The organism is Flavobacterium sp. 38-13, from assembly GCF_001899155.1.
Lineage (GTDB): Bacteria > Bacteroidota > Bacteroidia > Flavobacteriales > Flavobacteriaceae > Flavobacterium > Flavobacterium lindanitolerans.
On sequence record NZ_MKVG01000002.1, the window covers coordinates 5,958 to 63,628 of the forward strand.

The 57,671-nt window shown below is 37.5% G+C and carries 48 protein-coding genes (1 of these 48 only partly in view); 16 read left to right on the forward strand and 32 right to left on the reverse strand.

The genetic code is table 11. The features are described from left to right. The 7 genes from BGO88_RS00060 to BGO88_RS00090 all read right to left on the reverse strand — a co-directional run. On the reverse strand, window positions 1-782 hold a 782-nt coding region (locus BGO88_RS00060), incomplete at its 3' end, for a DEAD/DEAH box helicase (protein WP_286705526.1). 161 nt (window positions 783-943) lie between these two features. Then, window positions 944-4,033 (reverse strand): efflux RND transporter permease subunit, encoded by a 3,090-nt coding sequence (locus BGO88_RS00065; protein WP_277017056.1) that lies wholly within the window; start codon window positions 4,031-4,033, stop codon window positions 944-946. Window positions 4,034-4,040: 7 nt separating this feature from the next. Next, complete coding sequence (locus BGO88_RS00070; RefSeq protein WP_056073224.1) at window positions 4,041-5,117, reverse strand: efflux RND transporter periplasmic adaptor subunit; 1,077 nt, start codon at window positions 5,115-5,117, stop codon at window positions 4,041-4,043. A 27-nt stretch (window positions 5,118-5,144) separates the two neighbouring features. After that, window positions 5,145-6,431 (reverse strand): TolC family protein, encoded by a 1,287-nt coding sequence (locus BGO88_RS00075; RefSeq protein WP_286705527.1) that lies wholly within the window; start codon window positions 6,429-6,431, stop codon window positions 5,145-5,147. Window positions 6,432-6,526: 95 nt separating this feature from the next. Continuing rightward, on the reverse strand, window positions 6,527-7,879 hold the full coding sequence (locus BGO88_RS00080) for a sensor histidine kinase (RefSeq protein ID WP_056073229.1): 1,353 nt from the start codon (window positions 7,877-7,879) through the stop codon (window positions 6,527-6,529). A gap of 3 nt (window positions 7,880-7,882) precedes the next feature. Next, the gene (locus tag BGO88_RS00085) at window positions 7,883-8,557 is read right to left on the reverse strand and encodes a response regulator transcription factor (RefSeq protein ID WP_286705528.1); all 675 of its coding nucleotides are present in this window, start codon (window positions 8,555-8,557) and stop codon (window positions 7,883-7,885) included. Continuing rightward, window positions 8,558-9,598: a formimidoylglutamase gene (locus BGO88_RS00090; RefSeq protein ID WP_286705529.1), complete on the reverse strand. Its 1,041-nt coding sequence runs from the start codon at window positions 9,596-9,598 to the stop codon at window positions 8,558-8,560. 108 nt (window positions 9,599-9,706) lie between these two features. Here BGO88_RS00090 and BGO88_RS00095 point away from each other — a divergent pair, with 108 nt between their 5' ends. Further along, on the forward strand, window positions 9,707-10,588 hold the full coding sequence (locus tag BGO88_RS00095; RefSeq protein ID WP_056073237.1) for a DUF8428 domain-containing protein: 882 nt from the start codon (window positions 9,707-9,709) through the stop codon (window positions 10,586-10,588). A 99-nt stretch (window positions 10,589-10,687) separates the two neighbouring features. Here BGO88_RS00095 and blaCHM read toward each other — a convergent pair whose 3' ends face one another. Continuing rightward, window positions 10,688-11,440 carry a CHM family subclass B1 metallo-beta-lactamase gene (gene blaCHM, locus BGO88_RS00100; RefSeq protein WP_286705565.1) on the reverse strand — a complete coding sequence of 251 codons (753 nt, stop codon included), beginning with the start codon at window positions 11,438-11,440 and terminating at the stop codon, window positions 10,688-10,690. Window positions 11,441-11,466: 26 nt separating this feature from the next. Continuing rightward, window positions 11,467-12,702, reverse strand: coding sequence for an imidazolonepropionase (hutI, locus tag BGO88_RS00105; protein WP_286705530.1), 1,236 nt, complete (start codon window positions 12,700-12,702; stop codon window positions 11,467-11,469). Window positions 12,703-12,840: 138 nt separating this feature from the next. Between hutI and corA the strand changes: the two genes are divergently transcribed. From corA to BGO88_RS00120, 3 genes are all read left to right on the forward strand, one after another. Further along, window positions 12,841-13,923: a magnesium/cobalt transporter CorA gene (gene corA, locus BGO88_RS00110; RefSeq protein ID WP_056073249.1), complete on the forward strand. Its 1,083-nt coding sequence runs from the start codon at window positions 12,841-12,843 to the stop codon at window positions 13,921-13,923. An 18-nt stretch (window positions 13,924-13,941) separates the two neighbouring features. Then, on the forward strand, window positions 13,942-14,646 hold the full coding sequence (locus tag BGO88_RS00115; RefSeq protein WP_056073252.1) for a DUF1003 domain-containing protein: 705 nt from the start codon (window positions 13,942-13,944) through the stop codon (window positions 14,644-14,646). 81 nt (window positions 14,647-14,727) lie between these two features. Next, window positions 14,728-15,288, forward strand: a complete 561-nt coding sequence (locus BGO88_RS00120; RefSeq protein ID WP_286705531.1) for a hypothetical protein — start codon at window positions 14,728-14,730, stop codon at window positions 15,286-15,288. Window positions 15,289-15,313: 25 nt separating this feature from the next. Here BGO88_RS00120 and BGO88_RS00125 read toward each other — a convergent pair whose 3' ends face one another. The 5 genes from BGO88_RS00125 to arsC form a co-directional block, all read right to left on the reverse strand. Then, complete coding sequence (locus BGO88_RS00125) at window positions 15,314-16,606, reverse strand: hypothetical protein (RefSeq protein WP_157486192.1); 1,293 nt, start codon at window positions 16,604-16,606, stop codon at window positions 15,314-15,316. A 208-nt stretch (window positions 16,607-16,814) separates the two neighbouring features. Continuing rightward, entirely contained in the window at window positions 16,815-18,212 is a 1,398-nt protein-coding gene (gene fumC / locus BGO88_RS00130) for a class II fumarate hydratase (RefSeq protein ID WP_273238388.1), read from the reverse strand. 21 nt (window positions 18,213-18,233) lie between these two features. Beyond that, window positions 18,234-18,788 (reverse strand): STM3941 family protein, encoded by a 555-nt coding sequence (locus BGO88_RS00135; RefSeq protein WP_286705532.1) that lies wholly within the window; start codon window positions 18,786-18,788, stop codon window positions 18,234-18,236. Between the two features lie 468 nt (window positions 18,789-19,256). After that, a complete protein-coding gene (locus BGO88_RS00140) occupies window positions 19,257-21,737 on the reverse strand; it encodes a TonB-dependent receptor (RefSeq protein ID WP_056073266.1) in 2,481 nt (826 codons plus the stop codon). 98 nt (window positions 21,738-21,835) lie between these two features. Continuing rightward, the gene (arsC, locus tag BGO88_RS00145) at window positions 21,836-22,177 is read right to left on the reverse strand and encodes an arsenate reductase (glutaredoxin) (RefSeq protein ID WP_056073269.1); all 342 of its coding nucleotides are present in this window, start codon (window positions 22,175-22,177) and stop codon (window positions 21,836-21,838) included. Window positions 22,178-22,294: 117 nt separating this feature from the next. Here arsC and BGO88_RS00150 point away from each other — a divergent pair, with 117 nt between their 5' ends. After that, window positions 22,295-23,284: a CPBP family intramembrane glutamic endopeptidase gene (locus BGO88_RS00150; protein WP_286705533.1), complete on the forward strand. Its 990-nt coding sequence runs from the start codon at window positions 22,295-22,297 to the stop codon at window positions 23,282-23,284. After that, window positions 23,262-24,308, forward strand: coding sequence for an AMP-binding protein (locus BGO88_RS00155; RefSeq protein WP_286705534.1), 1,047 nt, complete (start codon window positions 23,262-23,264; stop codon window positions 24,306-24,308). The genes BGO88_RS00150 and BGO88_RS00155 overlap by 23 nt, the downstream gene beginning before the upstream one ends. A gap of 25 nt (window positions 24,309-24,333) precedes the next feature. Here BGO88_RS00155 and BGO88_RS00160 read toward each other — a convergent pair whose 3' ends face one another. From BGO88_RS00160 to BGO88_RS00170, 3 genes are read right to left on the reverse strand one after another with little or no spacing between them, the layout of a single operon-like run. Further along, a complete protein-coding gene (locus tag BGO88_RS00160; RefSeq protein WP_286705535.1) occupies window positions 24,334-25,950 on the reverse strand; it encodes a M1 family metallopeptidase in 1,617 nt (538 codons plus the stop codon). A 19-nt stretch (window positions 25,951-25,969) separates the two neighbouring features. Further along, window positions 25,970-26,635: a class I SAM-dependent methyltransferase gene (locus tag BGO88_RS00165; protein ID WP_286705536.1), complete on the reverse strand. Its 666-nt coding sequence runs from the start codon at window positions 26,633-26,635 to the stop codon at window positions 25,970-25,972. A gap of 5 nt (window positions 26,636-26,640) precedes the next feature. Then, a complete protein-coding gene (locus tag BGO88_RS00170; RefSeq protein ID WP_056073283.1) occupies window positions 26,641-28,269 on the reverse strand; it encodes an acyl-CoA carboxylase subunit beta in 1,629 nt (542 codons plus the stop codon). A 195-nt stretch (window positions 28,270-28,464) separates the two neighbouring features. Here BGO88_RS00170 and BGO88_RS00175 point away from each other — a divergent pair, with 195 nt between their 5' ends. From BGO88_RS00175 to BGO88_RS00185, 3 genes are all read left to right on the forward strand, one after another. Continuing rightward, window positions 28,465-29,109 (forward strand): DUF47 domain-containing protein, encoded by a 645-nt coding sequence (locus BGO88_RS00175; protein WP_056073285.1) that lies wholly within the window; start codon window positions 28,465-28,467, stop codon window positions 29,107-29,109. 23 nt (window positions 29,110-29,132) lie between these two features. After that, window positions 29,133-30,416 carry an inorganic phosphate transporter gene (locus tag BGO88_RS00180; protein ID WP_056073288.1) on the forward strand — a complete coding sequence of 428 codons (1,284 nt, stop codon included), beginning with the start codon at window positions 29,133-29,135 and terminating at the stop codon, window positions 30,414-30,416. A 107-nt stretch (window positions 30,417-30,523) separates the two neighbouring features. Continuing rightward, the gene (locus BGO88_RS00185) at window positions 30,524-31,291 is read left to right on the forward strand and encodes a dienelactone hydrolase family protein (RefSeq protein WP_286705537.1); all 768 of its coding nucleotides are present in this window, start codon (window positions 30,524-30,526) and stop codon (window positions 31,289-31,291) included. An 85-nt stretch (window positions 31,292-31,376) separates the two neighbouring features. Here BGO88_RS00185 and BGO88_RS00190 read toward each other — a convergent pair whose 3' ends face one another. Together BGO88_RS00190 and prfB are read right to left on the reverse strand one after the other, a co-directional pair. After that, window positions 31,377-32,600 carry a GAF domain-containing sensor histidine kinase gene (locus tag BGO88_RS00190; RefSeq protein WP_286705538.1) on the reverse strand — a complete coding sequence of 408 codons (1,224 nt, stop codon included), beginning with the start codon at window positions 32,598-32,600 and terminating at the stop codon, window positions 31,377-31,379. Window positions 32,601-32,804: 204 nt separating this feature from the next. Further along, a protein-coding gene (prfB, locus tag BGO88_RS00195; RefSeq protein ID WP_121366419.1) for a peptide chain release factor 2 occupies window positions 32,805-33,903 on the reverse strand; the annotation gives its coding sequence in 2 pieces (ribosomal slippage) (window positions 32,805-33,839 and window positions 33,841-33,903; 1,098 coding nt in all). A 48-nt stretch (window positions 33,904-33,951) separates the two neighbouring features. On the opposite strand from prfB, the gene BGO88_RS00200 reads away from it, so the two are divergent. Further along, window positions 33,952-34,977 (forward strand): threonine aldolase family protein, encoded by a 1,026-nt coding sequence (locus tag BGO88_RS00200; RefSeq protein ID WP_286705539.1) that lies wholly within the window; start codon window positions 33,952-33,954, stop codon window positions 34,975-34,977. 77 nt (window positions 34,978-35,054) lie between these two features. Here the strand turns inward: BGO88_RS00200 and BGO88_RS00205 are convergent, their stop codons facing one another. After that, window positions 35,055-35,378, reverse strand: a complete 324-nt coding sequence (locus BGO88_RS00205) for a YbaB/EbfC family nucleoid-associated protein (protein WP_286705540.1) — start codon at window positions 35,376-35,378, stop codon at window positions 35,055-35,057. Window positions 35,379-35,523: 145 nt separating this feature from the next. Here BGO88_RS00205 and BGO88_RS00210 point away from each other — a divergent pair, with 145 nt between their 5' ends. Continuing rightward, the gene (locus BGO88_RS00210) at window positions 35,524-37,584 is read left to right on the forward strand and encodes a S9 family peptidase (protein WP_502686495.1); all 2,061 of its coding nucleotides are present in this window, start codon (window positions 35,524-35,526) and stop codon (window positions 37,582-37,584) included. 78 nt (window positions 37,585-37,662) lie between these two features. Beyond that, window positions 37,663-38,703, forward strand: a complete 1,041-nt coding sequence (capA, locus tag BGO88_RS00215) for a cysteate synthase (RefSeq protein ID WP_056073314.1) — start codon at window positions 37,663-37,665, stop codon at window positions 38,701-38,703. A 75-nt stretch (window positions 38,704-38,778) separates the two neighbouring features. On the opposite strand, the gene BGO88_RS00220 is transcribed toward capA, so the two are convergent. The 5 genes from BGO88_RS00220 to gcvT form a co-directional block, all read right to left on the reverse strand. Further along, complete coding sequence (locus tag BGO88_RS00220; protein WP_286705542.1) at window positions 38,779-39,525, reverse strand: head GIN domain-containing protein; 747 nt, start codon at window positions 39,523-39,525, stop codon at window positions 38,779-38,781. Between the two features lie 100 nt (window positions 39,526-39,625). Then, window positions 39,626-40,336: a YebC/PmpR family DNA-binding transcriptional regulator gene (locus tag BGO88_RS00225; protein WP_056073320.1), complete on the reverse strand. Its 711-nt coding sequence runs from the start codon at window positions 40,334-40,336 to the stop codon at window positions 39,626-39,628. A gap of 60 nt (window positions 40,337-40,396) precedes the next feature. Then, the gene (locus BGO88_RS00230) at window positions 40,397-41,431 is read right to left on the reverse strand and encodes an LIC11966 family surface protein (protein WP_286705543.1); all 1,035 of its coding nucleotides are present in this window, start codon (window positions 41,429-41,431) and stop codon (window positions 40,397-40,399) included. Window positions 41,432-41,438: 7 nt separating this feature from the next. After that, window positions 41,439-43,487 carry a S41 family peptidase gene (locus tag BGO88_RS00235; protein WP_286705544.1) on the reverse strand — a complete coding sequence of 683 codons (2,049 nt, stop codon included), beginning with the start codon at window positions 43,485-43,487 and terminating at the stop codon, window positions 41,439-41,441. 6 nt (window positions 43,488-43,493) lie between these two features. Further along, complete coding sequence (gene gcvT, locus BGO88_RS00240) at window positions 43,494-44,576, reverse strand: glycine cleavage system aminomethyltransferase GcvT (RefSeq protein WP_286705545.1); 1,083 nt, start codon at window positions 44,574-44,576, stop codon at window positions 43,494-43,496. A 146-nt stretch (window positions 44,577-44,722) separates the two neighbouring features. On the opposite strand from gcvT, the gene BGO88_RS00245 reads away from it, so the two are divergent. Further along, entirely contained in the window at window positions 44,723-45,658 is a 936-nt protein-coding gene (locus tag BGO88_RS00245; protein WP_286705546.1) for a polysaccharide deacetylase family protein, read from the forward strand. Window positions 45,659-45,716: 58 nt separating this feature from the next. On the opposite strand, the gene BGO88_RS00250 is transcribed toward BGO88_RS00245, so the two are convergent. Beyond that, on the reverse strand, window positions 45,717-46,208 hold the full coding sequence (locus BGO88_RS00250) for a hypothetical protein (protein ID WP_101472647.1): 492 nt from the start codon (window positions 46,206-46,208) through the stop codon (window positions 45,717-45,719). Window positions 46,209-46,298: 90 nt separating this feature from the next. Here BGO88_RS00250 and ddpX point away from each other — a divergent pair, with 90 nt between their 5' ends. Beyond that, window positions 46,299-47,000, forward strand: coding sequence for a D-alanyl-D-alanine dipeptidase (gene ddpX, locus BGO88_RS00255; protein WP_101472646.1), 702 nt, complete (start codon window positions 46,299-46,301; stop codon window positions 46,998-47,000). A 1-nt stretch (window position 47,001) separates the two neighbouring features. Here the strand turns inward: ddpX and BGO88_RS00260 are convergent, their stop codons facing one another. From BGO88_RS00260 to tsaD, 6 genes are all read right to left on the reverse strand, one after another. Continuing rightward, on the reverse strand, window positions 47,002-47,571 hold the full coding sequence (locus BGO88_RS00260) for a hypothetical protein (protein ID WP_286705547.1): 570 nt from the start codon (window positions 47,569-47,571) through the stop codon (window positions 47,002-47,004). Then, on the reverse strand, window positions 47,568-48,755 hold the full coding sequence (locus BGO88_RS00265; RefSeq protein ID WP_286705548.1) for a THUMP-like domain-containing protein: 1,188 nt from the start codon (window positions 48,753-48,755) through the stop codon (window positions 47,568-47,570). The genes BGO88_RS00260 and BGO88_RS00265 overlap by 4 nt, the downstream gene beginning before the upstream one ends. Beyond that, window positions 48,752-49,843 (reverse strand): AI-2E family transporter, encoded by a 1,092-nt coding sequence (locus tag BGO88_RS00270; RefSeq protein WP_056073347.1) that lies wholly within the window; start codon window positions 49,841-49,843, stop codon window positions 48,752-48,754. Before BGO88_RS00270 ends, BGO88_RS00265 begins: the two co-directional genes overlap by 4 nt. Window positions 49,844-49,910: 67 nt before the next feature. Next, window positions 49,911-50,552, reverse strand: coding sequence for a DUF4159 domain-containing protein (locus tag BGO88_RS00275; protein WP_056073350.1), 642 nt, complete (start codon window positions 50,550-50,552; stop codon window positions 49,911-49,913). Window positions 50,553-50,566: 14 nt separating this feature from the next. Next, on the reverse strand, window positions 50,567-51,277 hold the full coding sequence (locus tag BGO88_RS00280) for a 16S rRNA (uracil(1498)-N(3))-methyltransferase (protein WP_101472644.1): 711 nt from the start codon (window positions 51,275-51,277) through the stop codon (window positions 50,567-50,569). Between the two features lie 2 nt (window positions 51,278-51,279). Beyond that, the gene (gene tsaD / locus BGO88_RS00285) at window positions 51,280-52,302 is read right to left on the reverse strand and encodes a tRNA (adenosine(37)-N6)-threonylcarbamoyltransferase complex transferase subunit TsaD (protein WP_101472643.1); all 1,023 of its coding nucleotides are present in this window, start codon (window positions 52,300-52,302) and stop codon (window positions 51,280-51,282) included. 106 nt (window positions 52,303-52,408) lie between these two features. Here tsaD and BGO88_RS00290 point away from each other — a divergent pair, with 106 nt between their 5' ends. Then, window positions 52,409-56,857 carry a translocation/assembly module TamB domain-containing protein gene (locus tag BGO88_RS00290; RefSeq protein ID WP_286705549.1) on the forward strand — a complete coding sequence of 1,483 codons (4,449 nt, stop codon included), beginning with the start codon at window positions 52,409-52,411 and terminating at the stop codon, window positions 56,855-56,857. 292 nt (window positions 56,858-57,149) lie between these two features. Further along, on the forward strand, window positions 57,150-57,671 hold the 5' portion of the coding sequence (pfkA, locus tag BGO88_RS00295) for a 6-phosphofructokinase (RefSeq protein ID WP_056073362.1). 465 nt of this gene lie beyond the right edge of the window; 522 of the gene's 987 nt are visible here — the first part of the coding sequence; its start codon is at window positions 57,150-57,152; its stop codon lies beyond the right edge, outside the window.

The following is a 57,671-nucleotide window of genomic DNA, read 5'->3' on the forward strand; positions in this document are numbered from 1 at the left end:
ACGTTGTCAGCACCGTGTTTGGTTCTGGCAAAAACAAGCACATCAGAAATTTTTTCATTTCGGATTAAATGGTATAATAATTTTCGCTTGTCACTTTTATGAACAAAATAAATACGCTGCTCTACAGTTTCAGCCGTTGTTGACGGAGGAGAAACGGAAACATATTCCGGTTGGTTCAGGAAAGTTTCAGCCAATTCGCGGATAGCCATTGGCATAGTAGCCGAAAATAAAAGCGTCTGCCTGTTTTTTGGCGTAAGCTTTACTATCTTTTTCACATCATGGATAAACCCCATGTCAAGCATCTGGTCGGCTTCGTCCAGAACCAGGGTATGAAGGTGGTCAAGATTGATAAAACCTTGTTTGTGAAGGTCTAGCAATCTTCCCGGTGTAACGATTAGGATGTCAACGCCCTTTTTTAGGAGTTCTACTTGTGGCACTTGCGAAACACCACCAAAAATAGTTAGCTGTACCAGATTGGTATATTTTGCATAGGCATCAAAACTTTGTCCTATTTGTACGGCCAATTCGCGGGTAGGCGTAACAACAAGCGCCCTGATTTGTTTTGTTTTCTTAGCAGAACCTACAATACGGTGCAAATGATGAACAATAGGAATAGCAAAAGCACCGGTTTTTCCGGTACCGGTTTGTGCACAGCCTACCAAATCATTTCCGGCCAGTATAATCGGGATGGATTTTTCCTGGATAGGAGTGGCTTCAATGTAGCCAAGTTCGTGAACGGCTGTTTGTATACTTTTAGAAAGAGATAAATCTTCAAATAACATAAAATCAAATTTAATAGTTGCATTAATTGCAAATATGCGGCAAAGATAGTCTTTAATTATTAAACGGATTCCTTTTGTTTTTTACCGCCAAAAAAGAACAAAGCCCCAATAATTGGAGCTTTGAACCCTATTAACCAAAAATAAAACAAACCAACATGCAACTACTCATGTTTTTTTCTATAGGCGATATAAAATACCTGCGGCAGGACAGTCAATGAAAAAATCATACAGAAAAGCAGGCCGCCTACAATCATAATGGCTAAAGGTTTTTGGATTTCAGAACCCATCCCTGATGAAAGCGCCGCAGGTAATAGACCCATGGAACCCATCAGCGCAATCATCACAATGGGACGAATTCTGCTGTAAACACCTTCGGAAATGGCTTGCTTTAAAGGCATTTTAGCCCGAAGATTATCTTTCATGACGGCAATCAAAATGATTCCGTTAATAGTGTTAACTCCAAAAAGGATAATAAAACCAATACCTGCTGAAATCCCGAAGATGGTTCCTGTCATCCATAACGAAAGGAAACCTCCCGCAAAGGCATACGGAATCGTACTGGTTGCAATTAATGTGTCTTTCATGTTTCCAAAATTGAAATACAGCAGGAACAGTATAAATAATAATACCACCGGAACAATAATTGCTAATTGTTTGGAAGCACGTTCCTTACTTTCGAATTCACCGGCCCATTTCATGGTGTTTTCTTTCGGAAGCTTGACTTCGGCAGCTACTTTTTTCTGGGCTTCTGCGATAGTACTGCCCAAATCACGTCCTTCAATACTGAAACCAATGGCAATGTAACGGCTGTTACCTTCTCTATAAATAAAGGTTGGCCCGGTTTGATAGCTGACCGTTGCAATTTCACGCAGCGGCACTTTTTTACCGTCCATGGCAGGAATCAGGATATTTTCTATTTTTTCTTTAGAGTCTCTGTATTCTTTTTCAAAACGGATTCTAACATCAAACATACGTTCGTTTTCATAGAATGTAGTCGCCGCCTGACCGCCAATTGTCATCGCAATTACTGCCTGTGCATCAGAAGTTTTTACGCCATAGCGCGCCATTTTTGAATCATGCAACTGGATTCGCAATTCCGGCAGCCCAATATTTTTATACACATTCACATCTTCAATACCTTTTACAGGAGCAATTGATTTGGCTACCTTATTGGCATATTCTTCCAGTTTGAACAAATCATCACCAAATATTTTGATAACCAGCGGACTTTTTACTCCGGCTACATATTCTTCAACATTATCCTGGATTGGCTGACTGAACCCGAAATTGATGCCCGGATATTCTTCAAGCTTTTCTTTGATTTCAGCAATCAGGTCTTCTTTTGAAATTTTCCTTTTCCATTCGTTCTGGTGTTTCAGTTCCATGTGAAATTCAATGTTGAAAAAGCCGGTTGGGTCGGTTCCGTCATTTGGCCTTCCGGTTTGGGAAAGGATGAATTTTACCTCGTCAAATTTCTGGAGCTTCGTTTTCATTTCTTTGGTTAGACGTACGGATTCATCAAGATTGATGCTGTTCGGTAACGTAGCACGAATATAGATGGCTCCTTCATTAAGTTTAGGAATAAACTCTGAACCATAGAACATAAATCGTCCAAAGCAAATGGCGAGCAGGATTATAAAACCATATACGGTAGCCCTGCGATGCTTTTCACTCCACTGGAACATTTTATAAAGATTCTCTCTAAAGAATCGGGAAATCTTGTTTTCCTTTTCAACAATGTTTTTAGTTAGCAGCACCTTGCACATCGCTGGAACATAAGTAAGGCTCAATATCAATGAACCTACTAAAGCATAGCCCAAAGTAAAAGCCAACGGCGAGAACATTTTTCCTTCTACTTTCTGGAAAGAGAAAATAGGCAACAGGGCAACGATTAATATGATTAGGGCAAAGAAAATATAGGTTGCCACGCTTCCCACACTTTTTTTGATAAGTCCCATTTTTGACATATTGTTGAAACGCTGCATTCCCACCTTATGCGCTTTCTTTTCGAGCGAGACAAAAACCTGTTCCACAATGACGAGCGTTCCTTCCAGCAGCAATCCAAAATCAAGAGCACCCATAGAAATCAGGTTGGCCGGAAGTCCCTGTATGCGCAACATGATGATGGCAAACAAAAACGAAAGCGGAATTACAGAAGCAACAATAACGGTTGTACGCCAGTTGTACATGAAGATGAAAACAATCAGCGACACGAGCAATACACCTTCAATCAGGTTTTTTGTAACCGTATGGACGGTGGTGTTGACCAATTCCGTTCTGTCTATAAAAGGTTCAATGGTTACACCTTTTGGTAAGATTCTTTCATTCAGTTCGTCAATTCGGGTTCTTAGGTTGGCAATGACTTCACTAGGATTTTCTCCGCGAAGCATGACAACGATTCCCTCTACCAAATCGTCATTATTATCTAATCCTACTTGTCCTAATCGGGGTTTAGAACCAATTTTTACTTCTGCGACGTGTTTTACCAGAATAGGAGTAGAACCTTTTACTTCAATCAGTATGTTTCCGATATCGTCAATATTGTCCAGTAAGCCCACACCACGCACTACATAAGCCTGGTCACCACGCTGTATGACATCACCACCCACATTGATATTGCTTTTGGAAACCGCTTCATAAACGTCAAGAGGCGAGAGGTCATAGTTGACAAGTTCTGTCGGATTGATTTTTATTTCGTAGATTTTTTCTTCTCCACCAAAACTTACTACGTTAGCAACACCGGGAACCGAAACCAATTCCCGTTCAATTACCCAGTCCTGTATGGCAGTAAGTTCTTTTATAGGCAGGTTGCCCTTTACGACATAACGGAAAATTTCACCGGTGGCACCATAAGGCGGGTCAATTTCGGCATCGGCTCCTTCGGGAAGGCTAACACTTGCCATTCTGTTGGAGGCATATTGTTGTGCATAAAAATCGTCTACGTCTTCATTGAAAAGAACCGTAACAACAGACAATCCGAAAAGCGAAATAGAACGAACCTCCGCTTTTTTCGGGATGGTATTCATCTGCTTTGAAATGGGCAGGGTGATGAATTTTTCTACTTCTTCGGCACTTCGTCCCGGCCATTGCGTGATGATTCGCGCTCTTGTGTTGGTTACATCCGGAAATGCCTCAATAGGAGTGTGCATATAACTTATGATTCCTCCGGCAAACAACAACACGGTTGCAAAGAATACGATAAGCGAATTTTTGAGCGAGAACGCTACTATACTTTGTACTAGCTTTTGCATTGTAATGTTATTTTAGGCTTTCATAAATCAGCAGCTGATTTTTAGAAATAATTTTTTCATTTTCCTGGATTCCCTTGTCGAAATAAACGACCTCCCTGTTTTTAGTTACAGGGTCTACCTGTCTGATTTCAAGATTGCAATCGTCTTTGTAGACAACCAGAAAATTTTGATTGTCGTCAAAAATCACAGCTTTTACCGGTACCGCAAGTAAGGATTCAGCAGAAGCATTGGATTTGTTCAGGATAATATCGGCAGACATGCCCGGTTTCAGCTTCAAGTCGGTATTTTTCATCACGATTCGTGCTTTTAAGACATGTTCTTCCGCATCGAATACTTGTGATAAAGCCGAAATTTTTCCGCTAAAAACTTCATCCGGATAAGCCAGTGTTTTGATTTTCACCTCCATATTTTCTTTGATATTCTGCATGTCCGTTGCATAAATATTAACCATAACCCAAACCTCATTCAGGTCGGATATGGTAAACAGGGGTTCGCTGCCTGAAGAAATCTGCATTCCTGAGCTCATGTTTTTGGCAACTATAAAACCATTGGACGGAGCCTTGATTTGGAACACAGATTTTTCAGGACTAGCACTATACAATGCCAGGTTACTTTTTATATTTTCAAGTGAAGCTTTCAGCACTTTGACTTCGCTTTCTGCCTGAATAAGGTCTTTTTGGGATGCAATCCCGTCTTCAAACATTGATTTCACGGAGGCAAGCTGTCGCTGTGCTACAGCCAATTGTGATTCAACCGATTTATTTTCAGATTGTAATCCGTTAAGCTCCGTACTTTTGATTTCGGCCAATACCTGTCCTTTTTTGACATAATCACCCAAAGAGAAATAAGTGTTGGTTACCACGCCATTAATGAGGCTTGTAAACTGTATCACATTATCAGAATTGTAAGTAACATTTCCGGTCAGCGTAAAAGTTTCTGAAACGGGTTCTCTTTTTATTTCTTCAATGGTGACTTTCTTTTTAAGGTCGTCGTTGAGACAGAATTTTTCGTTTTTTTCAGTAACAGTTTCTTTTTCGTTACAACTGAAAAGTAACGCTAATGGCATTAAATAGATATATTTCATGATATGTGTTTTCTGAATTAGAGAAGATTAAAGCTCTTTGCCTATTACAAACTGCAGTTCCTCATAATGTTCATTCAGTTCTTTTTTAGAATCCAGAATGATGGTTTTGTTTTCGAGATAAGCATTGACAAAGTCCAGATATTCCAGCATGCTGGTGTTTCTCAAGGTGAAGTTTTTCTGATGGCTTTCCAAAAGCAGGTCTAAGTCTTTTTCATAAGAGGCCTCGATATTTTCGTATAATCTTTTGGATACGACCAAATCTTCATAAGCCTGAATGACTTCATTCTGTGCCTGATTGTTTTTTTCTTCTTTCATATACTGGCTTTTTTGGATTTCTATTTTGGCAGATTTGATGTTTCCCTGGTTTCTGCTGAAAAAGGGAAGGTCTATGGCAAATCCCACACCCACAAAGTCATTCATGATGTTTCCACCTCTGTCATAACTGGCTAATAAAGTGACATCAGGCGTGCGTTGTGACAATTCATATTTATATTTCCGGTTATTGTATTTCTCTTCAAGAACCGATGCCTTTACATCCGGACGGTTTTCCAAAGCAGCAGATGCCAGTTCAGCAAGATTGATATTGGCTACTTTATCCAAATCCGGTACGAATTTGTCTATGCTTATTTTAAGATAGCTATGCGGAGGAAGGTTCATCAGCGTTTTGAGTTCTTTTTGGAGCTGGTTGTTTTCTTTTTGCAAATCGCTTAATTGTTTTACAAATTCGAGTTCGGAGGCTTTCAGACGGATGAATTCGCTTTTGCTGATATTCCCTTGTTTCGCCTGATTGGAATAGGCAGTAAGAAGTTTTTGGATAGAAGTCAGTTGCTTTTTATACAGGTTCTGTTTTTCCTGAGTATACTGTAACTGCGTCAGGTTGTTTCGGAATTCGACTTTTAGAATACGCAGGAAGTCCTGAAAATATTCCTGTGCTATTTCTACGCCTACTTTTTCCATTTCAATCTGCTTCTTTCTTTTTCGTGCGGTATAGATGAGTTGTTCCAAACCAACAGTTACTTCAGAAGTTTTTCCCCAATTTCCAAAAATGGGAGGAAGCTGTTCTGATTTTGCATTTGACCACAAGTTGATTTCACCCACTTCCAAACGCGGATTTGGCCACAATCTGGCCTGGATTACCTGAGCTTCTGCTTGGTCGATATTCAGCTTTTCAGACAGCAGTCTCAGGTTGTTTTTTAGAAAAATAGTTTCGGCTTCAGCCCTGGAAACCGATACGGTATCTCTTGCTGTTGTATTCTGTGCTTTGCCGGATAGGCAAAAGCTTGTAAAAATGGCGGTAAAAAAAATGCGTTTCAATTTGAGTCTATTTTATGACTGCAAATCTATATCGCAAAGATTATAGCCCTATTTGAGCCGCATTAGAATTAGATTAATCCAACATTAGAAAACGATTAGAGTTTTGGAAACAGTAGTGTAATACGGGTTCCGGAGTTTTCTTCTGAATGAATTGCAAACTGTATGTTGTTTTGTTTAAAAATAATAGTTGCCAGTGAAAGCCCAATACCGCTTCCTTTAATATTGCCTACATTTTTGCCACGATAAAAGGTCTGCTGTATGTAGTTCAGGTCTTCTTTTAGAATACCTTTCCCATAATCCTCTATTATAATTTGAAGTTGATTGTTCACCTCTGAAAGTGAAATTTTTATAGGATTTCCTTCTGAATATTTTACGGCATTTTCTATCAGATTGTACAATGCCAGCCTGATTTGCACTTCATTACCTTTAACAGATAGCAATTCCTCATTTTTTACGTCTAAATCAATACCGATTTCCTGCTTTTCGTGTGTTTCAAAAATCTGGTCGTTGATGTCCCAAACGGTTTCATCAATACGGAAAGTTTCATTTTCCTGATGGATAGTTTTCAGTCCGGAAAGCATCATAAGATTGTTTAGTATTTCTTCGATATGGTAGACATTTTCCAAAGCCTCCGAAGTTACTTTTTGGTATTCTTCCGGCGTTCTGTCCTTTTGGGCAAAAACTTCCAGATTTCCGGAAATTGAAGCTAAAGGCGTTTTAAACTCGTGTGAAACGTAGTTGATAAAATTCTTTTGTATGGCAAAAGTATCCGAAAGACGGCTCAAAAGATTGTTGAATGTTGCAATCAGTTCCTGTACTTCGTCATTTGTATTAGAAGATAAAATAGGATCGTCTAAGGAGCTTAATTCCATCGAATTAACCTGGTTGATAACATTTGTAATTGGGCGATACGCAATATTGGAAAGTAACCGGCTCAGGAGGAAAATCAAAAATAGTCCACCAAATAAAACGACAATCATAATAACGAGCAATCGGTTGGTTTGCGACTTGAATACTTCGCTTTTTGTTTTTACAAATACCACAAAATCTCCCTGGTTGTCATTATAAAAGATTCCGTAATAAAAGTGGTTGTTGGACTTAAAGCTAAGTTTTTTGTTTTTGCGGATAAAGTTAAGATTCGTAGGATTTATGTTCCTGTCGGCTTCCTTTTCACCATAAACAATAACATTATTGAGGTCGTAAACCCGAACGATATCATTTTGGATATTCTCCTCAAATTGTTCTTTAATAGCGGAGTGTTCGTAGTGCGGGAGTTCGTCTTTTTCAAGATAATAGATGGCAGAGAGCAGGCAGGTTTTCTGCAATTCTTTAAAGACAACCTTTTCAGAACTGTTGTAGAATGCAAAATAAATCAAAACCGACGCGATAATGAAAACAAATCCAAAAGTAAGGGATGAGATTAACGTTAAGCGGTTTCGGATTTTCATAAACTATTCTTTGAGCATGTAGCCGGTTCCTTTGATGGTATGGATGAATTTATGCTGGTTTTCGTCAATTTTGTTTCTAAGATAAGAAATATATACGTCTACCACATTCGTATTATTGTCATAATGGATGCCCCAAACGGCATTTAGGATTTGTGTTCTGGAAACGACCTTGTTCTTGTTCTCCAATAAAAACAAAAGCAGTTTGTATTCTCTCGGCGACAAATCAATTGCCTGGTCATTTTGAAAAACGGAATGCTCGTCAAGATTGACCGTCAGGTTATGGCAAAAATAAACCTGTTCTTTTTCTTTATAATTGAATTTGGTTCTCCTTGTCAACGCATTTATCCTCGAAATCAATTCTTTAAAATGGAAAGGCTTAACCAGATAATCATCAGCACCGCTATCTAAGGCAGCTACTTTATTGTCTGCATCATCCAGCGCACTCAATACCAGAATAGGGGTATGGTTTTTTTTGAATCGGATAAGTTTCGTAAGCTGTATCCCATCTATGCCGGGCAGCATAATATCCATCAGGATGATATCCCATTCGTTTTCCGACACCATTTCACGTGCAATTTCTCCGGTAACGGCAAGGGTAACGGAAAAACCGTTTTCTTCCAGTCCCTTGATTACAAAATCGCTGATTCGTTTGTCGTCTTCAATGAGAAGTATATTCATCTATTTTTCTATTTCGCCCTTGGCTTTCATAAAATCGGTTACAAGATAACCTATTAATTTTCCAACCAGATGGCTGTTTTTGGAATCTCCCAAATCAGGAGCTCCTTCGCAAATATGGAGATAGCACGCATTTGGGTCCTGGCTGAAAAAATGGATAAACTGACGCACTTCTTCTACGGAAAAGCCGCTCAATGTCATCGCGCTGCTTGGTATTCCGGGAATGGAATCCAAATCAATTTCGATACCGTAAAAATCATTTCGGATAAACGAATAGGCTCTTTCCATTTCCAATCTGAAATCTTTTTCTTTGCGGATGTTGATTTCATCATAGGTATTGATTCGAACCCTGTCTTCTAGTTTTTTTATTTCATGCAGTACACTTTTTGAGGTATAGCTTTCGTGTAGCCCAAAAACAAAATATTTTTTAAGAAAGCCTTCTTCATACGCATACGAAAAACCGTTGCCGCTGTGTCTTCCTTCCAATATTCTGAAATCGGAATGGGCGTCAAAATTAACTGCATTGATGGCTTTTCCTTTGGCAAGAGCAGTTCCTTTGATATTTCCATAGGCATTGTTATGTCCGCCACCTATAATAACCGGAATTTTTCCGGCTTTAACGATATTGAAAATAATATGCGAAACTTCCTTGTCAATCTTTTCTACTACTTTGGAAAGCTGTTTGCGTTCTTCAATAATATTAAAATCCAGATTTTCTACTTCTTTCATTTCTTCGGCCACATCCAAATGGCCCAGGACTAAAATCTGGTTGCCTTTGCTAAAGCGGTTGTGCTGGATGTTGGCAATGCTTTTTATAGTACTTTCCCAGGCAGAAGCAGCTCCCGGTCGTCCGTAATTGGCCCGTACGCCAATGTCTTCCGGAATTCCGAACAACACAAATTTCGCATCGGAATTTTTTAGGTATTCTGAAGCATCCGCCCCTTTTGGGATGGTCTGCATTTTTTCGCCAAATTTGACCTCACCGCTTCGAAAATTAGTTAGTCTTGCTAAATCGTGCACAGTGAAGGGAATAAGCTTTTCCATAAAAAATATTTAGGTTCAAAAATAATATAATTATATAAACTTACGTTAAGTGTCTTATAAATCCCCCAAAAAATTATTTAATTTGTTTAAACCATTACCACTACTATTATGGAAAATCAAAAAAGCAATTCGAGCTTAAAAGCGATTATCGTCGTTTTGGCAATTCTGCTCGCGGGGAGTTTAGTCTACATGTACAAAATGAGCAGCGATGCAAAATCTACAGAAACTCTTTTAGTCAAGGACAAAGAGACTGCAATGAATGACCTCGCCGCTCTGAAAACCAAATTAGATGCTGCTATCGCAGAAAACACATCCATATCGGATGAGCTGATTGCAGAAAGAGAAAAAGTTGTCAAACTGATGGCTGACCTCGAAAAATCAAAAGGAGACGTGGCTTCTCTGAAAAAATACCAAAGCCAATACAATGCTCTTAATGCCAAATTTAATGCATTAGCGAAAGAAAACGGATTACTGAAAAATCAGAATTCGCTTTTAGCTTCCAAAAATGACAGTATTTCTATGGCCTTAGGAGAAGCTAAAAGATTTAACGACACATTGGTCATTCAAAATGAAAATCTGGCCAAAACCGTTGAAAAAGCTTCGAAGCTAACAGTAATGAATTTAAGAACTGAAGCCATCAAAGAAAGAAGTTCAGGAAAACAGGTTGTAACCGAAAGAGCAAGAAGAGCGGATAAGCTTAAAGTTTGTTTTGCCATTGCGCAAAATGAGGTTGCCAAATCAGGAAACAAGCTGTACTACGTTCAAATCATCGACAGCAAAAACAACGTGTTAGGTGAGAAAAAAACAGAAGCTTTTGGCGATATGTCATTGACTTACAGTTTCACAACTACAGTGGCCTATGAAAATAAAGCAGTAGATGTCTGCGAATTTTTGGACGGCAATGGCGTAGATTTTGAAAAAGGCACCTACTTTGTAAATATTTTTGACAAAGGAACACTGGTTTCAAAAACAAGCTTTACGCTGAAATAAGACAAACAAAACACCAAAACTTAAACTGCATAGAAAAGGAGCCAATTGGCTCCTTTTTTTAATCATGGTTTCCGTTCTATTCTGCTAATAGCTAAAATTTTATTGAGTTTTGAATAACTTAATGGTATAATCAAGTAATTCATGGTTTCCATATTTTCCGTGTCCCGGAACTATAATTTTTATGTCAGGATATTCCCTTTTCACTTTTTCAACCGTATTTGACCAGGCGGAAATATTGGCGTCTCCTAAATATCCCTTACTTGCCTTTAGTTCTTTTAATAAACATCCTCCAAATAATATATTCTCACTTGGGAAATAACCAACAACATTGTCTTTTGTATGGCCTTCTCCGAAAAATTTTGTAATGGTTTCTTTATCTCCCACTTTTAATATTACGGAATCATTAAAGCTATTTTTAGGAATAGTAAAATTATTTTCTTTGGCTAATTCAACGGTTTTAATATAGGCATAAGAAGGAATATTGTAATTATGAAATGCTTCTAATCCTCCAAGACAGTCGTCATGAAAGTGAGTTGGAATAATGGCATTAATTTTTGAATGAAGAATGTCATTTATCCATTTTATTAATTCTTCCGAAATAGTGTTATTGACTGGCGTATCAAAAACAATAGTTTCATTATTGTCTCTTACTATGAGTCCATTACAGGGAACATTGCCAAAATCATTGGTTTGTTTAAATGAAGTATGGATAAAAGAATTTTCTGATATTTGAGTAATGGTCAGATTATCAGATTTATAAATTTCTTTTGCTTTAAAATTGTCTTTTTTCTGGGAATTACAACTTAAGAAGGTAAAAGAAAATAGAATAGAAAGAAGAATATTTTTAATCATTGTTTCAGTTCTCAAAATTTTTTATTTCAAACCAATTTCCCTTCAATAATCACCTGCTCAATCAAATTGGTACCAAAAGCATATGGCAATTGATAAAAAGAAGTGATTGGTTTGGTAATAATCAGGTTGGCACGTTTTCCTTTGGTAATAGAACCGTGGGTTTCTGAAAGTCCCATGGCATAGGCTCCGTTAATAGTAGCGGCATTAATCGCTTCTTCCGGTGTCATTTTCATTTTAATACAGGCTGTTGCCACTACAAAGTTCATATTGCCAGATGGCGTTGTTCCCGGATTAAAATCGGTTGCCAAAGCTAATGGCAGTCCGGCTTCCATCATTTTTCGGGCTGGCGTATATGGAATACTGATAAAATAGGAGCAGGAAGGCAATGCAACCGGCATCGTATCGGAATTTTTTAATATTTCAATATCTTCATCGGTTACGATTTCCAAATGGTCAACAGAAAGAGCATTGTGTTTTACACAGGCTTCAATCCCTTTGATGGCTGTAAATTGGTTGACGTGGATTTTGGCAGGCAAACCATACTTCTTTCCGGCTTCCATGATTCTTTCTGTTTCTTCAACAGAAAAATAACCCGTTTCAAGAAAAGCATCGATATAATCGGCCAGATTTTCTGCGGCTATTTTTGGAAGCATTTCATTCACGATAACATCAATATAACCGGAATGATTTTCTTTAAATTCCTTAGGAAAGGCATGGGCGCCCAAAAAAGTAGCCTTTATGGCTACCGGATAATTTTCTTTTAATTTTTTGATAACGCGGAGTATTTTCAGTTCGCCCTCGACTGTTAGTCCGTAGCCTGATTTTATCTCTACAGCTCCGGAACCCTGTTTCATGACTTCTTCCAGGCGTTCTTTGGATTGTTGGTAGATTTCTTCTTCTGAAGTTTCATTTAATTTTTTTGCCGAATTTAAAATACCACCACCGCGATTGGCAATTTCTTCATACGACAAACCGTTGATACGGTCAACAAATTCCTGTACGCGATTTCCGGCATATACAATATGTGTATGGCTGTCGCACCAGGCCGGAAGTACTGTTTTTCCGGTTGCATCAATAATTTGAGCTTCAGGAATCTTAGGAAGGTCTTCCATTTTTCCAAAATCGCTAATCAGATTGTTTTCAATAAGAAGAAAGGCATTTTGGATGGCAGGTAGCGTTGCCATATCCGTTCCGGAAACCTTGTCAATAGGTGTAGGCCTTACCTGGAGTAATTCTTTTATGTTAATCAGAAGTGTTTTCATCTTTTGTAATGTTTGCAAATTGGCCCGATAGAGTAGGGTTTGGCAGCTTTTCAGGCTCCCTGACATCAGGCTGAAATATTTTTGTAAATGTAAAATGGAATTTTAAAAACTCCTATCTTTATAACAAATTAAAATGTCTTGAGAAGAATACGTTATAAGGAAGTCCGAAAAGTACAGCCCAATTATTTTGAATATACAGGCATCCATAATACAGATACGGTTGAAATGCAGCTGTTTGTATATGATGATTTGGGATATGAAGAATATAAAAAAGTTTCACTTGACCGCGTACGGAAAGAAATTGAAGACCCGTTGCAGGCCGAGGATGTCAAATGGCTTAATGTGCATGGTCTTCATGATGTAAAACTAATCCAGGACATAGGCGAACTTTTAAATATCCAGAATTTTATCATTGGCGATATACTGAATGTTTCGAGAAGAACAAAAATGGACGAGCTTGACGACGTTCTTTTTTTCAGTATCAAATCTATTTTGCAGGAAGAAGAATCGGCCGTTGTTAGGGTTGAACAGATTAGTTTTTTGCTGAAGGACAACCTGCTGGTTTCTTTTCAGGAAAAAAAGAGCGACTTTTTTACGCACATTCGCGAACGAATCAAGACGCATAGCGGTATTGTCCGTAAGAAGAAAAGTGATTATCTGCTGTATCTTTTGCTGGATGCTGTCATGGAAAACTTTTTTATAACGATAGAAAGTTATGAAAACGGCATTGAAGCGTTGCTTGTGGAAGCCAAAAACAGTTATAAGTCTGTTTTTTTAGAAAACATAGAAAAGGAGCGTGAGAATCTGAATTTCCTGAAACGTTCTATCATCCCGTTGCGTGATGCCCTTTTTAATTTGAAAACCCACCAAAATGATGATGGTTTCGGAAGCATTGAAAAATCCAATTATGCTTTTTTTGAACGCCTTTATCAAAAAAGTCTTGAACTTTTGGAACAGATTGATTATGATTTGAAATCACTGGATAGTGCATCAAACGTATTCTTTTCCTCTCAAAGCCAGCGCATGAACCAGATCATGAAAACACTCACCATATTTTCTGTAATCTTTATGCCACTTACATTTATTGTGGGTGTTTATGGAATGAATTTCGAAAATATGCCCGAACTGAAAATGGAGAATGGCTATTTCGTAGTCCTTGGCGTAATGTTCTTGACAGTACTTGGTATGGTCTATTATTTCAGAAAAAAACACTGGTTCTAACCATCAACTCTCAATCTCATGAAAAAATTTAAAAGCGATATTTCAGGAAAAGAATTTCCGGAAACTGAAAAAGTTACAGCCAATCTGGTTCGAAAATCAATATTGGATTTTATCAAACTGGACTATCCCGATTTTGAAGATGACAAATGTATGTCAATCGGAGAACTCCATTCTTTTCGCGAGAGATATATTGCCGAAATGCTCCTGAAAGAAACAGGTGAGCTTTCTGAAATGGAGCAGACGGTATTAAAGGCACTTAATGACAATACGATTTTGTCTGATAAGCTGGATGATGAAATTCAGGAGTTTACGTTAGGTCAAAAAATCGCTGACAAAGTGGCCTCTTTTGGCGGAAGCTGGACGTTCATCCTTTCGTTTATGGCTTTTCTTTTTCTGTGGATTGCCGGCAATGTGTTTGTATTATTAAACAAAGGCTTTGACCCGTATCCGTTTATACTTTTGAATTTGATTCTGTCGTGTATTGCAGCATTGCAGGCACCTATCATTATGATGAGCCAGAATCGACAGGAGGAAAAAGACCGTGAAAGAGCCAAAAAAGATTATATGATCAATTTGAAATCAGAACTGGAAATCAGAATGCTTCATGAAAAAATTGACCATCTTTTATTGCACCAGGAACAATCATTGGTTGAAATCCAAAAAATCCAGATGGATATGATGGAGGATATTTTGAAAAAGATAGAAAGCAAAAAAAAGGAGTAGATCGAGCGTAGAATATCTGTAGATAGTTGTGAACCACGATTAAAAATTAGAGGATTAGTAATACCGCAGAAAAAGAAAAAAATGCAGGCAAAAGATTTCGACTTGTTTAAACAAAAATATAAAGAAAACTGCAAGACGGAGACTTCTAATCCTGCCATTCTTGAGTTGTATGCTTATATATTAAAAAATGAGATTGTAGACAGTGATGTATGGCAAGATGGCGGAGGAAATGACACAGTAGTCAGAATATTAGAACACTATTTTTCAGATGAAGACTGGAAAGAATTGGAAATTGAATTAGAAAACTGGACTACGAATCAACTCGAAATATTTACAGAATGCATTGTAGAAGGAAGTGCAGAAAGCGACAATGATGATTTTAACTCCACCATAATGAACAGGTTTCATCTCTTAAAGAAACTATTAATTATCGGAGAACAAAGAGACAGGCTTAGAAACGATATTCTCTTAAAATTAATTGACAATATTGAATTTCTAAACAAGTGTAAATCAATAACATTTGAAGAAGCTACTGAGATTACTAACTATTTCGACTATTCTGAAAGATTAAAAGACGAAAAATACAAAGATGATATAACAACAATTACATTAAAAGCAATGATAGAAAAATCAGGCAATTAATGTAATTGTTATTGTAAACAGTTCCTTATCGGTTATTCGGGTATTCCTGTATCCAATGGAAGCCGGTATTGACCAAACGGTAATCATCTAATGACTTTTTATTGAATTCTGCCTGGATGTTCTGTTTTCCGAATTTCCCTTTTAAAAGAAATGTTTTTGGTGCTTTTTCTTCATAATGCAATACGGAGATGTCTGTCGTATCGCGATAGGATTTAAATTCTATTGTATTTTTAAGCGTATCAATTTTTATAGCATAATAATTTGTACTGTCGGATTCGGTACGGATACTGCCATAGTTTCCGGAAATATGCAGCCTGTTCCACAGTGTTTTTTTGTCTTCTGTCTTTTTTAGCGAATCGTTTTCAGAGATATAGAAAGCAGTTGTATGATAGCTGCCTTTTAGAGGAGCTTCCGGTGCCCATGAGCCATTAGTATACATATTTTGAACACCCGTAAAAATAATGTAGGCGCTGAAACCGAGAATCAATAATGCTTTTCCAAGACCTCTAGCCCTTGCTTTCCATTTGTTTTCGAAAACCAGTTTGCAGTGGTCTAATGTTTCGGTCTTATTGAGTATAAAGAAGTTATAAAGTTTTTTCAGATTAGGCATTAAGATAATGATGGAGATGAGTAGCAGGTGGCTTGAAAATAACTTTACAGGAACGTCAAAACAGAAATTCATCAATACTACATTGCTCATTACGGCCACGCTAAGCAAAGCGCCTAATGTTTTGGTATTATGAAAAAGTAATAAAAAACCGGCTCCGGCTTCAATAATACCTGTAAATCCTCCATATATTTTGGAATGTCCCATAAATGTCCAGAGTAATCCCATTGGAGTAGCATCACCAAAATTTTCTTCAAGGCGTCCAAAATCATGAAAAACAAACTGTCCTTCAAGAAGTTTGAATAAGCCATAGACAATAAGGTATAATCCCAGATAATAACGGGCATATACTATAATCCAATAATATTGTCTGTCGTAATTGATTCTTTTTCTGGTAGTAAAAAAGACAATAGTTGAAGCAAGAAAAGCAAGCAACATGTAAGTAAAAAGACTTACATAATCAAAGGTGGTATCGCCACTGCCAGTATTAAGTATCTGTTGCAGGTTTTTGATTTGTAATATGTTTTTCCCTACCCAAAGGATTACGGCATCAATACCATCCGCATACCAACCAGTCAGAATATCGACTCCATAAATCTGGTTGAAGGGAAAAGGAAACATGTAAAAAAACAGATAGAAAATAAGAAGCAGGGTGAAAAATTTTCGGATATCCGACCATTTTTTCTCGGTTAGGGGGTGAGTCTTAGTCATTTGTATTTGTTTGATGATTACGAATATAAATAATTCCGAAATAGAAAAAACCTACAAAAAGTTTTTTTGCATGTTAAATAAAACGTAAAAAAATAATTATAGTATGTGGATGGGTTTGAAAAGAATCTGATAAAATAAAAAAGCCTGAAGTTTACTTCAGGCTTTTTACTAGTTCTATTTTCAACTTTCAACCCTGCCAGGGTTAGAATTATTTCAAACTTCCCACCATGTCTTCCGGTTTAACCCAGGCATCAAAATCCTCAGGCGAAACATAACCAAGACGAACGGCTTCTTCTTTTAGTGTAGTACCGTTTTTGTGTGCTGTTTGTGCAATTTCTGCTGCTTTATAATAACCAATCTTAGTATTTAATGCTGTTACAAGCATTAACGAATTGTCAACCAATTCCTTGATTCGCGTATAGTTTGGCTCAATGCCCTGTGCACAGTGCTCATCAAAAGAAACGCAGGCATCTCCTAGCAAACGTGCCGATTGCAGGAAGTTAGAAGCCATTAAAGGTTTGAATACGTTTAATTCATAGTGTCCTTGTGTACCGCCAATTGTAATAGCAACGTCATTACCCATAACCTGAGCGCAAACCATCGTTAATGCTTCACATTGCGTAGGGTTTACTTTTCCTGGCATGATGGAAGAACCCGGTTCATTTTCCGGAATAAGAATTTCTCCAATTCCTGAACGTGGACCGGAAGCCAACATTCTTACGTCGTTTGCAATTTTGTTTAATGATACAGCCAATTGTTTCAAAGCACCGTGTGTTTCTACAATGGCATCATGAGAGGCCAGTGCTTCAAATTTATTAGGAGCCGTTACAAAAGGATGTCCTGTGAATTTTGCGATATATTCAGCAACTTTTACATCATAACCTTCAGGAGTATTTAATCCCGTTCCTACGGCTGTTCCGCCCAAAGCTACTTCAGACAAGTGTGCCAATGTATTTTTAACTGCTTTTAAGCCGTAGTTCAATTGAGCTACATAGCCTGAAATTTCCTGACCTAAAGTCAATGGTGTAGCATCCATTAAGTGAGTACGGCCAATTTTTACTACATTTTTGTAAGCTTCAGCTTTAGCATGTAGTGTATCTCTTAATTTTTCAACACCAGGAATTGTTACTTCTACCACCGCTTTGTAGGCTGCAATATGCATTCCTGTAGGGTAGGTATCGTTAGAAGATTGTGACTTGTTTACATCATCGTTTGCTTTTATAAACTGTTCACCTTCACCAATTTTACCACCAGCCAAAACCTGAGCTCTGTTTGCAATTACTTCATTAACGTTCATGTTACTTTGCGTACCCGAACCTGTTTGCCAGATTACCAAAGGAAATTCTCCTTCCAGTTTACCGGCCAGAATTTCGTCGCAAACCTGAGCGATAGCATCTCTCTTTTCAACAGGCAAAACACCAAGGTCATGATTGGCATATGCAGCAGCCTTTTTCAAATAGGCAAAACCTTCAATGATTTCTTTTGGCATAGAAGCCGACGGTCCAATTTTAAAGTTGTTTCTGGAACGCTCCGTTTGAGCTCCCCAATATTTATCTGCAGGAACCTGCACTTCACCCATCGTGTCTTTTTCAATTCTGTATTCCATTGTATTGTAATTTGTTTGTTGTTATATAGTATTCATTCTGTTGTACTCGGTTAGTTTTTCGACTAAAATCTTTTTGAGATTTTTATGTGTCGTTTGAAGGCTGTTTGCCGATATGCTTACGGCACCACCAAAAGATTTGTGGTTTGCTGTCATTGCCCTGCGCTTAAAACTGCTTTTTTGGGCAGCGATAAATTCTTCAGGATTTTTAATAACGATAATGACAGAAGCCTGACCTGCATATGAAGTTTCAGTAATAGCCGTAATTTCTGTCCATGGAATAAATCCGGCACTAATAGCGCTTGAATTATCCGTGATTCCTTCAGATGAAATGATTAATCCGTCTGTTTGCGAGGATAATTTTTTTATGATTAAAATGGCAAGAAAACCAAAGAAAAGAATGGATAGGATACCGGCGATTAATACGGCAAGAGGGAATTTTAAAAAAATGGAGTTTATTTCCTTATGGTCTATTACCATCCAGATTCCCAGAATAACGAATAGGAAAGAACCCAGCAATGCGAGTATCATTTTTTTCCGACTCAGTTTTATGATTATCGTTTCAGAAGAAGTATCCATCTTGATATAATTAGTTGGCTGACAGAAATTCACATTACTTATTGTACAGGCCGTAAAAAATGCTTTTTGAGAGAATTTTTTATTAGCTTACTGAAAGCCAGCCCAAAAATAAGGATTATAAGTAGGTTTAAAAAATGATTTAAAAATTATTTTTACTGTTTTTATTGGTCAAAATGAATATTACACCTATCTTTGACAGGTATTCAAAAAATTCCGGAAAACATGTTTGAATTTCAACAGTATTTAGGTTTCTTACTTTTCTTGACTATCTTAACCATCGGCTTCTGGTTGATGATTTTTTTAGTTAGCTTCCTTCCTTATTGGATTGGTGGTGCTCTATTTGAGAGATACAAAGAAAGAAAGAACAAAAAGAAAGAGTAATTCAGTTAAATCTGTACTCAAAATAAAAAAGGGAACCAAATTGGTTCCCTTTTTTTATGGAAAGCCTCCGGAGTGGAGGCTTTTATATTATCCGCCCATGTAGTCTTCACCACCATTATCGCTATCCATTCTTTTAGGCTGTTTCTCTCTCTCGTTTTTCTTTTTGTTGAAACGGTAAGTAAAAGAAAGAGTGATTTGTCTTTCTCTCCATTGCATTTCAGAATAGGCATTTTGGGTTGCCAGATTCGTTTCTGTAATTCTTTTTCTGGAGTTGAAAAGGTCGTTTACGTTTAAGGCAATGGTTCCTTTATCTTTCAATACATCCTTACTAAACGCCAGGTTGGCACTAATAATTCCTTTCGACCTTCCCTGAGCATTGGTCTGTGGTGCGTTATACGTCGTATTAGCCTGCCAGTCGATTCCTAATGGAAGGTTGATTTTTGAGTTGATTCGCGCAAACCATGAATAAGCTGTGTTGCTGAAATCAATTGTCTGTGAATTATTGGATAAGTCGGTATAAGTATAATTTCCTTTAGTCTGGTTTCGGAACAGGTTGAAGTTACTGTTCAGTCTCCACCATCTGTATGGGTTGTAGGATAATGTAAACTCAAATCCAAAACGGTCTTCAGAACCAACGTTTACCGGAGAAGTTACCAAAGTGGCAGTTCCGTTGATGATTTCCGTATTTCTTACATATTGTACTGCATCTTTTGTTCTGTTAAAATACATAGACGTATTAAAAGTCAGCTTGCCAAATTTGTTCAGGTAGCCAAAATCAAAAGCATCGGTCATTGACGGGTCAAGGTCCGGATTACCTCTAAACAGGTTGATGTTGCTCGACAAACTCGAAAACGGGTTGATAGAGCGGGAGCGAGGTCTTGAAATCCTGCGGCTGTAGCTTAACGAAGCACTGCTGTTTTCATTGAATTCATACGTTAAGAATGCGCTTGGAAAGAAATTGTTGTATTTTTTGTTTTTATAAATATTCTGAGTCAATTGGTTGATATCAATATTGGAATCTTCCCAACGCAAACCTACCAAATAAGACATTCTGTTGATTTTCGTCCCAAACTGGCTGTAAAATGCATTTACCTTTTCTTTATACTCCAATGTGTTTGTGAACTGTGGATCGTTTTCCCAACCACCTGTACCATAATTGAAATTTTCTACAGAATAGTCGGTTAAAAGGTCATTGAAATTTCCACGATATCCGGCTTCAAACTGGCTGTTTTCTCCTATTGGCAAAACATAATCTGTCTGAAGCAATGAACGGTTTTGTTTTTGGATATTACCGGTTCTCTGCTCGCTTATTGGCGTACCGTCCAACACATTTCTGCTAGGAATATCAGCATCTTCATCATCATCACTTTGTGAGAAGGAAAGGTCAACTGTTAACTGGTGTCCGTCCTTTTTAAATTTTTTGATGAAATTGGAAGAGAAATCAACGTTTTCGTCTTTATCAGATTCCAAGCTGAATCGGTTGGTGATGCTTTGCAGGTTCATCGCCGGGTCATATCGGTACTGGAAAACGTTATCCGGGTTTTCACCAGAACTTCTTCTATACGACAACGTATTTGTCCACGTAATCGATTTGTCCAGGTACCATTCCAAACCTAAAACTCCATTGTAGCTTTTGTTTAACCTTTCGTTGTTTCTTCTTTCCTTTAAATAACCCGTAACATCTCCGTTTTCATCCAGATATTCCGTATCTGTCATAGAGTTTCCAGGTCCTTTTCTGTAGCTATAGCCTTGAGTAGTGAAAAGGTTGAATTGTTCGGTTTTGTAATTAACTGTTCCTGTAAATCCATGATTGGCCGGATTACCGGTTGTAGCGGTAACGGTACCATTAATACCTTGATTTTTTCCTTTTTTCAGAATAATATTAAGAATTCCGGCACCACCTTCGGCATCATATCTGGCAGAAGGATTCGTAATTACTTCTACTTTGTCTACCGCATCAGCCGGAAGCATTTTTAAAGCATCTGCAATATTAATACCTGCTAAACCGGACGGTTTTCCGTCAATAAGGATTCTTACGTTTTCATTACCACGAAGACTTACATTACCATCTACGTCAACAGAAACAGAAGGAACGTTGTCCAAAACATCACTTATGGTCCCGCCCTTGACAATCATATCCTGACCAACATTATATACTTTTTTATCCAGTTTGATTTCTACAGTCGAACGTTCGGCACGGATTTCAACGGCATCAAGCATTTCGGCTTCGGCTTCTAAAGCAACGGTTCCAAAATTTTTATCTTCTTCAATAGCCAGCTGTTTCATTTCGATTGGCTTAAAAGATATAAATTCAAATTTTACATCATAAGTACCTGCATTTGCCTCTATTGTGAACACACCATTTTCATCAGTCATTCCACCGGTTATAACATCGGGACGCTTAGAATTTTGTAGCGTTACTGTAGCATAACCTAAAGGTTGGGAAGTTGATTTTTCGGTAATTTTACCTGTGATTTTTACTTTTTTAGCCTGCGGCCTTTCCTGCGCATAACTGAGAAGTGAAACGGATAGCAATAGGAGGGATATTGCAAATTTTAGATTTTTCATTAACTAGAATGTTGATTATTTAGCTTAAGACAGCAAAAGTAGGCTTTGGTTTAAGCCTGATTTCATAAAGGTTTGTTAAATAAAGCTATTTAATGTTATTAGAGGATTTCCAGTATTTTTTCCGGTGGTCGTCCAATAGTGGCTGTTTTGCCATTCACAACAATCGGCCTTTCAATAAGAATCGGGTTTTCGGCCATAATTTTGATGATTTCTTCATCGGTTAAAGTCTTGCCCTTAAAGTTCTGTGTCCAGATTTCTTCCTTTTGGCGTACCAGTTCAATAGGCGGTATTCCCAAAAGTTTTATGATGGATTTGAGTTCCTCTGCCGTTGGAACTTCTTTCAGGTATTGTATTACTTCAAACTCTTTTCCTGACTTTTCAAGCAGGCTAAGTCCTTCTCTCGATTTCCCGCATCGCGGGTTGTGGTATATTTTAATCATAGTGCTCCAAATTGAATAAACCGCAAAGAAAAGAAATGCAATTTAAAAATAGGTGATTATTTCGCAACAATTGAATAAATTAGGGGACTAATAATTTTCTAAACTAAAATTTAAGATATGTTTATAGCTCAAGGCTTTAAGAGTAAAGGAAACGCATTTTGGAAATATATTGTGGGTTCGGTTATTGTAATTGCTGCGTCTACGATAGGCCAGTTTCCATTGATGATTGCTATTGCGGTAAAATCTATTGAAGAAAATAAGGACTTTCCAACAGACCAGGCAGCTATGTTAACTTTTCTCGATTCAAACCTGACACTCTTCCTGATGCTGATTTCGTTTGCTTTTGCTTTGCTGGCTTTGTTTTTTGTTGTGAAATTTTTGCATCGTCAGAAATTTATTGAAGTGACTACTTCACGGCCAAAAATGGACTGGAAGCGTTTTTTCTTTGCATTTGGACTTTGGACAGCGATTACCGTTATTATAACTGTTGCAGCTTATTTTGTTTCGCCCCAGGATTATGAAGTTAATTTTCAGCCGGTTCCATTTGCTATTTTAGCGATTATCGGAATAGCTTTGATACCAATACAGACCAGTACCGAAGAATATGTTTTCAGGGGTTATCTTATGCAGGGTTTTGCGCTTTTGTCAAAAAATAAATGGTTTCCGTTGTTAATGACTTCTGTAATTTTTGGACTGCTCCATATCTTCAATCCTGAAGTTGAAAAAATGGGCTATATTATTATGATATATTATATAGGTACGGGGTTATTTCTAGGTGTTTTGGCCTTGATGGATGAAGGTATTGAATTGTCGCTTGGATTCCATGCTGCAAATAATTTGATTGGTGCTTTGCTGGTAACGTCTGACTGGACGGTTTTCCAGACTCACTCCATATTAAAAGACCATTCTGAGCCTGCAGCAGGATTTGATGTTTTACTTCCGGTTTTTATAATTTTTCCAATTCTTTTATTTATCTTTAGTAAGAAGTACCAATGGAAAAATTGGAAAGAGAAATTGACCGGGACCATTCCGGATAACCTAACAACTGATGACACTTACCACAGCAATCAATTTGATAAAAACGATGGAGAAGCCCACATATTATGATGTACACAATCGCTTTAAACTAAATGGATTTCATTTGAATAAAGACGATTTATGCCGCGTTGCCTATAGTTTTATAAAAGAAGGAGAGGCTTATGAAAGGCCGGTCGGGATTTTTATATTGGACTGGTTTGATGAAAAGGATTATATCGAAATGACAACTTCCGGAACTACCGGGGCTCCAAAAAAGATACAAATCAGCAAACAGGCTATGGTAAATTCAGCTTTAGCTACCGGAGATTTTTTTGAACTGGCTCCGGGCGATAAAGTACTGCACTGTCTTCCTGCCAAATATGTTGCCGGAAAGATGATGTTTGTCAGAGCGTTTATCTTAGGCCTGGATATGGATTTTGTAGAACCTACTTCCACGCCTTTGGAAAGAAATGAAGAAACCTATGATTTTGCGGCAATGGTTCCAATTCAGGCACAGCATTCTTTAGAAAAGCTTTCACAGGTAAAAAAGCTTATTATAGGTGGTGCTAAAGTTAATTCTGCTTTGGCTGAGGAACTGAAAAAAATTCCCTCCTCGATTTATGAGACTTATGGAATGACAGAAACCATTACGCATATAGCCGCAAAGCGGGTGGGAGAAGAAGCATTTGATGTTTTGCCGGGAATAACCGTTGCGGAAGATGAAAGACACTGTCTTGTTGTTAATGCGCCTGCTATTTCAGAAGAAGCTGTCGTGACGAATGATGTTGTAAAAGTATTGAATGACCACCAATTTATTTGGCTTGGACGTATAGACAATGTTATCAATAGCGGAGGGATCAAGCTCTTTCCCGAGCAGATAGAAGAAAAATTATCGCATAAAATCGACCGTCGGTTTTTTATAGCCTCCCAGGAAAATGAGGAATTAGGTGAAAAACTGGTTTTGGCAGTAGAAGGCGACCCTTATGTTATTGACGATGCTGCATTTGGTGAGCTTGGAAAATATGAAAAACCAAAAGTGGTATTGTTTATTCCTAAATTTTTAGAAACTCCAACCGGAAAAGTGTTGCGGAAAGAAAGTTTAGCCAGTATATAAAAAAAGAGCGCCATTGGCGCTCTTTTTAATTGTATGTTATTTTTATAAGGAATCGGTAATCATCAAATTTTACGGGGTCGTTATTTTTAATAGAATGTGATTTCCATTTATTGGTCGCTTCAAGTCTTGTTTCTTTACTGCCTTGTTTTATGATAATTGGCATTTTGAAATCGGGGACATCTGTAATCCATCTGAATTTTACTTCTTTGTTCTTGACAGCTACTTCCAGTTCGGGAATATTTTTATACCTGAGGTATTGCTCAAAAACAGGAGTCAGTTCCCGACCGATTTCAGTATTAAAAAAGGTAATTACGGTTTGGGTGTCTATAATCTTATGGCGGTAGGTTTCGGAATATTTCAGAAGCAATTTCCACCATTTCTGGTCGTCATTAACAATATGCCGAAGCGTGTTCAATAACAATGCTCCTTTGTAATACATGTCAGTAGAGCCTTTATCGTTAACTCCATAGTAGCCAATAATAGGGCTTCTGTTGGAAACGCGTTTTTTTTGCCCGTTTATGTATTCCATCGCTTTTTCATAACCATAAAGGCATTCTACAAATACAGATTCAGAATAGGTCGTAAATCCTTCGTGAATCCACAAGTCTGCAATATCTTTTGAAGTAATGCTATTGCCAAACCATTCGTGGCCACTTTCATGAATGGTAATGTAGTCGAAAAGCAAGCCAATACCCGTGCCGGAAATGTCACTTCCCTGATAACCCTTTCTGTATTTATTTCCATAAGCAACAGCACTTTGGTGCTCCATACCTAAATAAGAAGTTTCAACAAGTTTATAACCGTCTTCAGCAAATGGGTATTTGCCAAATTTGGATTCAAAACAGTCCAACATCGGTTTTACCTCTTCAAAATGCTTTTTGGCTTTTTCTTCATTTTCCGGCATCACATAATAATCAAGGTCCAGTCCGTTGTGGTTATCATGGATATGAACATAGTCAGCAATATTGACCGTGATGTCATAAGTGTTAATAGGGCTTTTTACTTCCCAATCCCAACGGGTGTAACCGTTTTTCAGATTTTCACTTCCTTTAAATCTCCCATTGGAAACATTCATTAATCCGTCTGGAACAGCAACCTTTATGGTAGCGCCAAAATCAGGTTCGTCACTTTGGGAATCTTTTACAGGATACCATAAGCTGGCTCCCGTTCCTTGTACGGCAACACCAATCCAGGGCTTTCCTTTGTTGTCGGTTTTGAATACGAAGCCGCCATCCCAAGGCGGATATTTTGCAATTTGAGGAGTGCCTGAGTAATAAAAACGTATTGTTTTGTCAGTTCCATCAACATTCAATGGTTTTGGAAAAGTAATAAAAACAGCATCAAATTCTCTTTTATATTCGAGAGACCTGCCATCAAAAATGATACTGTCGATTTTCATATTTTCGAATAAATCGACCTGAATTTTTTGAGTGTTTTTTACTGTTTTAAACGTAATATCGTTATAACCCCTAATCGATTTTTCTTCCGGATTGATAGTAATATTCAGGTCATAGCGCTGTACATCATAACAAATTCTTTCAAAAGAAAAACCGCCACGCAAAGAATCTTTCCTGGTGAATTCCTGAGCAAGGCTGTTCTGAAGCCCACACAGGAGAATAAGGAAAGGGAAGAATCGTTTCATTAGCGGACTTTAGAAGTTGTTAAGGTTTTTGAGCCTTGATAATCGTAAAAGTACGGATTTTTATTTCGCCCGTATTGCTCAAAACTTCTTCTGTTTCTGATAAGATGTTTTCAATACGGAATCCGGCGTTTTCAAGCAATGATTTTGCCTTTTCAGTATCATAAAGTTCGAATCCGTATTTTGAAAAAGGAATTTTTTCCATTATTTCTTTCGGAATAAAAGCCAGAATAAAGGAGCCTCCCGATTGTAATACTCTAAAAATTTCATTTATATATTCTGTGGGATTTTTCCAGAAATAAATAGTATTGGCAGTGAAAGCACTATTGAAAAAAGAATCGGGATACGATATTTTTTCACCGTCAGTTAGTTCAAAAACGGCTCTTTCGGTAGCAGTAAATTCAGAATTGAGCTTTAAGGCTTCCTCAATCATGAGTTCTGATACATCAATTCCATAATAATTCAGGTTGGCCTCCTTTTCGAATAAGTATTTGATATGGATTCCGTTTCCGGGACCAATTTCTAAAATCTTTGAATGAGGCATGATTTCAATTTGCTCTATTGTGTGACGAATCATGTTGTCATTCGCAACATTCATGCTGTAAGCTGTCTGTATGCCACTTTCTCCGTTAGGATGGCTCAATTGTCCTGCAAGTTCCTGAAGTTCTTTTTCCGAAAGATTTCCCATAGTGGTTAAACTTGAATTACACCAAGGTTAAATTGCTTTTCGATAGGAGCGTGGTTGGCTGCTTCGATTCCCATGGAAATCCAGGTTCTTGTTTCTAATGGGTCAATGACGGCATCCGTCCATAGGCGTGAAGCGGCATAATAAGGAGACACCTGGGCATCATATTTGGCTTTTATCTTGTCAAAAAGCTCCTGTTCTTTTGCTTCGTCAACGACTTCGCCCTTTGCTTTAAGTGATGAAGCCTCAATCTGCATTAATACTTTGGCAGCCTGGGTTCCACCCATTACTGCCAGTTCTGCGCTTGGCCATGCAAAAATCAATCTTGGGTCATAGGCCTTTCCACACATCGCATAATTTCCTGCGCCGTAAGAGTTTCCAACAACCACCGTAAATTTAGGTACAACAGAGTTTGAAACCGCGTTTACCATTTTTGCTCCATCTTTGATAATACCGCCATGTTCCGATTTGCTTCCAACCATAAATCCGGTCACGTCCTGCAAGAAAACCAAAGGGATTTTCTTTTGGTTACAATTGGCAATAAAACGCGTTGCCTTATCCGCAGAATCCGAATAAATAACGCCTCCAAACTGCATTTCACCTTTTTTGGATTTTACGACTTTTCGTTGGTTGGCAACGATTCCTACTGCCCAACCGTCAATTCTGGCATATCCTGTAATGATAGTCTGGCCATAGCCTTCTTTATATGCTTCAAATTCGGAATTATCAACCAAACGTTTGATGATGTCCATCATGTCGTATTGTTCCGTTCTTAATTTAGGCAGTATACCGTAGATTTCTTTTTCACTTAAGGCTGGTTTTTCGGGTTGTATTCTGTTAAATCCGGCTTTTTCGTAATCCCCGATTTTGTCTACGATATTTTTTATTTTGTCTAAAGCGTCCTTATCGTCTTTCGCTTTGTAATCAGTTACTCCTGAAATTTCACAATGAGTGGTTGCACCGCCCAATGTTTCGTTATCAATGCTTTCGCCTATGGCAGCTTTTACAAGATAGCTTCCGGCCAGGAAGATACTTCCGGTTTTGTCAACAATCAGTGCCTCATCACTCATAATAGGAAGGTAGGCTCCACCGGCAACACAGCTTCCCATAACGGCAGCAATTTGTGTAATGCCCATGCTGCTCATAATGGCATTGTTTCTGAAAATTCTTCCGAAATGTTCTTTATCCGGGAAAATTTCATCCTGCATTGGCAGGTATACTCCGGCACTGTCTACCAAATAAATAATAGGCAGTCTGTTTTCCATGGCAATTTCCTGGGCACGAAGGTTCTTTTTTCCTGTAATCGGAAACCAGGCTCCGGCCTTTACGGTAGCATCATTGGCTACTACGACACATTGTTTTCCTTTGATGTAGCCTATTTTGACTACAACGCCACCGGATGGACAACCGCCATGTTCAGCATACATGCCATCACCTACAAATGCGCCTATTTCAATACTTTCTTTTTTAGGGTCGAGAAGGTAATCAATTCTTTCCCTGGCGGTCATTTTACCTTCTGCGTGTAATTTTTCTATTCTTTTTTCGCCTCCGCCCAGTCTTACTTTAGCGAAGCGTTGCTTTAAATCAGATAATAAAAGTTTGTTGTGGTCTTCGTTTTTATTGAAGTTGATATCCATAATGTATAGAGTGTATTTTGCTTATTTTTTTGAGATTGCTAAAATACGAAAACGTTTGCAATAAAAAAGAAATCGGCTTTCAGGAAGTGCTTTCCAATATTACCAAATCGTAAATTTTAATAACTGCTTATTTATGATTTATTAATATTGTCTTAACATTAAAGAGATACATTTGCACCATTAAATAACAAACCTATGTCTTTAAACAGTATTTTCCAGTTTTTAGTTCCTAAAGATAAAAAGTTCTTCCCTCTTTTCGAACAGGCTTCACAAAATTTAATCTTATTGGCTGAAACTTTGCACGAGGCAGTAAATGCGCCAAAGCTAGAAAGAGAGAACTATTTCAGAAAAATCGAAGAGCTAGAGGCTATTATTGAGGAAATTACACACAAAACGCACCTGGAGCTAAGCAGAAACTTTATTACTCCATTTGACCGTGAGGATATTTTCGCCCTTGTAAAATCAATGGATGATGTGGCAGATTATATGCATGGTGCTGCCAGTAGAATGCGTTTGTATCAGGTAGAAAAAATCACGAAATCAATTCGTAAATTGACTGAAATCAACCTGGAAGCCTGCCAGCATATTGGTATTGCGATAAAAGAGTTGAAAGATTTGAAAAATCTTAAAGCGATTGCAGATGCCTGCAAAAAAATCAATAAGTTGGAAAGTAAGGCAGATAACGTTTTTGACAAAGCGGTTGCCGATATCTTTGAAAATGAGACTGATGCTAAAAATATCATCAAGTATAAAGAAGTTTTGTCTGCACTTGAATCTGCATCAGACAAATGTAAGAGCGTAGCAAACGTTTTGGAATCTGTGGTAGTTAAGCACTCCTAAATCATTTTTGACTCAACAATCTTATGGATTTTACAATATTAATTGTCATAATCGTTCTTGCATTAATCTTTGATTATATCAACGGTTTCCACGATGCAGCGAACGCGATTGCAACTATTGTTGCGACAAAGGTGCTTACTCCGTTTCAGGCTGTTGTCTGGGCTGCGTTCTTTAACTTCCTGGCCTATTGGGTTTTTGGATTTGGTGTTGCCGATACGGTGGCCAAAACAGCCAATACGATGGAAATTAACCTGACGGTTATTTTAGCGGGAATCATAGCCGCAATTTGTTGGAATTTATTGACCTGGTGGCTGGGAATTCCTTCCAGTTCTTCACATACTCTGATTGGTGGTTTTGCCGGTGCGGCAATTGCCCATGCCGGTTTTGACGTGGTTACATGGTACAAGGCGGCAAGTGGTGGTGGAATGCCTTCAGGAGTTATAATTATTATTGCCTTTATTGTCCTCGCACCGTTGCTCGGGGCATTGGCTTCCTATCTCATTTCGATTTGGCTTCTTAATTCATCTAAAAAAAGCATTTATCCCAAACTGTTTACAGGAGCTTTGATGATTGCTACGGTTGTATTTGTTGCCTATCAGATGATACCTTATGACAAGATTAAAAAACCTCGTTTTGATTCTCATTTTTGGAGTGTTGTTTTTGAAGCACATAATATCAAATGGTTTTTGGTGGCGTTTATCATACTGTCTGTAAGTACATTTTGTTTGTTCTTTAGCAGAATGAGCCATAGTAAATCAGAATCCTGGCTTAAAAAGATGCAGCTTCTTTCGTCTGCGGCTTTCAGTTTAGGACATGGTGGAAACGATTCTCAAAAAGTAATGGGTATTATTGCAGCGGCTGTAGCTGTTTACATCCACACAAATGGCTTGCCACAGGAAAGTATGCCGGAATGGCTGAATGTGGTACTTCCTGATGAAACAGGAGATTTCCATATGCCATCCTGGATTCCGCTTGCGTGTTATTCTGCTATTGCAGCCGGAACATTGAGTGGTGGTTGGAAGATTGTAAAGACCATGGGATCTAAAATTACAAAAGTAACTTCGTTTGAAGGAGTTGCCGCAGAAACAGCAGGAGCTTTGACTTTGTATTTTACAGAACACTTAAAAATCCCGGTAAGTACAACCCACACAATTACAGGTTCGATTATTGGAGTAGGTCTGACTAAGCGTATTTCTGCAGTTCGTTGGGGAGTTACCGTTAGCCTGATATGGGCCTGGGTACTAACTATTCCGATTTCAGCTATTTTAGCAGCATTGTTTTACTATGTTCTGAATATGTTCCTGTAACAAAACAATATACACTAAACCACTGCTTTTGCGGTGGTTTTTTGCTTTTAGTAGATTCTTAACCCGGTGTTAGCAAATAAATAGTTATTTTTAATAAAAATAAAAAAATGAAAACAAGAGACTTTATTATTCTTTCAGTATTAGTAACGAACATGGCTATGGCACAGCTTAAAAAAGTTGATTATAAAGACAACGGGCAAATTTTGAGTGGTTTTTCTGCCTCACCTAAAAAGTCACTGACCAATAAGCCGGGTGTCCTTATTCTTCCGGCATGGAAAGGAGTTGATGAACATTCTAAAGAGATTGCAACCAAGCTGGCAGATATGGGATATTATGCTTTTGTGGCCGATATTTATGGAGCAGATAAAAGACCCAAAGACACAAAAGAGGCAGGCGAAAAATCCGGATATTATAAAAAAAATATTAAAGAATACCAGAACAGGATTTCGCTCGCTTTGGCGGAATTGGTAAAACAGGGTGCTAATGCTGACAATGTGGTAGTGATAGGCTATTGTTTTGGAGGTACAGGTGCATTGGAAGCGGCAAGAGTTAATATGAAAGTAAGGGGAGTGGTATCATTCCACGGAGGTTTGGGTAAAGATGCTTCCCGTGAAATAAGTGCCATACAGCCAAAAGTGTTGGTTCTTCACGGAGCAGATGACCCGTATATTTCAGAAAAAGAAATCAAGGATTTCCAAAATGAAATGAGAACGGCCAAAGCCGACTGGCAAATGAATTATTATGCTGATGCAGTTCATGCATTTACTGAAAAAAGTGCCGGAAACGATAATTCGAAAGGAGCAGCTTATAATGAACTGGCAGATAAACGTTCCTGGGAAGCAATGAAGTTATTCTTCAACGAAGTGTTGAAATAAGAATTACAAATCTTTGCGGCTCTGCGTCTTTGCGAGTAATAATGTCACGCAAAGGCGCAGAGCCTTAAGGTTAACGTATAAGTTTTTAATGATGTGAGATTTCAGTTTCTTCCTGCTTATAGATAATAGGCAGTGAGATAAAAAATGAAGTACCTAATTCCTTTCCGGGACTTTTGGCAAAAATTTGCCCTTTATGCAATTCCACAAACGACTTGCAAATGGATAATCCTAATCCGTTAGAACTTTCTTTTCCGGTTGGTTTGGAACTTAATTTGGCGAATTTTTTGAAAAGTTTATCGGCGTCTTCATCATTCAGTCCTTGTCCCTGGTCCTGGAACTCAATTTCTACAAAATCATCAATTTTTTTAGCAATAATTTTGATTGTGGTATTGCTGTAAGAATACTTGATGGCGTTGCTCAAAAGATTATGGAGCACATCAGAAATTTTGGTTTTGTCGATATTGATTTTTGGGAGCGTATCTTCAATTGTCAATTCAATTATCTGGTTCTTTTTGTTAGCCAGTAATTCAAAATTGTTTACCAAACGGTCCAGCATTTCTTTCAGGTCGGCTTCTTCAATAGAAAGTCTTTGTTCTTTCTCGCCGTCTTCAGAGAGCTTAAGCAGGTCGGTTAGCTTATTTTGTATGGTAGCGACACAATATTTAATCATATCGGTCATCTTTTGCGTTTTTGTTGGGTCAAGCCTTAAAATGTCGTTAGCAAGGCTTATGGATGCCAGCGGATTTTTAATTTCATGCAGGGCAATACCCATAAGTTCGTTTTGAGACTTGATAATGGTATTGTAGCGCAGCCTGCTTTCGAGTTTGTTGATTACAATATCAGCAAGTGTTCGTAGCATATCCATTTGATGTTCTGTGACTTCTTTGGGCGCACTGTCAATAACACAAACGGTTCCTACAGAATATCCTTCAGGAGTTTTTAAAGGAGCGCCGGCATAAAACCGTATTCCATTTTGAGAATTGACAAAACGATTTTCAGATAAATCAGAAATAGCCCGGGTATCACTAAAGACCGTAATTTTTTCATCCAGAATTGCCAGCGAACATAAGCTGTCTTCTCTTCGAACTTCTGTTGCCTGAAAATCGCCTATGTTAGCCTTAAAGTAAACACGGTGTTCGTCAACAAAAGTTACGAAAGCATTTTTGGTATTGAATATTTGTGACGCCAATAGGGCAATTTTGTCAAAGGTGTCTTCCGAATGCGTATCAAGAACCTGATAGTCATAAAGTTTTTGAAGCCGTAAAGCTTCGTTATTCGGAATAAATGAAATGGACTTTTTGTAAATCATGGCATTCTCCAGATTAAGACCTTAAATCGGTTTTAATTTAAGAATCTCAGATAAAGATAGGACTTCTGTTTGGAGAAATTGTTACACTTAAACCATAATTTCTTAAAAAAATATTAAAATAATGAAAAATAAAAAAGCGAATCATATCTCATTACCAGTAAATTAGGGGTCTGAGCTATAATTCGCGATTTTATGTTTGTATGATTATTCCTCTTCTTTTTGTCCCATCATCATTAAAAATGCTTTCAGGAACTCATCAATTTCACCATTCATAACAGATTCCACGTCACTGGTTTCCTGTTCTGTTCTTACATCTTTTACCAATTTATACGGATGCATCACATAATTTCGTATCTGTGAACCCCATTCGATTTTCATCTTTTTGGCTTCAATTTCGTCCCGCAGCGCCTGCTTCTTTTTTAATTCGATTTCATATAATTGCGATTTCAGCAATTGCATGGCTTTGGTCTTGTTATCTAATTGAGAACGGGTTTCAGAGTTTTCGATAATGATTCCAGTTGGGTGGTGGCGGAGTCGTACGGCTGTTTCAACCTTGTTGACATTCTGTCCGCCCGCACCACTTGAACGCATGGTTTCCCATGAAATATCAGCAGGATTAATTTCGATTTCAATAGTGTCATCCGCCAATGGATATACATACACCGAAGCAAAAGAGGTATGGCGTTTTCCATTGCTGTCAAAAGGTGAAATTCGTACGAGGCGGTGAACGCCATTTTCGCCTTTTAAATAGCCAAAAGAATAATCGCCTTCAAATTCAAGTGTTACTGTTTTTATTCCGGCAACCTCGCCGGCCTGAAAGTTCAGTTCTTTGATTTTGTAGCCATTCTTTTCACCCCACATCATATACATTCGCATCAGCATTTGGGCCCAGTCACAGCTTTCTGTACCACCGGCTCCTGCTGTAATCTGCAATACTGCGCTTAAACTGTCGCCTTCATCAGATAGCATGTTTTTGAACTCAATATTTTCGATATGCGTATTGGCCAGATTGTATTGTTCGTCCAATTCTTCGGCGGTCATTTCGCCTTCTCTGTAAAACTCATAAGCCAATTGCAGTTCTTCGGCCAGAGAAACAGCTTTGTCGTAATCTTCAACCCACTTTTTCTTGGAACGCAGCATTTTAACATGTGCTTCGGCTTCTTTGGGGTTGTTCCAAAAATCAGGAGCTAGTGTTTTTTCTTCTTCGTTAGCAATTTCGATTAGTTTCTTATCGACGTCAAAGATACCTCCTCAACGCACCAAGGCGTTCTACAATACCTTTAATTTGTTCGGTAGTTGTCATAAATTTTATACTTTTATACCCACAAAAATAAGGTATACTTTTGATATTATGGAAATAAATTTAGTAAGCGATACGGTAACAAAACCGACAAATGAAATGCTACAGCAGATGTTTCGTTCAAAAGTAGGCGATGATGTATATAAGCAAGACCCGACCGTCAATGAATTAGAAGAGATGGTCGCCAGTATATTTGGGATGGAAGCAGCGCTTTTTTTTCCCTCCGGAACGATGGCTAACCAAACGGCAATTAAATTGCATACCAATCCGGGCGAGCAGATAATCTGTGATAAATGGTCGCATATTTTTCATTACGAAGGTGGAGGAGCATCATTTAACAGTGGTGTTTCCTGTTGTTTGGTTGATGGGAAAAGAGGAATGATTACGGCAGAACAAGTCAGAGAATCGATTAATCCTCCGGAATTTTACCACAGTCCTTTAACCAGTCTGGTAAGTATAGAAAATACTACAAACAAAGGTGGGGGAGCTTGCTATGAAATAGAAGAGCTTGCTAAGATTAAAGAAGTCTGCAAAGAAAATAACTTAAAATACCATTTAGACGGTGCCCGTTTGTGGAACGCCTTAGTGGCAAAAAGACAAAATCCGAAGCACTTCGGAGAATTATTCGATACGATTTCCGTCTGCCTCTCAAAAGGATTAGGCGCGCCTGTAGGTTCTGTATTGTTAGGAAGTAAAGAAACAATGGACCGTGCCTTAAGAATCAGAAAGATGTTGGGCGGCGGAATGCGTCAGGCGGGCTATTTGGCAGGTGCCGGAATTTATGCCTTAAAGCATAATGTGAGCCGTTTGCAGGAAGACCATAACAAGGCAAAAGAACTGGCTTATATACTTAAACAATTAGCTTGGGTGGAAAGCGTTGAACCTGTGGAAACCAATATCTTGATATTTGCCGTAAAACCGCAATATAATGAAGATGTTGTGATTGAAAAATTAAAGCAGAAAAATATTTTTATCAGTTCATTGGGCAAAGGTAAACTCCGAATTGTCACCCATCTGGATTATAGAGATGTTATGCATACCTATGTGATAGAAACGTTGCAAAAACTAACTTTTTAGCAGTAGGCTTTAGGCTTTAAGCTGTAAGCCAATCGCTTACTAATTAAAGCCTAAAGCATATTGCTTACAGCCTACAGCTATTTAAACATATCCATACCCGGAATATTAGGCATACCGTCTTTTGCTACTGCGCCTAATTCTGCTTCGTTTACAGCCGTTGCTTTTTGGATGGCTTTGTTCATAACTAATACCAGATAGTCTTCAAGTTGTTCTTTGTCTTCCAGTAACCTGTCGTCTATTTCTATTGATTTTACTGTACGGTTAGCCGTAAGCGTAACTTTCAAAAGCCCGTCGTTGCTTTGCTCGTCAATCAAAACAGAATCAAGCCTTTTTTTAGTTTCTTCTATTTTTTGTTGGGTTTCTTTTAGTTTGCCCATCATGCCCATTAAGTCTCCAAACATTGTTGATAATTTTTATGATTTATAATTGCGAAATTATTAAATTGCATAGTCATATTCAAGGGAGAATTAGATGAAAAATAAATTAATTTTATGTTGCCTTTGTATTATTTTTGCAACTTCATATTCGCAAAATACATTCCGTAAAATGTCAATAACAATACCCCCGCCAACAGCAAAAAAAATACCTAAAACGCTGGAAAAGCACGGCGATAAAAGAGTAGACGATTATTTTTGGTTAAATGATAGACAAAACAAAGAAGTTATTGACTATCTGAATAGCGAAAATCAGTACTATGAGGAGATGACTGCTCATACCAAAGGATTGAAAAAGTTGCTGTTTGAGGAAATGAAAGGCAGGATTAAAGAAGATGATTCTTCCGTGCCTTATTTTTTTAATGGCTATTGGTATATAACGCGCTTTGAAACCGGTAAAGATTATCCTATTTATGCCAGAAAAAAAGGCAGCCTTACTGCAAAGGAAGAAATTCTTTTTGACTGCAATGAGATGGCTAAAGGGCATTCCTATTTTCAGTTAGGAGGAGTGAGCATTAGTCCGGATAATAAATACGCTTCTTTTGGAGTGGATATTATAGGAAGAAGAATTTATACTATTCAGGTAAAAAATCTCCAAACCGGAAAGCTGTTTGAAGATAAAATTGAAAATACAACGGGTAGCTCAACATGGGCTAATGATAATAAAACCTTGTTTTATACACAACAGGATAAACAGACCTTGCGTTCGGATAAGGTTTTCAAACACAAACTTGGTGGCAGGCAAGAACAGGACGTTTTGGTTTATGATGAAGTAGACGATACGTTTAATGTTTCTGTAAGTAAGGAAAAATCAAAAAAATATATCGTAATCAGTTCTTCAAGTACTTTAACGACAGAATTCAGGACATTGTTAGCAGATGACCCGGATGGCAAATTTAAAGTTTTCCAGCCAAGAGTCAGAGGAATGGAATACAGTATAGCTCATTATGGCGATAGCTTTTACATATTGACCAATAAAGATGATGCAACCAATTTTAAATTGATGAAAACGCCTGAAAAAGCGACTTCTATGGAAAATTGGAAAGATTTGATTCCGCATCGTGAAGATGTGCTGCTGGAAGACATTGAAATTTTTAAAGATTATTTGGTTCTTGGTGAACGTTCTAACGGATTAAACAAGATAAGGATTATGCCCTGGAATGGAAAAGGGGAGTATTATCTGCCGTTTGACAGCGAAACCTATACCGCTAATATTTCTACAAATCCGGACTTTGATACGCAGATTTTGCGTTACAGCTATCAGTCACTTGGAACCCCATCTTCCGTAATCGATTTCAATATGAAAACGAAAGAAAAGGAAATCAAGAAGGAGCAGCAGGTTTTGGGCGGAAAGTTTGACAAGAAAAATTATGTAGAAGAAAGAGTTTGGGCTACTGCTGAAGACGGTACTAAAATTCCTATTTCCATGATTTACAGAAAAGGAATGAAAAAAGATGGTAAAAATCCATTGCTGTTATATGCCTATGGTTCTTATGGCGCTACTATGGATCCTTATTTTTCATCTACCAGACTATCGCTTTTAGACAGAGGATTTATTTATGCCATTGCCCATATTCGCGGAGGTGAAGATATGGGAAGATTATGGTATGAGAATGGTAAATTACTCCATAAAAAAAATACTTTTACTGATTTTATAGATTGTTCCAAATTTGTAATTAAGGAAAAATATACCAGCGCTGAACATCTGTATGCCGAAGGTGGTTCTGCTGGTGGTTTGTTGATGGGAGCGGTTGTAAACATGGCACCTGAACTGTATCATGGTGTTATTGCACAGGTTCCTTTTGTAGATGTTGTAACGACTATGCTTGATGATACAATTCCGCTTACTACAGGGGAATATGATGAATGGGGAAATCCAAACGAAAAAGAATATTACGATTATATGAAATCCTATTCGCCCTATGATAATGTCAAAGCACAGAATTATCCAAATATGTATGTGTCAACAGGACTTCATGATTCGCAGGTTCAATATTGGGAACCGGCGAAATGGGTCGCCAAATTAAGAACCTTGAAAACGGATACTAATTTGTTATTCCTTGATACTAACATGGATGCGGGGCATGGAGGTGCTTCAGGAAGGTTTGAAGCATTGAAGGAATTAGCTAAGGAATTCAGTTTTTTGTTAGATTTAGAAGGAATTGAAAACTAATTAGATTTTTTTTGTTAAATTTGCAAGGATTTGAGGTCAATAAAAATTCAATGAGTTGCCTTGATTAACTATTTTTTTATGAAAGAAGAAATAAAAGCTTATAATAACGTATTGGAATTAATAGGTAATACCCCACTTATTAAGCTCAATAAAGTCACTGAAAATATAGAAGGTAATTTCTACGCAAAAGTAGAAGCTTTTAATCCGGGGCACTCCACTAAAGATAGAATTGCATTATATATTATTGAGGAAGCCGAAAGACAAGGTATTTTGTCACCAGGCGATACAATAATTGAAACGACATCAGGAAATACGGGATTCAGTATTGCAATGGTGAGCATTATAAAAGGCTACAATTGTATTTTGGCAGTAAGTTCAAAATCATCAAAAGATAAAATAGATATGCTGAGAAGTATGGGAGCCAAGGTGTATGTTTGCCCTGCCCATGTTTCAGCAGACGATGAAAGGTCTTACTATAATGTTGCAAAAAGACTTCATGAAGAAACAAAAGGTTCTGTTTACATCAACCAGTATTTCAATCAACTGAATATTGATGCACACTACCAAACAACCGGACCGGAAATCTGGGAGCAAACCAACGGAAAAATTACACACCTGGTTGCCTGCAGCGGAACAGGAGGAACTATTTCCGGAGCCGCAAAATTCCTTAAAGAAAAAAATCCAAACATTAGAATATTAGGTGTTGATGCTTTTGGTTCTGTATTGAAAAAATACCACGAAACAAAAGAGTTTGATTCTAATGAAATCTACCCATACAGAATCGAAGGTTTAGGGAAAAATTTAATTCCAACAGCAACCGATTTTGATTCTATCGACAAATTCATAAAAGTAACCGACGAAGAAAGCGCACACGCTACAAGAGAAATAGCCAAAAAAGAAGGCTTATTTGTAGGGTATACTTCCGGAGCCGTTCTTCAGGCTATCAAACAATATGCTGAAGAAGGTGAATTTAATAAAGACAGTAACGTAATTGCTATTTTCCCTGATCATGGTTCAAGATATATGAGCAAAGTATTTAGTGATGACTGGATGAACGAACAAGGATTCTTCGATAGCGTAAATGCTGAAGAAGCTCAGAAAATAGAATTTATAAAATAACGATTTTATAAAGCATAAAAAAACTCCGGAATTTCCGGAGTTTTTTTATTTTAATCCGTTTTAGAACAGTTTCGGTTAGCCTTTTGTTACCTGTCCGGAACCGCTGATGTTTTTCTTTATACTAGGATTGCCTGTATATTTTACAACCCCTGAACCTTGAATATCGGCAGTAAGGTCTTTTTCGGTTTTTGTTTTGACATATCCGGAACCATGAATAGCCGCTTTAGTGGTCGATGAAGTAAAATCAGAAGCATCTACACTGCCTGAACCGCTAATTTCTGCAGAAAAAACATTGGCTCTTCCGTCTAATTCTATTTTTCCGGAGCCATTAATTTTGGCGTCTGCAGTATTGGCATTAAGGTTCATTTCAACTTTTCCGGAACCGTCTATTTTTATAGAAGCAGCATCAGCGTTTACATTATCCAAATCTATTTTTCCAGAACCGCTTACTGAAGCAACAAACTTATTAGATTTGATAGAATTTTCTGATTTGATACTTCCAGAACCTGAAAGGCTTACTTCGTCTAATTGTTTAATCGGAACCTTTACAACTACTTCGCCTTTAAGGTTTAGTTTTTTGGTACTCTTGATATAAATCTTAAGCGTATTTCCTTCTACTTCGGTAATCAGGTTTTGTAGTGTTTTTTCATCTCCTTCAGCAGTTAGGGTATTTGAATTGCCCGCTACCAGAACTACTTTTGTTGAACCTCTCGATTCTACTTTTGAAAAATTACCAACAGTTCTGCTTTCTGTCTTGGTTTGGGAATTTGCCACAGCAATAAAGAATAAGCCGAATAGCAATAAGAATTGTGTTTTTTTCATGATGATTTAATTAAATGATTGAATCGTAAATTTATGCAATTCCTACAAATAAAAAAACTCCTGAGTATTCAGGAGTTTTGTATTAAAGATAATTCTGTGTTTATTCTTCCATAGTATGGTAAACGTTTTGAACGTCGTCATCTTCTTCAATTTTTTCCAAAAGCTTCTCTACGTCCGCTATCTGGTCTTCCGTAAGTTTTTTGGTTACCTGCGGAATTCTTTCAAATCCGGAAGAAAGGATTTCAATGCCTCTGTTTTCCAATTCTTTCTGGATGGCGCCAAAACTTTCGAATGGAGCATAAATCAGGATGCCGTCTTCATCAGCAAAAATTTCTTCGGCACCAAAATCAATGAACTCCAATTCCATTTCTTCAATGTCGATTCCTTCTGCAGGAATTCTGAAGTTGCAGGTATGGTCAAACATAAATTCTACAGAACCCTGTGTTCCTAAAGTTCCGTTGCATTTGTTGAAATAGCTTCTGATGTTGGCTACAGTCCTGTTATTATTATCTGTAGCAGTTTCAATCAGGATTGCAATTCCGTGTGGTGCATATCCTTCAAATAAAACTTCTTTATAGTTTGCCGTGTCTTTGTCCGTTGCCTTTTTGATAGCTCTTTCAACATTATCCTTAGGCATGTTCACAGCTTTGGCATTTTGGATAACTGCCCTTAATCTGGAGTTGGACTCCGGATTTGGACCGCCTTCCTTAACCGCCATTACAATATCTTTTCCAATTCTTGTAAATGCTTTAGCCATTGCTGACCAGCGCTTCATTTTTCTATTTTTTCTGAACTCAAACGCTCTTCCCATTTCTAAAATTTTTTTAACGTTGCAAAAATAAGTTTTATCCTTTTTTATTTCAAATCTATTTTAATCTTTCGGAACATGTTTTGAAATAAATTGTTCTCCGGCCTGTTCCCATTCCGTATTAACGGCTATTTTGTTCTGGTAGAACTTAGAATTCAGCTTATTGTATTCGCTGATTTCGTTGTTTACGGATTTTACCAGATTGTTGAAATTGTCAATTTCCTGTTTTGTCCTGTTCTTTTCAGGTTTTTTATCCAAAGATTCTTTAGTGTCCTCTACCTGTTGGTTCAGCATCAGGAATGAAACTACTTTAGGCGTAAGCTCAATCGCCTCTTTTTTATAAAATTCAAGTGCTTTTTTTGTCGCTGCAATCAGACTGGCATCCTTATTAAAAGGAACCGTTGTTTTTAGCTTTTCCAAACCTTCATTGGCATAAAGTTCCAATGAAGAAGCGTGTTGTTGTATGGCATTCAGGTCTTTTTGTTCAATTGATTTCATCAGATTTATATCGGTTACATTCACTTTGAAAAAGATAAGGAACATTTCCGTATGGTATTTGAAGACGGCATTTGAAGCCCTCATTTTTTTGCTTAAATCGGAATTATCATCCGTAATCTGAATATTGTATTTATTCCCAAAAAGCTTCTGGTTGGCGTTGAGCTTTTCAACTTCATCATTGATTTTTTCATTTACAAGGTCACGTGCCATAATATAGGCTTCCATAAAATCATATGATTGTTCTGCAACTTCCTGCATGTCGATGATTTTTTCATATTCGTCATTGATGTATTTTTCCGAAATCGACAGATAGGACAGGAGCTGGTCTCGATATTCAGTGTCTCCTTTGTAGCCGTTTTTCAGCCCGGCTATTTTCTTTGAAGCATTTTGTATCGATTTGAGCAAGGCTTTTCGGGAAGCATCAATCCTTCTGGCACTTTTGCTGTGTGCAACTGCTTTAGTGTAATTCCACGTATTTCTCGAAATAGCAGCAGATTCTTTCCCGATAAAGTTCAGATAATCAACAGGAGTTCGGAAATCCTGTGCTTTGGCTAGTGTTATGGCAAATAAGGCAAAAATGGCAAGTACGGTTTTTTTCATGGATTGTCTAGTTTTTTTTAGTGGCGTAATAATCGGAAATAATATTGATGCCTTCCAAAACATAAGCATTAGTCTTTAAGTCCTTAATACGATATTCGCTAATGCTTTTCTGGAACTCATCAAATTTCAATATTTCTTTTTCGTAGGAAGTATTCGCAATTTCAAAATCAATTGGTGTTTCCACTATCTTTTTTACAGAATCAAAAAATGCATCAATACTGTGTACATCTTTGAATACGCTTTCAAAATTTAACAGGATTGGATCTTTTGGAGAATTGTATATGGAATTGATTTTTGTATTGATAGCGTTTATTTCATTGAAATAGGCATTGTTGCTGACTCTTTTTTTGCTCTGTGCGATCAGATTTTCAAAATCACTTCTTGAATAAGGAATAAACTTAGCCTTGGTAGTAATAACATCATTTTTTAATGCCGTTTTACTGCTTTTTTCCCTTGAAATAATACCGTCATATAGGGTTGGAATTGCTACATCAGGAACTACTCCGGTTAGTTGATGGCTTTTTCCCGTAATTCGGTAGAATTTTTCAATGGTCAGTTTAACAAAATCCTGCTCGTTTCCGTTTTCTATTGGAAGTATTTGCTGCATGGAAGCTTTACCTAATGTTGTTGCTCCTATAATAATAGCTCTGTTGTAGTCCTGCATCACAGAAGCAAAAAATTCACTGGCCGAAGCAGAATTTCCATTTACCAATACAACTATGGGGCCATTATATACAACACCCCGATTGAAATCCTTAATGATTTTTTGTTCTTTCTTATTGTTGACCAAAACGGAAATAGGCCCTGCGTCAATAAACATTCCGGACAGTTTTATGGCTTCTTCCATAGAACCGCCCCCATCATCCTGAAGGTCAAGTATCAGTCCTTCAATATTATCTTTTTTTAACTTTAGAATTTCCTTTGCAACGTCATCCGAAATACCCTGAACCGTGTTCCTGTCAAAATCAGTATAAAAACTCGGAATATTGATATATCCGATACGGGTGTTGTTTTTTGACACTATATAGCTGTAGGCCGCATGGTCGTCTGCCTTCATTATTTTTTTCTGAAGTGTGACATCATATAATGTCCCGTTTTTCTTTCGCATTGAAAGCGTAATCTCTTTATGGGTATCTGAAAAAATAATACTTCCTATAGTTTCCAGGGAACTGCAGGAAACGAGAAAATCTTCTCCTTTTTTGGGAGATACTTTAATTACCTGATCTCCTTTTTCTATGATTTCTGTTCTTGCGGCAGGGCCTCCCGGGACAATTTCCTGAACAATCAGCTCCTCATTTTCATTCAGGGAGACATACATTCCCAGAGAAAAATTATCAGTGGAAAGTTCAGATAGGAAAGAGGATTTGGTGTCGTATGAAAAGTAGGAGGTATGCGGGTCAAAGTAGGAACAGAAAATAGAGTAAAAACTGTTTCGGATGTTCTTTTCGATACCTTCTTTGGAGTCCAGCCTGTTGGTGATTTTACAAAGGGCTGTCTCGAATATTTTTTCCCTTGATTTTTTTTCAAGACTTGCAAAGTTCTGTTTTAGGGAATCATAATTTTTACTGGTCTTGGCAATATCTTCCAAAATATCAAAACGCAGCCTTTTTGCAAAAACTTTGCTCACGTCTTCTGCTTTTACATAAAACGGAAAATTCTTTTTGGTAAAACGGACTGTATCGTTTGTATTGTAATCCAGTTTTTCTTTCTGTAATTTTTCAATGGCAGTCTTGCTTCTTTCCAAAGCTTTCTTATAGGTTTTGGAAAAATCTTCGAAAAAAGAACAGTCGTTACCGGCAATATAATCATCAAATTTGAATTTGTACTTTGACAGATAATCATATTCCGTTTTCAGGAAAATATTTTTGTCCGTATCCAATTCATTCATTAATGTTTCAAAAACATAAACCGATAGGCTGTCGTCTACCGGTTTAGGATTGAAATGCTCATGTTGGATGAGCTTGTTTATTTTTATAAGAACATCGCAGGATTTACCGCTATCTTGTGAATGTGATACAAAAGGGATAAACAGTAAAAACAGCAGGATTCTATTCATATATTTTTATTTTTTATAAAAGGGCAATTTAACGACTTTGGCCGGGATGTCATTTTTTCGGATACGGATAAAAATCTCACTATCTACTCCGGAGAATTCTGTGGTAACGTAGCCCAGACCAATACCTTTGTTCAAAGATGGTGCCATAGTCCCGGAAGTTACTACCCCAATGATGTTTCCATCTTTGTCAACGATTTCATAGTCATGGCGCGGAATTCCTCTTTCTGTCAATTCAAAACCAACAAGCTTTCTTAAGACTCCGGCTTCTTTCTGTTTTAGAAGATTTTCAGAATTGGTAAATTCTTTGTTGAATTTAGTAATCCAACCCAAACCGGCTTCGATAGGTGAAGTTGTGTCATTAATGTCATTCCCGTAAAGACAGAAGCCCATTTCAAGACGAAGCGTATCTCTTGCCGCTAATCCGATAGGTTTGATACCATATGATTTTCCGGCTTCAAATACCTTATTCCAGATTTGTTCGATGTTTTCGTTTTTTGCGTAGATTTCAAAACCGCCCGAACCGGTGTAGCCAGTTGCAGAAATGATTACATCCGGTACTCCGGCAAAATCTCCCACTTCAAAGTGGTAGTATTTGATTGCAGCAAGGTCAACAGACGTCAGCGATTGCATTGCTTCTACAGCTTTTGGTCCTTGTATGGCTAATAATGAATAGTCGTCAGAGATATTTCTCATTTCAGCACCAACGTCATTTTTTGTAGAAATCCAATTCCAGTCTTTCTCAATGTTAGAGGCATTCACAACCAGCAAATATTGGTCTTCTTTCATTTTATAAACAATCAAATCGTCCACAATACCGCCATTTTCGTTTGGAAGACAAGAATATTGTGCTTTGCCTACGGTTAATGTAGAAGCATCATTTGTGGTTACTTTTTGGATTAAAGCCAGGACATTTGGACCTGAAATAAGGAATTCTCCCATGTGTGAAACATCAAAAACTCCAACTCCATTACGAACAGTTTCGTGTTCAATATTTACTCCTTCATATTGTACTGGCATATTATATCCTGCAAAAGGAACCATTTTAGCTCCAAGTCTTTCGTGAACGTGCGTAAGCGCGGTATTTTTCATTTGTGCTGTGTATAAAAATTAAAGTTGCTAATTTATTGTTTTTTTTGCAGTTTCAAAGGCGAAATCCGTGGATTTTTTAGGAATATTATACCTTGATGAGATAAATAATTATTAAGGTTTTTTATATTTGAAAACAAACAAAAAATATGAAATTCAATATCAGGACAACAGTACTGTTTTTTTCCGTATTTTTTTCTGTGCAGCTGTATGCGCAGAAGCAGGTTGCTATTACGATAGATGATATTCCCAATACAAAAAGATTCCAAAAGGATGGATTCCAGTCTTTATTATTGAAAAAACTGGATTCGTTACAATTACCGATTGCTATTTTTATCAATGAAGGAAAAATTTATGAAACAGATTCTGTGTCAATGAATTTCCGCTTGTTGGAGAATTGGGTTAAGCGAAGCTACATTACGCTGGGCAACCATAGTTTTAGCCATTTACACTATTCTGATGCAGGACTAACGGTTTTTGCCAATGATATTGATAAAGGAGAAGCTATTACTAAAGAACTGGCAAAAAAATATAGTAAGCCATTAAAACATTTCAGATTTCCGTTTAATGATTTGGGAAAAGACACATTGCAGCATAAAGAAATTGAAAATTACCTGACACAAAAAGGATATCGCATTACGCCTTATACGGTTGAGAGTGAAGATTGGGCCTATAGTACGGTTTATGAATATTACCTCGCCAAAAATGATATTGCGAATGCCAAAAGTACAGGGGAGAAGTATGTGAAAAAGACCATAGAATTTTTTGAGTTTTTTGAAATGCTGGGAACGCAGCAATACAAAAGACCGGTTCGTCATATTTATTTATGCCACGACAACTTGCTGAATGCTGATTACCTACCCAAAATCGTAAAACTGCTAAAAACAAAAGGCTATACTTTTGTGAGTCTTGATGAAGCCTTACAGGACAGTGTTTACCAACAGAAAGATAATTATTATAAAAAATGGGGTGTTTCCTGGCTCTATAGATGGATGAAATCCCAAAAGGAAGCCACCGCCATTATAAAAAAAGAACCCGATAACGCAGAAATAGAAAAACTCTACGATAAGATAACAAAAGGATAATCCAATAAAAAATCCCGATTATAAACTAATCGGGATTTTTTGTGAGGGCTGACCAAAATTATTTTTGGTCGATATATGTTTTATTTCCGTTTTTGTTGATGTAGTATTTACCGCCTTTAGGTCCTGTGTAAACCTTCTTGCCGTTGTAATATTCGCCAGATGCCTTATCTTTTACATCTGCATTATATTTTTTGACTTCGACTTTTGCATCTGCCTTTGCCTTGGCAACATCCGCTTTTGCTTCCGTTTTTGTTACCGCAGCTTTTTCTTTGGCTTTTGCCGTTTCTACTTTAGCATCTGCTTTTTTCTTGGCTACATCAGCTTTTGCTTCTGTTTTCGATTCTACTGCCTTTTCTTTGGCCTTAGCTACATCTTTCTTGGCAGATTCTTCTGCTTTTTTTGCTTTTGCATCCGCTTTTTCAACAGCTTTCTTACTGTCTGCTTTTGCCTGGGCTACTTCTGCTTTTGCTTTCTTCTTCGCCGTTGTTTCCTGGGCGCTCATGTAGCCTGAAAATAACAAAGCAATACCTAAAACAATTAATTTTTTCATACTTTGTGTTTTTTAATTTGAATTAAAATTAGTAAATTAATTAATACAAATGAATAGATTTGTAGTACAAATTAAACATTTCAAATCATTATGAGATTTCTACAGCTAATAGTGTGCCTAATTGTTCTTTCGTCTTGCAAAAATCCACAAGAGGTGGTTTATAGTGATGCTCTGTTGTCAAGCAATCGTGAATATATTGACGAAAATGCTGCGATTCTGGAAGCGGCCAAAGCAAACATCAGCGATACTGCTTTTGTGAATTTAAGGGATTATGGTAAAGATTTCTTTTATGATATGAAATATGCAACAGAAGACAATTTCCTGAAAACAAAAGTATACGATTGCGCGGAATGCTATCTCCGGTTTAAAACCGTTAAAGCTTTAATCAAAGCGAATCAGGCGTTTTTAAAACTTGGGTATAAGATTAAAGTATATGATTGCTACAGACCTCTGGATGTACAAAAGAAGATGTGGGCAATAACGCCAAATCCCACTTATGTGGCCGACCCGGCTAAAGGTTCCATTCATAACAGAGGAGGGGCTGTAGACATAACGCTAACAGATTACAGCGGTAATGAATTGGATATGGGAACAGGATTTGACCATTTCGGACCGGAAGCGGCACATGACTATAAAAACATTTCGGCAGAAGCTGCAACCAATCGAAAGATTTTAAAAGAAATAATGCTGAAAAACGGATTCCGTTCTTTTGCTTCGGAATGGTGGCATTACAACCTGATGAGCGCTTCGACTTTACCTGTATCTAATTTTACATGGGACTGCAAGAACTAATCTAGTTCAGGCATTTAAGATGGTCGATAAAGAAATTTTCAGGATAGGATTTCTCTCCGTTTAATTCGGAAGTAAGTTCCTTTTTCATAATATAGTCAACCGTTTCTGAAGCGTATTTTATACGGATTAACGTAATTGGAGATTTTTCCAACTCTTCCATCGTATTTTTCATAAATAAAAAGGCACCCGTAGAAATTCTAATATTGGAACTTTGAGCTTCATCGCGAATCATTGATCCGCAGCTTCCCTCATCAGAAATCAGCATGGTAATTATTTTGCCATTTGCCAATTGCAGGTAAACCCGTGAATTTTTATCGAAACAAAATGCCTTGATGAAATCTTTACTTTTTTGAATATTTTGGAAATTCAACAGTGGAGTACCATTGGCATTAATCAGAGAGAAAAAGATATAACTCGAAGTTCCGGCAAAGTTTTTCTCATATACGATTTTTTGTACCGTTTCTTTATAGCTGCCTATGGAATCTGTAAAATTGGAACTGTATTCGCATGATTTCTGGGCATAAACGCCAATTTGAAGCATTAAAAAAGTAAGTATAAGCAATCGTTTCATTCTTCTGTTTTTATTTTGGTGCAAAGTAATACTATTTTGTCATTATTCATATTGGTCGTAAAAAAACAATACAGGTTTCCTCCGTCATTTATTTTCCATTTTTTTCGAAGGTTCTCAACGGTTTCCGGAAAATTCCGGATAGTAATATTGGCTTTTTTATTTTGTAGCAGTTCCTTCATTTCAGTTTTGCCGTATTTTATTACTTCATCAATCTGAAAGGTTCTTCCGGGAAAATCAACCAATTCATTACCAGTATAAAGATGCGAATGCGGATGAAGCTTGTCCAGTTTAAATTTGGTGCTCACCGACTCAAAAAAGCCGGATTTCATTATTGAACTATTAGGTTCATAAAGATATTTTTTAGGCAATCCGTAAAAAGCATTTTCACTTTCACCCAGTACAAAATCCAGTTTTTCAGTCTTTTCTTTGGTTTTGTTTAAGGTAATAATTGTTATACTGCCGGTATAATCTTTTGAAATTTCCCAAAGCAATTCTTTGACTTCGTTTTCAATGGCTATAATATGGATGGCCTTTACATTGGTAAGTTCTGATAATCCTGCAGCAATATCCAGAATGGGAGCTGTTTTTATCAGCAGATTGTCTGAATATTCAAAATAGAATTTCTGTAATTCCGGAACATTGGGCAGGCAATCTTTTAAAAGGAAAACCTTTCCTTTTACATCACTTCGTCTTGATGGGTCAACATACATCCAGTCAAATTTCCGATTCAGCTTCTGCAGTATTTCCGAACTGTCGCCTGTAATGCATTCGATATTTGAGGCGTGCAGTATTTTAAAATTATGACTTGCAATATCAGATAATTCCGCATTCATTTCACAATGAACAACCGATTCCATTTTTTTTGAAAAATAATAACTGTCAACACCAAAGCCGCCGGTCAGGTCAATCAGGCTTTTTTCGGAAACAATCGCTGCTTTGTAAGAAGCTGTTTCTTCTGATGAAGTCTGTTCTATTGATAATTTTGGAGGATAAACAATATTTTTTGCCGCGAACCAGGTAGGAAGTTTCTGTTCTGACTTGCCTTTTGCAGCTATCTGGTTTAACAGTACGGCAAAGTCGATTTCAGGAAACGGATTTTTCTGGAAAGCCAGTTTTGAAATATCTTTCCTGATGTTGGCTTCTATAAAATTCTGGATTTCGGGTTTTAGAATGTCAGAAATCAAATGTTTCGGGTTAAAATTTTTACGATAGGATTTTGAGGAAAAAATTCTTTGGCAACTACTTTTACAATGGTATAAAGTGGTACTGCCACAATCATTCCCAGTACTCCAAAAATAAATCCGCTCGCCAGAATTACCACAAAAATTTCCAAAGGATGTGAATTGACGCTGTTGGAGAATATTAACGGAGTGGTGATGTTGTTATCAATAATTTGGGCAACGGTGTAGCCAATCAATACATATATGGTTGTCGATAGCATTTCGCCCTGTGATTCAGGGTCCATGTGGCCCAGCATTGTCAATATGGCAACCAGGACAGTGGCAATAAGCGGTCCGATGTAAGGTATGATATTTAGAATTGCTGTGATAAAAGCGATGATAAATGCATTTTCTACACCAAAAATCAGCAATACGATTAGGTAGCAAATAAATAAAATGGTTACCTGCCCGATAAGGCCAATAAAATAACGGCTTAACAAGTGGTTTATTTTTCTGAAAGAATTCAGGATTTTGTCTTCGTGTTCGTTTGGAAGTATCTTCTTGGCATTGACGATAAAGAGTTTCTGGTCTTTCAAAAAGAAAAAAGTAATAAAAATGACGGAACCTATAGCGACACCAACATTTCCGAGTATTGAAACCAAAGAATTTATGAAATTAGGAATAAAATTCAGATTCAGTTTCGAGGTCAGGTCTGATTTTTTGACCATACTTTCGATGTCGATATTATGGTCTGAAAAATAACTCTTCAGTCTTTCGGTCAAATCTACCAAATCGGCTTCAAGTCGTGCTGTATCTAATAAAGAAAGATTTTCGCCCTGCGAAACGATTAACGGAACAAACATCATGATAAAGCCCGCCATGAGCAATATAAAGAATACCAGTGTTACTATAACTGCTACAATATGGTTGAACTTTAATCTTTTTTCCAGGAATTTGACAATCGGATTTCCAATCATGCTGACAATCAAAGCAATGAATAGGAAAAGAATAACGGACTGGATTTTATATAAAAGAAACAGCAAGAGCAAAATTCCGGTTATTACTGCCAAAGCACGCAATATTCCGTTAGCAATAGTTTTTGAGGTCACCATATTTTTCTTTTTAGAATCTAAATTTAGTTAAAAAAATCGGAGTTCTTCTAAAAATAAAATCCCGTTTCTAATTATTGAAAATATAATAGATAATATTGGCGCCCATTTTTAGTGCTTTTTCACGAACTTCTTTTGGGTCGTTGTGCACTTCCGGGTCTTCCCATCCATCACCCAAATCGGTTTCATAAGTATACAAAAGTGCCAGCCTGTTGTCTATAAAAATTCCAAATGCCTGTGGCCTTTTGTTGTCGTGTTCGTGGATTTTCGGGATTCCGGCAGGAAATGAAAAAGGTTTTTGGAATATGGGATGGTTTGCCGGGATTTCCACAAGAGCGTTGTTTGGAAAAATTCTTTTCAGTTCTCTGCGGATATATTCATCCATTCCATAGTTGTCATCTACATGGAGAAATCCTCCGGAAGTAAGATAGTTTCGTAGATTGTTTATTTCGGAATCACTGAATACCACATTCCCGTGTCCGGTCATGTGCACAAAAGGATAGGAGAGCAGGTCAGGACTTCCCGGTTCAACCGTTGCCGGTTTTGGAGTGATTCGGGTATTTATATTTTGATTGCAAAATTTAATCAGGTTGGGCAAAGAAGTCGGATTTCCATACCAGTCACCACCGCCATTGTATTTTAATAAGGCAATTTCCTGCGATTGGGCTACAAGGGAAAAACACAACAGAAATGCAAAATATATTTTCTTCATAATCTCAACCGGATTTATTTTTCGTTTATAAAAACTACACTATGACAAGCAACAACAGCAGCAGTTTCAGTTCTCAATCGCGTATTGCCTAAAGTTACGGGAATGTAATTGTTTTCGACCGCCAATTTGATTTCTTTTTCAGAAAAATCACCTTCTGGACCAATAAGTATCGTAACGTCCTGATTGGGTAATACGGTTTCTTTTAATGATTTTTTCTGGGTTTCCTCACAGTGGGCGATGAGCTTTAGCCCTTCGTTTTGTTGCTGTTTTATAAAATCCTTAAACGAAACAGGTTCATTCAATTTTGGGAGATAATAATGCAGCGACTGTTTCATAGCAGATAATATAATCTTGTCAAAACGGTCTGTCTTGACTACTTTTCTTTCAGAATGGTCACAGATGATAGGTGTAATTTCACCAATTCCTATTTCGGTTGCTTTTTCCAGAAACCATTCAAAACGGTCGTTCATTTTGGTAGGCGCAACAGCCAGATGAAGCTTATATCCGGTTGCTTCACCTTTTTCAGAGCCAATAATTTTTACCAAACATTTTGAATCTGAAGCTAATGCAATTTCGGTTTTAAATAAATAACCTAATCCGTTAGTTACATATAGATTATCGCCTTCCTTTTTACGTAATACTTTAACGATGTGTTTGCTTTCTTCTTTGTCGAAAAAGAAGGTTTCTGTTGCTGTTGTGATTGTTGGATTATAGAATAATTGCATAATTAAAACGGAATACGCGCTTTGGAAACGACTGAATTATCTTCAAATTTTGAAGCAAGATATTTATGATATCCGACAATTCCAATCATGGCGGCATTATCTGTGGTATATTCGAATTTGGGAATAAAGGTTTTCCAGCCGTATTTTGTTTCTGCTTCTTTCAATGTCTGGCGAATCCCCGAATTGGCAGAAACACCACCACCAATGGCAATCTGATTGATACCGGTTTGTTGGGCTGCCAGTTTTAATTTGTCCATCAAAATTTCAATAATAGTGTGCTGTATGGAAGCACAGATATCATTCAGGTTTTCTTCAATGAAATTTGGATTTTGGGCGACATTTTTCTGTATAAAATACAATATGGCTGTTTTTAGGCCGCTAAAGCTGAAATCAAGTCCCGGAACTTTTGGTTTGGTAAATGAAAAAGCTTTCGGGTTCCCCAATTTGGCATATTTGTCAACCAAAGGTCCGCCAGGATAGGGAAGTCCCAGAATTTTGGCGCTCTTGTCAAAAGCTTCACCAACAGCGTCATCTGTCGTTTCTCCAATAATTTCCATATCAAAGAAATCGTTAACCTTGACGATTTGCGTATGTCCGCCGCTGATTGTCAATGCCAGAAAAGGAAATTCCGGCTTGTCGTAACCTTCTTCTTCTATAAAATGCGCCAGAATATGGGCATGCATATGGTTAACGGCAATCAGCGGAACCTTTAAGGCAAGCGATAAGGATTTGGCAAAAGAACTGCCTACCAATAGCGACCCCATAAGACCCGGACCTTGTGTAAAAGCTATTGCATTTAACTGTTTTTTATCGATATTTGCTTTGCGAATCGCCATTTCAATAACGGGAACGATATTTTGCTGGTGGGCTCTCGAAGCAAGCTCGGGAACTACACCGCCATACTCGCCGTGAATGCTCTGATTTGCAACAACATTGGACAGGACTTTGTTGTCTTGAAGAATGGCAGCTGCGGTATCGTCGCAGGAACTTTCGATAGCTAATATAAAAAGAGAGTTATTTCCCATAAAAGGGCACGGATTTTGAATTATATTTGACAAAAATAAAACAATTAAGAGTATCAAAAAATTTAAAAAAATAGTATTTCGTACCTTACTGGGTATAATTCTACTTTTGCTGTTACTCGGCATTGCTCTTTCACTGCCTTTTGTTCAAACCAAAATAGCACATTACGTTACCGAAACCTTAAACGAAGATTATGGAACAGACATTAATGTTGACCAGGTTGCCATCTCCATTTTTGGTGGTGTAAAACTGAAAACGGTACTCATTAGGGACCATCACAAAGATACCCTGATTTATGCCAATTCGATTAAGACCAATATTTTAAGTTTTAAAAAACTGAAATCAGGAGATTTGATTTTTGGAGACATCTATGCAGACAGGCTGTTTTTTAATCTTAAAAACTACAAAGGAGAAGAGGAGTCCAATATCAATGTTTTTGTCGGACTGTTTGATACCGGTAAAAAATCGCATAAGCCGTTCCAGCTAAATGCTGATAATATCTATCTGTCTAAGAGCCATTTCAAGATTACAAACGAAAATGCGATTACCAAAACCAGCGTCGATTTTACTAAAATGGATGCCAGTGTACGTAAATTTAAGATTTACGGAAGTGATATTACCACGGAAATACGGAAGTTGGCCTTTCAAGACCACAGAGGCCTCTATGTTAAAGACCTGACAGGAAAATTCAGCTATTCAAAAGAAAGTATTCTTTTAAAAGAACTGACGCTTCTGACGAAAGAATCCAACCTGAAAGGAAATGTGGTATTGACCTACAAAGAAGGCGGGCTTGCTGATTTTGTCAACAAAGTTCACTTTGATGTAGATGTGGATTCTGCCTCAATTTCCACAAACGACCTGAATCATTTCTACGGTGAATTCGGGAAAAACAAGAAATTTAATTTTTCGACCATCCTGGCCGGGACGATGAATGATTTCTTTACCCGCAATTTAAAGCTGATTGTAGACAACCATTCCCAGATTATTGGAGATATTAATTTCAAAAACCTTTTTAATCCGGATAAAGATGCATTTCTTATTCGTGGAGATTTTAAAAAGCTGTCATCGGATTATGCCAACCTGAAATCGATATTGCCAAGAATATTAGGAGAAAAACTTCCTTCTTCATTAGAATATCTTGGAGATTTTGATATTACGGGTAATGCACAAATCACCCATTCTGATGTAAAAGCAGACATTTACCTGACAACTTCTATTGGAGAGCTTGCGGCAGATTTACAGTTGTATGATATTGATAATATTGACAATGCTTCTTACAAAGGAAATATAAACTTTGAAAAATTCAATATAGGAAGATTTTTGCGACAGAAAGATTTTGGCCCTGTAACATTGGATTTGCAAGTAGCCGGAAAAGGATTCACGCGAAAATTTTTGGATACAAAAGTGAGCGGGAAAATTTATAGCCTGAATTTTAAAAAATACGATTATAAAAATATAGAAGTTGACGGCACGTTTAAAAATCCGTTGTTTCAGGGAAAGGTTGTCGTAAATGATGAAAACCTGAAAATGGATTTCAAAGGATTGCTTGATTTGAGCAAATCGGAAAACCGTTATGATTTCCATGCCCTGATTGATTATGCGGATTTAAACAAACTCAATCTTGTAAAAAGAGATTCCATTTCACTTTTTAAGGGTGACGTAACTATGCAGATTACCGGAAACAGTATCGATAATATGTACGGTGACATTTTTATTTCACAGACTTCTTACCAAAACCAAAAAGACATCTATTTCTTCGATGATTTTACAATCCAGTCCCGTTTTGACGAAAACAGGGTTCGTACAATTGCAATTAATTCCCCTGATATTATTAGAGGACAGATTGTAGGGAAATATGAATTCAGACAGGTGCCTAAAATTATTGAAAATGCAATAGGTAGCCTGTATACCAATTACAAACCCAATAAGGTAAAACCCGGACAATTTTTGGATTTTAATCTTTCCGTTTACAATAAACTGATTGAAGTTTTCCTGCCGGAAGTATCTATTGGGACAAATACTGTGGTTTCAGGAAAAATGACTTCCGACTCGAATCAGTTTAAGATGAATTTCGATTCGCCTGAGATTAAGGCTTACGGAAATTATTTTGATAAGGTTTCTTTGGAAATAGACAACCAGAACCCGCTGTACAACGCCTATATCGAAATGGACAGCATTAAGACCAAGCGTTATAAAATTTCAAATTTCAGTACGATTAACGTTAAGCTTGAAGACACGCTCTTTTTCAGAACCGAATTTAAAGGCGGAAATGAAAGTAAAGACTTTTACAACCTGAACGTTTACCACACGATTGACGAAAAGAATAACAACGTTGTCGGTATTAAGAAGTCTGAAGTCAATATCAAGGACTATATGTGGTTCCTGAATGAAAATGATGCCAACGACAACAAAATTGTTTTTGATAAGAAGTTTAAAAATTTCTCTATCGAAAATATTTTGATGACACATAACAACCAAAAGATTGAGTTGGGAGGCATTATTCGCGATAGTACTTACAAGGATTTGAAGTTAAGCTTCAAGGAAGTAAGCCTTGGCAAATTATTGCCCGAAATGGATAGCCTGCGTATTGAAGGAAAACTAAACGGTGAAATTGATTTTAAACAGAATAAGGCAATCTATCAACCGGCTTCAACGATTACAGTCGATAGTCTGAACGTGAACGAGATTGCTTTGGGTAATCTTTCGGTTCAGATTCAAGGAAATGAAAACCTGAACAGGTTTAGCGTAAACTCCGTATTGGAAAATGATAATGTTGAGAACTTCATAATCACGGGAGATATAGGCATATTGAACAAGCAGACTCTTTTTGATCTGGACTTCAAATTCAACAAATTCAATCTTGGTGCGTTAAGTCCGTTGGGCGGTAATGTCATTTCGAGGATTCGCGGATTTGCTACGGGTAATGCCAATTTTGTCGGGACACTAAAAGACCCGCAAATCAACGGAAGGCTTTTCCTGGATGAAGTTGGACTTAAAGTACCTTATCTGAATGTCGATTATGAATTTGACGAACGTTCCATTGTTGATTTAACGGAGAACCAATTCCGCTTTAATGATGCAAGGATGACCGATACCAAATACAAAACAAAAGGATATCTGACTGGAAGCATCAAGCATCAAAATTTCAAAAAGTGGGTACTCGACCTTAACATACAATCTGACCGATTATTGGCATTGGACACCAAAGATTCTGATGATGCCATGTATTTTGGTACTGCTTTTATTGCCGGACGGGCTTCTATAAAAGGACCTACCAATGGATTGTTGATTACGGTGGATGCGGAATCCAAACAAGGAACCAGTATTAAGATTCCTATAAATTCGGCAGCAGGAGTAGGGAACAATACTTTTATCACATTCCTGAGCCCGAAAGAAAAATACAATCTGGAAAAAGGTATAGTTGAAAAGGTTATAAACAATTCAGGACTGGAATTGCAGTTTGATTTAAAAATCACACCCGAAGCAGAAATAGAAATTATTATTGATAGAAATACCGGACATGCCCTGAAAGGGAATGGTGACGGTACGATGCGACTTGAAATCAGTACTCTGGGTAAATTTAATATGTGGGGTGACTTCCAGGTTAGAGAAGGAGAATACAATTTCAAATACGGAGGAATTATCGATAAGAAATTCCAGGTAAAAAAAGGAAGCTCTATTTCATGGGATGGTGACCCGTTACGTGCCCGTCTGAATATTGATGCCATTTACAAAACCCAGGCTAATCCGGCTGTTTTGCAGGATAATGCCTCCTTTAACCGAAAAGTTCCGGTTGAAGTAGTAATCGGATTGACCGGAAACCTGATGAATCCTGACCCTGACTTTACGATTAATTTCCCTACGGTAAGTTCTGTATTGAAATCGGAATTGCAGGTAAAATTGGATGATAAGGATACCCGTGTCAACCAGGCACTTTCGCTTTTGGGTACCGGAAACTTCCTGAGTTCGGAAAACGCAGGAACGGCAGTATACGGAAGCTTGTTTGAAAGAGCCAGCGGTTTGTTTAACGATTTGTTCCAGGATGAAGACGGTAAATTTACCGTTGCTTTGGATTATCAGATGGCAGACCGTACGCCAACAGCAGAAACCAGCAGCCAGTTCGGGATTGCCATAACCACACAAATTAACGAAAGGATTTCTATTGACGGAAAAGTGGGTGTGCCTGTGGGTGGTGTAAACCAATCTGTAATTGTGGGTAATGTAGAAGTGAAATACAGGGTAAATGATGACGGAACTCTAAATTTAAGAGTATTTAACCGCGAAAATGATATTAACTATATAGGAGAAGGAATTGGCTATACCCAAGGACTTGGGGTTTCCTATGAAGTCGATTTTGATACTCTGAAAGAATTATGGTATAAGATTTTCAATATCAAAACCAAAGAAGAAAAAGAAAATACTTCAACAGACCATATGCCGGATTCGGACCTTTCGCCTGATTTTATCCAATGGACACAGGACCGAAGAAAGAAAGCCGATACGCAAAAGACTGAAAAACAAAAAACGGAACAGCCAAAAGTTCCGGATATGGATTAACACTAAATACTGTTTATGAACTTTGCGGCTCTGCGTCTTTGCGTGAAAATAATTGCTCGCAAAGGCGCAGAGCCGCAAATAAGTTTATAGAAATAAGTCCCTGTAATGGATTAATCTTTATCAACTTGGCGATTTTTACCCTATAATTTACAAAAATTACCAACTTTACAGCAACGAAAATAAAAACTTATCAACGAAATCGATTGAAATTCTAATTGTTTCCTAAATTATTAAAAACCCTATTCTTAAAGTAATATTTGTTTGCTAATTTTACAGTATTAACAGCAAATAAATGTCAAAAACAATAAAAAAAATCGGCGTATTGACATCTGGAGGTGATTCTCCGGGAATGAATGCCGCTATCCGTTCGGTCGTTAGAACCTGCGCTTATCATAACATTGAATGTATCGGAATCTACAGAGGATACCAGGGTATGATAGAAGGCGATTTTAAAGAAATGGGACCTCGAAGCGTAAACAATATCATTAATAAAGGAGGAACAATTTTAAAGTCTGCCCGTTCTAAAGAATTCATGACGGAAGAAGGCAGAAAGAAAGCCCACAGCAATTTGTCGGCTGCCGGAGTAGAGGCTTTAGTTGTCATTGGTGGCGACGGAAGCTTTACAGGAGGACTTGTTTTCAATAAAGAATATGGTTTTCCAATAATCGGAATTCCGGGAACTATAGACAATGATATTTTCGGAACAACCCATACATTAGGATATGACACGGCTTTGAATACTGTAGTAGAAGCTATCGATAAAATCAGAGATACAGCGAGTTCCCACAACCGACTTTTCTTTGTAGAGGTGATG

Excerpts from the sequence above, each read along its gene's own strand:
- capA (WP_056073314.1), top strand. The coding sequence starts at position 37,663 with ATGAAAGAAGAAATAAAAGCTTATAATAACGTATTGGAATTAATAGGT.
- BGO88_RS00190 (WP_286705538.1), bottom strand. The coding sequence starts at position 32,600 with ATGATTTACAAAAAGTCCATTTCATTTATTCCGAATAACGAAGCTTTA.
- BGO88_RS00160 (WP_286705535.1), bottom strand. The coding sequence starts at position 25,950 with ATGAAACGATTCTTCCCTTTCCTTATTCTCCTGTGTGGGCTTCAGAAC.
- BGO88_RS00115 (WP_056073252.1), top strand. The coding sequence starts at position 13,942 with ATGAAAAAATTTAAAAGCGATATTTCAGGAAAAGAATTTCCGGAAACT.
- BGO88_RS00175 (WP_056073285.1), top strand. The coding sequence starts at position 28,465 with ATGTCTTTAAACAGTATTTTCCAGTTTTTAGTTCCTAAAGATAAAAAG.
- BGO88_RS00245 (WP_286705546.1), top strand. The coding sequence starts at position 44,723 with ATGAAATTCAATATCAGGACAACAGTACTGTTTTTTTCCGTATTTTTT.
- BGO88_RS00270 (WP_056073347.1), bottom strand. The coding sequence starts at position 49,843 with ATGGTGACCTCAAAAACTATTGCTAACGGAATATTGCGTGCTTTGGCA.
- BGO88_RS00180 (WP_056073288.1), top strand. The coding sequence starts at position 29,133 with ATGGATTTTACAATATTAATTGTCATAATCGTTCTTGCATTAATCTTT.
- BGO88_RS00095 (WP_056073237.1), top strand. The coding sequence starts at position 9,707 with ATGGAAAATCAAAAAAGCAATTCGAGCTTAAAAGCGATTATCGTCGTT.
- BGO88_RS00220 (WP_286705542.1), bottom strand. The coding sequence starts at position 39,525 with ATGAAAAAAACACAATTCTTATTGCTATTCGGCTTATTCTTTATTGCT.
- BGO88_RS00080 (WP_056073229.1), bottom strand. The coding sequence starts at position 7,879 with ATGAAAATCCGAAACCGCTTAACGTTAATCTCATCCCTTACTTTTGGA.
- BGO88_RS00140 (WP_056073266.1), bottom strand. The coding sequence starts at position 21,737 with ATGAAAAATCTAAAATTTGCAATATCCCTCCTATTGCTATCCGTTTCA.
- BGO88_RS00250 (WP_101472647.1), bottom strand. The coding sequence starts at position 46,208 with ATGAAAAAATTAATTGTTTTAGGTATTGCTTTGTTATTTTCAGGCTAC.
- BGO88_RS00120 (WP_286705531.1), top strand. The coding sequence starts at position 14,728 with ATGCAGGCAAAAGATTTCGACTTGTTTAAACAAAAATATAAAGAAAAC.
- BGO88_RS00185 (WP_286705537.1), top strand. The coding sequence starts at position 30,524 with ATGAAAACAAGAGACTTTATTATTCTTTCAGTATTAGTAACGAACATG.
- arsC (WP_056073269.1), bottom strand. The coding sequence starts at position 22,177 with ATGATTAAAATATACCACAACCCGCGATGCGGGAAATCGAGAGAAGGA.
- BGO88_RS00205 (WP_286705540.1), bottom strand. The coding sequence starts at position 35,378 with ATGTTTGGAGACTTAATGGGCATGATGGGCAAACTAAAAGAAACCCAA.
- BGO88_RS00210 (WP_502686495.1), top strand. The coding sequence starts at position 35,524 with ATGTCAATAACAATACCCCCGCCAACAGCAAAAAAAATACCTAAAACG.
- BGO88_RS00170 (WP_056073283.1), bottom strand. The coding sequence starts at position 28,269 with ATGGATATCAACTTCAATAAAAACGAAGACCACAACAAACTTTTATTA.
- blaCHM (WP_286705565.1), bottom strand. The coding sequence starts at position 11,440 with ATGATTAAAAATATTCTTCTTTCTATTCTATTTTCTTTTACCTTCTTA.
- gcvT (WP_286705545.1), bottom strand. The coding sequence starts at position 44,576 with ATGAAAAATACCGCGCTTACGCACGTTCACGAAAGACTTGGAGCTAAA.
- BGO88_RS00070 (WP_056073224.1), bottom strand. The coding sequence starts at position 5,117 with ATGAAATATATCTATTTAATGCCATTAGCGTTACTTTTCAGTTGTAAC.
- BGO88_RS00155 (WP_286705534.1), top strand. The coding sequence starts at position 23,262 with ATGGAGAAGCCCACATATTATGATGTACACAATCGCTTTAAACTAAAT.
- ddpX (WP_101472646.1), top strand. The coding sequence starts at position 46,299 with ATGAGATTTCTACAGCTAATAGTGTGCCTAATTGTTCTTTCGTCTTGC.
- BGO88_RS00165 (WP_286705536.1), bottom strand. The coding sequence starts at position 26,635 with ATGGGAAATCTTTCGGAAAAAGAACTTCAGGAACTTGCAGGACAATTG.
- hutI (WP_286705530.1), bottom strand. The coding sequence starts at position 12,702 with ATGAAAACACTTCTGATTAACATAAAAGAATTACTCCAGGTAAGGCCT.
- tsaD (WP_101472643.1), bottom strand. The coding sequence starts at position 52,302 with ATGGGAAATAACTCTCTTTTTATATTAGCTATCGAAAGTTCCTGCGAC.
- BGO88_RS00150 (WP_286705533.1), top strand. The coding sequence starts at position 22,295 with ATGTTTATAGCTCAAGGCTTTAAGAGTAAAGGAAACGCATTTTGGAAA.
- BGO88_RS00065 (WP_277017056.1), bottom strand. The coding sequence starts at position 4,033 with ATGCAAAAGCTAGTACAAAGTATAGTAGCGTTCTCGCTCAAAAATTCG.
- fumC (WP_273238388.1), bottom strand. The coding sequence starts at position 18,212 with ATGGAATACAGAATTGAAAAAGACACGATGGGTGAAGTGCAGGTTCCT.
- BGO88_RS00260 (WP_286705547.1), bottom strand. The coding sequence starts at position 47,571 with ATGAAACGATTGCTTATACTTACTTTTTTAATGCTTCAAATTGGCGTT.
- BGO88_RS00125 (WP_157486192.1), bottom strand. The coding sequence starts at position 16,606 with ATGACTAAGACTCACCCCCTAACCGAGAAAAAATGGTCGGATATCCGA.
- BGO88_RS00230 (WP_286705543.1), bottom strand. The coding sequence starts at position 41,431 with ATGAAAAAAACCGTACTTGCCATTTTTGCCTTATTTGCCATAACACTA.
- BGO88_RS00200 (WP_286705539.1), top strand. The coding sequence starts at position 33,952 with ATGGAAATAAATTTAGTAAGCGATACGGTAACAAAACCGACAAATGAA.
- BGO88_RS00225 (WP_056073320.1), bottom strand. The coding sequence starts at position 40,336 with ATGGGAAGAGCGTTTGAGTTCAGAAAAAATAGAAAAATGAAGCGCTGG.
- BGO88_RS00135 (WP_286705532.1), bottom strand. The coding sequence starts at position 18,788 with ATGGATACTTCTTCTGAAACGATAATCATAAAACTGAGTCGGAAAAAA.
- BGO88_RS00085 (WP_286705528.1), bottom strand. The coding sequence starts at position 8,557 with ATGAATATACTTCTCATTGAAGACGACAAACGAATCAGCGATTTTGTA.
- BGO88_RS00235 (WP_286705544.1), bottom strand. The coding sequence starts at position 43,487 with ATGAATAGAATCCTGCTGTTTTTACTGTTTATCCCTTTTGTATCACAT.
- BGO88_RS00280 (WP_101472644.1), bottom strand. The coding sequence starts at position 51,277 with ATGCAATTATTCTATAATCCAACAATCACAACAGCAACAGAAACCTTC.
- BGO88_RS00275 (WP_056073350.1), bottom strand. The coding sequence starts at position 50,552 with ATGAAGAAAATATATTTTGCATTTCTGTTGTGTTTTTCCCTTGTAGCC.
- BGO88_RS00090 (WP_286705529.1), bottom strand. The coding sequence starts at position 9,598 with ATGGAAAAGCTTATTCCCTTCACTGTGCACGATTTAGCAAGACTAACT.